General features: G+C 32.1%; 40 protein-coding genes (1 of these 40 running past the window's edge). 29 read left to right on the forward strand and 11 right to left on the reverse strand.

From position 1 onward, the window contains the following. Positions 1-139 precede the first annotated feature (139 nt). Together FOF46_RS20165 and FOF46_RS20170 are read right to left on the reverse strand one after the other, a co-directional pair. The gene (locus FOF46_RS20165; protein ID WP_027392055.1) at positions 140-391 is read right to left on the reverse strand and encodes a type B 50S ribosomal protein L31; all 252 of its coding nucleotides are present in this window, start codon (positions 389-391) and stop codon (positions 140-142) included. Positions 392-520: 129 nt separating this feature from the next. Then, the gene (locus FOF46_RS20170; RefSeq protein ID WP_143917681.1) at positions 521-982 is read right to left on the reverse strand and encodes a hypothetical protein; all 462 of its coding nucleotides are present in this window, start codon (positions 980-982) and stop codon (positions 521-523) included. A 328-nt stretch (positions 983-1,310) separates the two neighbouring features. Between FOF46_RS20170 and FOF46_RS20175 the strand changes: the two genes are divergently transcribed. The 8 genes from FOF46_RS20175 to FOF46_RS20210 all read left to right on the forward strand — a co-directional run bounded on the left by FOF46_RS20175 (position 1,311) and on the right by FOF46_RS20210 (position 10,055). Beyond that, complete coding sequence (locus FOF46_RS20175) at positions 1,311-1,838, forward strand: DUF4199 domain-containing protein (protein ID WP_167571898.1); 528 nt, start codon at positions 1,311-1,313, stop codon at positions 1,836-1,838. 186 nt (positions 1,839-2,024) lie between these two features. Next, positions 2,025-2,552, forward strand: coding sequence for a DUF4199 domain-containing protein (locus FOF46_RS20180; RefSeq protein ID WP_143917683.1), 528 nt, complete (start codon positions 2,025-2,027; stop codon positions 2,550-2,552). A gap of 3 nt (positions 2,553-2,555) precedes the next feature. After that, a complete protein-coding gene (locus FOF46_RS20185; protein ID WP_143917684.1) occupies positions 2,556-3,503 on the forward strand; it encodes a glycosyltransferase family 2 protein in 948 nt (315 codons plus the stop codon). Positions 3,504-3,638: 135 nt separating this feature from the next. Continuing rightward, positions 3,639-5,369 carry a phospho-sugar mutase gene (locus FOF46_RS20190; protein ID WP_143917685.1) on the forward strand — a complete coding sequence of 577 codons (1,731 nt, stop codon included), beginning with the start codon at positions 3,639-3,641 and terminating at the stop codon, positions 5,367-5,369. A 32-nt stretch (positions 5,370-5,401) separates the two neighbouring features. Further along, positions 5,402-7,228: an ABC transporter ATP-binding protein gene (locus FOF46_RS20195; protein WP_143917686.1), complete on the forward strand. Its 1,827-nt coding sequence runs from the start codon at positions 5,402-5,404 to the stop codon at positions 7,226-7,228. Positions 7,229-8,488: 1,260 nt separating this feature from the next. Next, a complete protein-coding gene (locus FOF46_RS20200; protein ID WP_109436909.1) occupies positions 8,489-9,037 on the forward strand; it encodes an RNA polymerase sigma factor in 549 nt (182 codons plus the stop codon). Between the two features lie 31 nt (positions 9,038-9,068). Next, positions 9,069-9,599: a hypothetical protein gene (locus FOF46_RS20205; protein WP_143917687.1), complete on the forward strand. Its 531-nt coding sequence runs from the start codon at positions 9,069-9,071 to the stop codon at positions 9,597-9,599. A 9-nt stretch (positions 9,600-9,608) separates the two neighbouring features. Further along, positions 9,609-10,055, forward strand: coding sequence for a hypothetical protein (locus FOF46_RS20210; protein ID WP_143917688.1), 447 nt, complete (start codon positions 9,609-9,611; stop codon positions 10,053-10,055). 51 nt (positions 10,056-10,106) lie between these two features. Here FOF46_RS20210 and FOF46_RS20215 read toward each other — a convergent pair whose 3' ends face one another. After that, positions 10,107-11,171, reverse strand: a complete 1,065-nt coding sequence (locus FOF46_RS20215) for a sialidase family protein (RefSeq protein WP_143917689.1) — start codon at positions 11,169-11,171, stop codon at positions 10,107-10,109. Between the two features lie 76 nt (positions 11,172-11,247). On the opposite strand from FOF46_RS20215, the gene FOF46_RS20220 reads away from it, so the two are divergent. The 11 genes from FOF46_RS20220 to FOF46_RS20270 all read left to right on the forward strand — a co-directional run bounded on the left by FOF46_RS20220 (position 11,248) and on the right by FOF46_RS20270 (position 31,781). After that, on the forward strand, positions 11,248-12,462 hold the full coding sequence (locus tag FOF46_RS20220; protein WP_143917690.1) for an RsmB/NOP family class I SAM-dependent RNA methyltransferase: 1,215 nt from the start codon (positions 11,248-11,250) through the stop codon (positions 12,460-12,462). 136 nt (positions 12,463-12,598) lie between these two features. Beyond that, positions 12,599-12,892, forward strand: a complete 294-nt coding sequence (locus FOF46_RS20225; RefSeq protein ID WP_143917691.1) for a hypothetical protein — start codon at positions 12,599-12,601, stop codon at positions 12,890-12,892. A 2-nt stretch (positions 12,893-12,894) separates the two neighbouring features. Then, positions 12,895-13,335 carry a hypothetical protein gene (locus FOF46_RS20230; protein WP_143917692.1) on the forward strand — a complete coding sequence of 147 codons (441 nt, stop codon included), beginning with the start codon at positions 12,895-12,897 and terminating at the stop codon, positions 13,333-13,335. Between the two features lie 251 nt (positions 13,336-13,586). Then, positions 13,587-17,273 carry a phosphoribosylformylglycinamidine synthase gene (gene purL / locus FOF46_RS20235; protein ID WP_143917693.1) on the forward strand — a complete coding sequence of 1,229 codons (3,687 nt, stop codon included), beginning with the start codon at positions 13,587-13,589 and terminating at the stop codon, positions 17,271-17,273. A gap of 455 nt (positions 17,274-17,728) precedes the next feature. Continuing rightward, positions 17,729-19,501 (forward strand): AMP-dependent synthetase/ligase, encoded by a 1,773-nt coding sequence (locus FOF46_RS20240; protein ID WP_143917694.1) that lies wholly within the window; start codon positions 17,729-17,731, stop codon positions 19,499-19,501. Between the two features lie 193 nt (positions 19,502-19,694). Then, positions 19,695-20,150, forward strand: coding sequence for a MarR family winged helix-turn-helix transcriptional regulator (locus tag FOF46_RS20245; RefSeq protein WP_109436918.1), 456 nt, complete (start codon positions 19,695-19,697; stop codon positions 20,148-20,150). Between the two features lie 17 nt (positions 20,151-20,167). Next, positions 20,168-22,573, forward strand: a complete 2,406-nt coding sequence (locus FOF46_RS20250) for a 3-hydroxyacyl-CoA dehydrogenase/enoyl-CoA hydratase family protein (RefSeq protein WP_143917695.1) — start codon at positions 20,168-20,170, stop codon at positions 22,571-22,573. A gap of 12 nt (positions 22,574-22,585) precedes the next feature. Beyond that, positions 22,586-23,776, forward strand: a complete 1,191-nt coding sequence (locus tag FOF46_RS20255) for an acetyl-CoA C-acyltransferase (RefSeq protein ID WP_143917696.1) — start codon at positions 22,586-22,588, stop codon at positions 23,774-23,776. 30 nt (positions 23,777-23,806) lie between these two features. Then, the gene (locus FOF46_RS20260) at positions 23,807-25,618 is read left to right on the forward strand and encodes an acyl-CoA dehydrogenase family protein (RefSeq protein ID WP_109436921.1); all 1,812 of its coding nucleotides are present in this window, start codon (positions 23,807-23,809) and stop codon (positions 25,616-25,618) included. A 302-nt stretch (positions 25,619-25,920) separates the two neighbouring features. Beyond that, the gene (locus tag FOF46_RS20265) at positions 25,921-27,453 is read left to right on the forward strand and encodes an RICIN domain-containing protein (RefSeq protein ID WP_143917697.1); all 1,533 of its coding nucleotides are present in this window, start codon (positions 25,921-25,923) and stop codon (positions 27,451-27,453) included. A 404-nt stretch (positions 27,454-27,857) separates the two neighbouring features. Next, a complete protein-coding gene (locus FOF46_RS20270; protein WP_143917698.1) occupies positions 27,858-31,781 on the forward strand; it encodes a T9SS type A sorting domain-containing protein in 3,924 nt (1,307 codons plus the stop codon). Between the two features lie 73 nt (positions 31,782-31,854). On the opposite strand, the gene FOF46_RS20275 is transcribed toward FOF46_RS20270, so the two are convergent. The 3 genes from FOF46_RS20275 to FOF46_RS20285 all read right to left on the reverse strand — a co-directional run bounded on the left by FOF46_RS20275 (position 31,855) and on the right by FOF46_RS20285 (position 33,990). Next, positions 31,855-32,652 (reverse strand): DUF8213 domain-containing protein, encoded by a 798-nt coding sequence (locus FOF46_RS20275; protein WP_143917699.1) that lies wholly within the window; start codon positions 32,650-32,652, stop codon positions 31,855-31,857. Between the two features lie 127 nt (positions 32,653-32,779). Next, a complete protein-coding gene (locus tag FOF46_RS20280; protein ID WP_109436925.1) occupies positions 32,780-33,472 on the reverse strand; it encodes an ArsR/SmtB family transcription factor in 693 nt (230 codons plus the stop codon). A 47-nt stretch (positions 33,473-33,519) separates the two neighbouring features. Beyond that, on the reverse strand, positions 33,520-33,990 hold the full coding sequence (locus tag FOF46_RS20285) for a DinB family protein (RefSeq protein ID WP_143917700.1): 471 nt from the start codon (positions 33,988-33,990) through the stop codon (positions 33,520-33,522). A gap of 620 nt (positions 33,991-34,610) precedes the next feature. Between FOF46_RS20285 and FOF46_RS20290 the strand changes: the two genes are divergently transcribed. The 3 genes from FOF46_RS20290 (at position 34,611) to FOF46_RS20300 (ending at position 39,192) form a co-directional block, all read left to right on the forward strand. Then, positions 34,611-36,905 (forward strand): starch-binding protein, encoded by a 2,295-nt coding sequence (locus tag FOF46_RS20290; RefSeq protein WP_143917701.1) that lies wholly within the window; start codon positions 34,611-34,613, stop codon positions 36,903-36,905. 138 nt (positions 36,906-37,043) lie between these two features. Next, complete coding sequence (locus FOF46_RS20295; RefSeq protein ID WP_109436928.1) at positions 37,044-37,838, forward strand: sugar-binding protein; 795 nt, start codon at positions 37,044-37,046, stop codon at positions 37,836-37,838. 199 nt (positions 37,839-38,037) lie between these two features. After that, the gene (locus FOF46_RS20300) at positions 38,038-39,192 is read left to right on the forward strand and encodes an MFS transporter (protein ID WP_109436929.1); all 1,155 of its coding nucleotides are present in this window, start codon (positions 38,038-38,040) and stop codon (positions 39,190-39,192) included. A gap of 23 nt (positions 39,193-39,215) precedes the next feature. Here FOF46_RS20300 and FOF46_RS20305 read toward each other — a convergent pair whose 3' ends face one another. After that, positions 39,216-39,752 carry an RNA polymerase sigma factor gene (locus tag FOF46_RS20305; protein ID WP_333968549.1) on the reverse strand — a complete coding sequence of 179 codons (537 nt, stop codon included), beginning with the start codon at positions 39,750-39,752 and terminating at the stop codon, positions 39,216-39,218. A gap of 136 nt (positions 39,753-39,888) precedes the next feature. Here FOF46_RS20305 and FOF46_RS20310 point away from each other — a divergent pair, with 136 nt between their 5' ends. From FOF46_RS20310 to FOF46_RS32360, 6 genes are all read left to right on the forward strand, one after another. Then, a complete protein-coding gene (locus FOF46_RS20310) occupies positions 39,889-41,061 on the forward strand; it encodes a FecR family protein (protein WP_109436931.1) in 1,173 nt (390 codons plus the stop codon). 120 nt (positions 41,062-41,181) lie between these two features. Further along, positions 41,182-44,883 carry a SusC/RagA family TonB-linked outer membrane protein gene (locus FOF46_RS20315; protein WP_244299683.1) on the forward strand — a complete coding sequence of 1,234 codons (3,702 nt, stop codon included), beginning with the start codon at positions 41,182-41,184 and terminating at the stop codon, positions 44,881-44,883. 12 nt (positions 44,884-44,895) lie between these two features. Then, complete coding sequence (locus tag FOF46_RS20320) at positions 44,896-46,377, forward strand: RagB/SusD family nutrient uptake outer membrane protein (RefSeq protein WP_143917702.1); 1,482 nt, start codon at positions 44,896-44,898, stop codon at positions 46,375-46,377. Positions 46,378-46,403: 26 nt separating this feature from the next. Continuing rightward, complete coding sequence (locus FOF46_RS20325) at positions 46,404-47,252, forward strand: zinc-binding metallopeptidase (RefSeq protein WP_143917703.1); 849 nt, start codon at positions 46,404-46,406, stop codon at positions 47,250-47,252. Positions 47,253-47,265: 13 nt separating this feature from the next. Continuing rightward, positions 47,266-48,606, forward strand: a complete 1,341-nt coding sequence (locus FOF46_RS20330; RefSeq protein ID WP_143917704.1) for a DUF4302 domain-containing protein — start codon at positions 47,266-47,268, stop codon at positions 48,604-48,606. A gap of 220 nt (positions 48,607-48,826) precedes the next feature. Continuing rightward, entirely contained in the window at positions 48,827-50,353 is a 1,527-nt protein-coding gene (locus FOF46_RS32360; protein ID WP_208746801.1) for a nuclear transport factor 2 family protein, read from the forward strand. Between the two features lie 99 nt (positions 50,354-50,452). Here FOF46_RS32360 and FOF46_RS20340 read toward each other — a convergent pair whose 3' ends face one another. Genes FOF46_RS20340 through FOF46_RS20355 form a run of 4 tightly spaced genes read right to left on the reverse strand, consistent with a single transcriptional unit; the run spans position 50,453 to position 57,068 of the window. After that, complete coding sequence (locus FOF46_RS20340) at positions 50,453-52,228, reverse strand: hypothetical protein (protein ID WP_143917705.1); 1,776 nt, start codon at positions 52,226-52,228, stop codon at positions 50,453-50,455. 50 nt (positions 52,229-52,278) lie between these two features. Continuing rightward, positions 52,279-53,541: a DUF4249 domain-containing protein gene (locus tag FOF46_RS20345; protein ID WP_143917706.1), complete on the reverse strand. Its 1,263-nt coding sequence runs from the start codon at positions 53,539-53,541 to the stop codon at positions 52,279-52,281. A gap of 4 nt (positions 53,542-53,545) precedes the next feature. Continuing rightward, a complete protein-coding gene (locus FOF46_RS20350; protein WP_143917707.1) occupies positions 53,546-56,314 on the reverse strand; it encodes a TonB-dependent receptor in 2,769 nt (922 codons plus the stop codon). A 4-nt stretch (positions 56,315-56,318) separates the two neighbouring features. Then, entirely contained in the window at positions 56,319-57,068 is a 750-nt protein-coding gene (locus FOF46_RS20355; protein WP_143917708.1) for a hypothetical protein, read from the reverse strand. A 325-nt stretch (positions 57,069-57,393) separates the two neighbouring features. Here FOF46_RS20355 and FOF46_RS20360 point away from each other — a divergent pair, with 325 nt between their 5' ends. Beyond that, a protein-coding gene (locus FOF46_RS20360) for an amidohydrolase family protein (protein WP_143917709.1) crosses the window boundary here: on the forward strand, positions 57,394-57,671 show its 5' portion. It continues 1,459 nt past the right edge of the window; only the first 278 of its 1,737 coding nucleotides appear in the window; it begins with the start codon at positions 57,394-57,396; the stop codon falls past the right edge of the window.

The following is a 57,671-nucleotide window of genomic DNA, read 5'->3' on the forward strand; positions in this document are numbered from 1 at the left end:
ATAAAAGACCACATTGGAGTCTTAATTTAAAAACACCTAATTTTATACATAACAAAAAATCCTGTGAAGCTAGCTTCACAGGACTAAATTAAATATCGTAAAATTGTCAACCTATTTTAGGACGACTCATAACGTTAAATTACTTTTTGAATTTAGCGTATTTGTTTTTGAATTTGTCAATACGTCCAGCAGTATCGATAAGTTTTGACTTACCGGTATAAAATGGATGAGAAGTTCTGGAAATTTCTAATTTTACTAATGGATACTCAACACCATCTACTTCTAAAGTTTCTTTGGTATTTGCTGTAGACTTGGTTAAAAAAACTTCGTCATTAGACATGTCTTTAAAAGCTACTAATCTATAATTATCTGGGTGAATATCTTTTCTCATCGTTATAATCTTTTCTAATTTCGAGGTGCAAATTTACAACTATTTTTTAAAATGCAAAATATTTTTCGAAATAAAGAAATTAAATTAGTGTCTCGAATATTTAAAAGTTATTGAGAAAATATCAAAACATTATGCTTTGTCACAACCACTAAACCAATTTATAATGGCTGAAAGAAGGCTAGCTGGTCCTCCTGAACAATTACCAGATTTTTTCTCTCCATTTGAGGATATATCTAATCTTAGGTATTCGAATTGATGAGCAATACTATAAAACTCTTCAGCAGTAATACCCAAAGCTTCAAGTTGATAGTATACACTTAAGAATGCCTGAGTCTGTTCTCCAAGAAACTCCTGGAGCATTACTTCTAATTCAGCTTGACTTAATGACTCTGTTGTCGATTTTTGGGATATGGAATTAATTAACCTATCATATTTTCCGGTTTTAATCGCACTATTATTAAACTCAATAAGAGTTTGTTCCACGAGATATTCTTTCTCTGTCAATGAAACTTCAGTATATTCTTCATGTTTGGAACAAGATTCTACAACAAATAAAGAAGTTACAAATATAAAAAGTAGTAGTTTTCTCATAAATCCCGGTTTAGTTAATACTCATTTAACAATTTTAAATTGGAATATTTAGTCTCAAAAAAGGTCATATCCTAACTTTATTTAGCTTCAAAAACCCATAAAACATTTAAAAACAAATATTTAACATTTTAAATTCATTTCTCATGAACCTCCATGTTTTACGCCTATTGAGACCTTATTATAATTACGGAAAAACCGTAATAACTGAATAAATATACGACAAAAACATGAAATTGACCGATAAAAAGCTATCTTTATTCAAACTGTAACATTTTATTATATTTGAACACTAATGGTTTTTAATCAACCAAAAAACATTTTTAATGGTATGGAAGAGGTAAATATCTCCAGTAAAAAATATATTTTAACTTATGGAATAATTCTAGGAATCGTATCAATTATATACAACTCAATTCTATATATAACTGATAATATGATGAACATAAACCTAATAGAAGGAGGGATAGATTTAGCAATACTCATATGTGTAATTACTTATGGAATATATTCGTACAAAACTGCAAACAAAGGTTTTTTAGAATTAAGTAAAGCCATAAAAATAGGTATTGGTATTGCAATAATTGGTGCCTTAACACTTATTATTTGGATTGTTTTACTAATGAATGTAATAGAACCCGAAATGATCAACCAAATAGCTGAAGTACAATATAAAGAAATGATAAGCAATAATCCTGATATATCTCAAGAAGAAATTGATGAAAACATAGTTTCAATCAAAACAATTAATTCTTCTTATGTAAAATCGGCAATGTCATTGGTTTCTAATTTACTCTTTGGTTTTCTTATTGCTTTAATGGGTGGAGCCATTATGCAGAAAAAAAGAGATATTTATTAAAAAATAACCGACTATTACTTATCAGAATTAACATTATTATGCAAATACCAACATAATTTTACTTTATCTTATTGAATAACTCAAGCTTTCAAATACATCAATACCATATATTATTATTCTATACCTGTAACAATTTACTATCTTTGTGTACTTATGGTTTATAGATAACCAAAACTATTTCACATTATGGAGAATGACAAAGCGTCTACTAAGAAAATTATTATAAACTATGGAGTAATCCTTGGGATCCTCTCAGTATTAATGGGAGTAGTAATATATATTACAGATGGATATACAGAACAAAACTGGATACATACTGTTATCGGTCTAGCTATTATGTTGGGTGTGATTGTATACGGGATCAAAGCATATAAAACTACCAATGGAGGATTTCTTCAACTTAGTGAAGCTCTAAAACTTGGACTTGGTATTGCGCTTATTGGAGGTATTATAAGTGTAATCTGGACCATTCTTTTAATGAATGTAATAGAACCAGACATTGTGAATCAAATCAATGAAGCTCAGCGCGAACAAATGATTGAACGTTTTCCTGATATGTCAGAAGAACAAATGAATCAAAGCTTAGAAATGGCCAAAAAATTCACTTCGCCATATATTATATCAGCATTTGCTCTAATATGGAGTTTGTTTGTTGGTTTTATCATTTCCCTTTTTGCAGGTCTAGCAATGAGAAAAAAACAAGACTTATATTAATTTATGAATATATCTGTGGTCATACCACTGCTTAATGAGCAGGAATCACTTAACGAATTATACCATTGGATTGCAAAAGTTATGCAATCCAATTCTTTTTCTTATGAAATTATTTTTATCGATGATGGCAGTACCGATGGGTCCTGGGATACCATTAGTCAATTATCAGAACAAGACACCAATGTAAAAGGTATTCGTTTTCTTAAAAATTTCGGAAAATCCCAAGCATTACATGCTGGATTTGGCGCTGCTCATGGAGATGTGGTCATTACCATGGATGCCGATTTACAAGACAACCCAGAAGAAATTCCTGAGATGTATGATATGATTGCCAAAGAAGGCTATGATCTTATTTCGGGATGGAAAAAGAAACGATATGATTCTGTTATCGCAAAAAATTTACCTTCAAAATTATTTAATGCCGCTGCAAGAAAAACATCAGGTGTCAAATTACACGATTTTAATTGCGGACTAAAAGCCTATAAAAATAGTGTCGTAAAAAACATTGATGTACATGGAGAAATGCATCGATATATCCCTGTACTTGCCAAAAATGCTGGTTTTACCAAAATTGGAGAAAAAGTAGTACTACACCAAGCCCGAAAATATGGTAAAACAAAATTTGGGATGAGTCGCTTCATTAATGGATTCCTGGATTTAGTTACCATATGGTTTATGTCCAGATTTGGTAAAAGACCTATGCACTTTTTTGGACTGATTGGGACCCTTTTATTTATTGTAGGATTTTGCTTTTCCCTATATCTGGGAATTGACAAGCTTTTTATAGAAACCAAAGGAAGACTGATCGCACAACGGCCAGAGTTTTATGTAGCACTTACCTCTATGATTTTAGGAACTCAGTTCTTTTTAGCAGGGTTTCTTGGTGAAATCATTTTAACAAGCAAACGAGATAAAGAAAGATACAGCATTGCAGAACGTTTACACTTATAATGTAACCCTAATCATTTAAGGATTTTATCTTCATAATAGTAGTATGAATACAAAACTTAAAATTCACAAATAATACACATCAATTACCCCCAACAATATTCAAATTATAGTACTTTTGTTATTAAAACCATAAGCATGCAAATCACAGAATCTAGTATAAAGACAAGAGCTGAGGAGTGGTTGACACCAACCTTTGACACCACCACTCAAGAAGAAATTCAAAATTTACTAAAGAATAATCCAGAAGAACTTAAAGAAAGTTTTTATAAGGATTTAGAATTTGGTACCGGAGGTATGCGCGGTATTATGGGCCCGGGTACGAATAGAATTAATAAATACACCTTAGGTAAAAGCACACAGGGGCTTAGTAATTACCTTTTAAAGCAATTTTCTTCTGTACAACCAAAGGCTGTCATTGCTTATGATTGTAGAAATAATAGTGATACACTTGCACAAACTGTAGCCGATGTATTTTCTGCAAACGGCATCAAAGTATATCTTTTTTCTAGTCTTCGTCCTACTCCCGAGTTATCATTTGCGGTAAAAGAACTTGGATGTCACTGTGGTATTGTATTAACCGCAAGTCATAATCCTCCAGAATATAATGGATATAAAGTATATTGGGAAGATGGTGGACAACTGGTTCCACCACAGGACAATGAAATTATAACAGAAATAAACGGCCTAAAATATGCTGATATTAAGTTTGAAGCTAATGCCGAACTGATACAAAAAATCGATACCGAAATTGACACTGTGTTTATAGAACAAAGTGTACAACATGGAAGTTTTGCCGCTACACAAGAAGCCAAAGATAACACCACAATTGTTTTTACTTCTTTACACGGAACATCAATAACAGCAGTGCCAGAAACACTTTCTAAAGCGGGCTACAAAAATGTTCATATTGTAAAAGAACAAGAAAAACCTGATGGTAATTTTCCAACAGTAAAATCTCCAAATCCAGAAGAACCTGAAGCTTTGACCATGGCTATGGAACTAGCTAAAAAGGTTAATGCCGATATTGTAATAGGTACAGACCCTGATTGTGATCGATTAGGAATAGCAGTTCGTAATCATGATAATGAATTACAGTTATTAAATGGAAACCAAACCATGATTGTAATGACATGGTTTTTACTAGAACATTATAAAAACAAAGTTGGAATTAAAGGCAATGAATTTATAGCATCGACTATAGTATCTACTCCAATGATGAAAAATATGGCTGAAGCCTATGGAGTTGAATATAAAGAAGTGCTCACTGGATTTAAATGGATTGCAAAATTGATTAAAGACTTCCCCGAACAGAAATTTATAGGTGGAGGTGAAGAAAGTTTTGGGTTTATGGTTGGTGATTTTGTAAGAGACAAAGATGCGGTAACCTCTACCCTACTTGCTTGCGAAATTGTAGCTTTTGCAAAAGCTAAAGGAAGTTCTTTTTACAATACACTATTAGAGCTATATGCTAAACATGGTTTTTATAAAGAAAATCTTGTTTCCCTGGTCAAAAAAGGAATGGACGGCGCTGCAGAAATAAAACAAATCATGATAGACCTAAGAAATAATCCTCCGAAGTTGATCAATGAAGAAAAAGTGGTCCTAATCGAAGATTATCAAACCAGTAAAGTAAAAAACATTCAGGATGCTACAGAACATACGATTGATATTCCAAAATCAAACGTTTTGATATTTTATACCGAAGCAGGAAGTAAAATTGCAGCAAGACCAAGCGGAACAGAACCTAAGATCAAGTTTTATATTAGCGTTCAGGAACATCTTGATACAGTTTCTAACTTTTCAATAGTACATCAACAACTAGAAGACAGAATTGGAGCTATAAAAAAAGATTTAAAACTAACTTAAATAACAGCAATGACTGTTAATCCATATTTTTAATGAACTATTTTAAACAAATTCTTCGCTTTGCGAAACCTTATAAACTATATGCAATACTAAATATTATCTCTAATATTTTTTATGCCCTTTTCGGGACATTATCCATGGTATCTTTATTTCCTATGTTAAAGGTTCTTTTTGATAAAACCGAAAGGATTCGGATTAAGCCAGAATGGGAAGGTATATTAAAAGCCAAAGAATATGGAGAAGATTATCTTAATTACTTTGTAACCCAAAAAGCGGATCAAGGTAATGACGACGTCCTAATTTTTATGGTCATCCTTGTAATAGGTATGTTTTTTCTTAAAAATATCTTCAGCTATTTAGCTATGTATTTTATTACCTTTCTTCGAAATGGTGTTTTAAAAGACATTCGTAATGAATTATATGACAAAACCGTTGAATTACCATTGTCATATTTCTCAGAAAAACGAAAAGGAGATACCATGGCCAGAATATCTACTGATGTTTTAGAAATTCAGCATTCTTTTTTATCCATTTTGGAGCTTATTGTAAGAGAACCTTTAATGATTCTTTTTACAATACTTACTATGCTTTTAATCAGTTTAAAACTCACCATATTTGTGTTTATTTTTATTCCCATCTCAGGATTTTTAATTTCTTTAGTTGGAAAAAAATTAAAAAAGCATTCAGATAAAGTACAGCAAGAACAAGGTTTTTTTCTTTCTATAGTAGAAGAGACTTTGGGTGGACTTAAAGTTATTAAAGGATTTACTGCAGAAAAAATCTTTGGAAAAAAGTTTCAGGAATCAACCTCACGTTTTTATAGTTTTTCAAATTCTTTGCTCAATAGACAAAACCTCGCATCACCTACCAGTGAATTCCTTGGTATCACTGTGATTGCTATTCTATTATGGTATGGAGGCCAGATGGTATTAGTCGAAAAAACATTAGATCCAGGACTTTTTATTGTTTACATGGGACTTGCTTATAATATTCTCACCCCTGCCAAAGCCATTTCTAAAGCTAGTTATGGAGTAAAAAGAGGAAATGCAGCAGCAGAACGTGTCTTAGAGATTCTTAACACAACTTCTCCTTTACAAGATAAAAAAGGTGCTATAGAGAAGAATGATTTTAATACAGACATTTCATTAGAAAATATTTCCTTTAAATATGAAGATGAATTTGTATTAAACAATTTTTCTTTAAAAGTTCCCAAAGGGAGTTCGGTTGCATTGGTTGGACAATCAGGAAGTGGTAAATCAACTATAGCAAACTTAGTGACTCGCTTTTATGATGTAAATGAAGGTAGTATTAAAATTGATGGCACTGACATAAGAGATTTAACAAAGAAATCTCTTAGAGATCTTATGGGGTTAGTTACTCAAGACTCTATCCTATTTAATGATACTATAAAAAATAACCTATTAGTTGGTGATCAAACAGCTTCTGATGAAGAAATCATTGAAGCTTTAAAAATTGCGAATGCATGGGAGTTTGTAAAAGATCTACCCTCTGGAATAGAAACCAATATAGGAGACAGTGGTAACAAATTAAGTGGTGGTCAAAAACAGCGTCTGTCAATAGCCAGAGCAGTATTAAAAAATCCTCCTATTATGATTCTTGATGAAGCGACTTCTGCTTTGGATACAGAAAGTGAGAGGTTGGTACAATCTGCATTAGAAAACATGATGAAAAACAGAACTAGTATTGTGATTGCACATAGACTATCTACAATACAAAATTCAAATTTAATCGTTGTAATGCAAAAAGGTAAAATTGTTGAAAAAGGAACTCATGATGAATTGATTTCTAAAAATGGTGTGTATCAAAAATTAGTCACCATGCAATCACTAGAAAGCTAAATCACTAAAAAACATAGTTTTAAAAATAAAAAAGAGTGCTCTCGCACTCTTTTTCTTCACACAAATCATCTTAATTTAGGGGCTTATTCTAAAATTAAAACTCACTCTTATTAACATCTTTCACTTTGGGGGAAATGAAAGAACTAATTCTTTAACTATGATGTAAATATATATCAAAAATTCGATAACAACAAGTAAATTTTGATTTTTATCTAAAAAAAACACACTTTATCTATAATAGAAGTCAAATTTATACCAAAAAGTAATCTTTTTCCTACTTTTTATAATGCTTGCATATTAAAATAATGTAGTTACTTATACATTAAAAAAAAGCGCAAATGAAAAAAGAGTGCTTTTGCACTCTTTCTCTTCACACAAATCATCTTAATTTAGGGGCTTATTCTAAAATTAAAACTCACTTTTATTAAAACTTTCACTTCGGGGGGAATGAAAGAACTAAATCATTATTACATTGTAAAGATACTACTTATTTTTAATTTACCAAATATTATATACATTTTATCTAAAAATAATGCTTTTAAACTTTAAAAAAACTATAAAATATATTTTATGTAAGAAATATACTACTCGTATTAACATTTTTAAAAAGTAATAAAATGAAAAAAGAGTGCTTTCGCACTCTTTCTCTTCACACAAATCATCTTAATTTAGGGGCTTACTCTAAAATTAAAACTCACTTTTATTAAAACTTTCACTTCGGGGGGGGGGAATGAAAGAACTAACTCATTATTACACTGTAAAGATACTACTTATTTTTAATTTACCAAATATTTTATGCATTTTGTCTAAAAAAAATGTTTTTTAACTTTTAAAATAAAAATAAAAAATAAAATATTGTAGTATTAATACTACATTTGTTAAAAATGTTTCGAAAAGTAATAAAATGAAAAAAGAGTGCTTTCGCACTCTTTCTCTTCACACAAATCATCTTAATTTAGGGGCTTATTCTAAAATTAAAACTCACTTTTATTAAAACTCACTTTTATTAAAACTTTCACTTCGGGGGGAATGAAAGAACTAAATTATTATCACACTGTAAAGATAGTCTTTATTTTCAATTCACCAAACAAAAAATGTATTTTATCTATGAAAAATGCAAAAAATAGTAATACTTAACATTAATTCCTACAAATTCCTACAAAAAATAAAGAGTTATTTTATTTTAATACTTGATTAAACCATTTTATTGTACATTAGTCTAATATGATATAGATCTCATAATAAAACTAATTTTATCTTTTGAATACTAAAAAAGAACAAGACCTACTCAATATATTACAATCAGGAAAGGATATTGATAAAGCCTTTAGGGAACTTGTTACTCTATATCAACAAAGACTCTATTGGCACATAAGAAATATGTTGAAAAATCATGATGATACAGATGATGTACTTCAGAATGTCTTTATTAAAGTTTATAAAAACATAAAAAAATTCAATGGTGATAGTAAATTGTATTCTTGGCTATATCGCATTGCAACAAATGAGTCTATCACATTTCTTAATCAAAAAGCCAAAAAATACGCAATTAGCAATGAGGAGTTAAATCAACAATTGATTCAGAACCTCGAGGCTGATGTATATTATGAAGGTGATCAAATACAACTAAAATTACAAAAAGCAATAGCTACTTTACCACAAAAGCAGCAACAGGTTTTTAATATGAAATATTTTCAGGAATTAAAATATAGAGAAATGTCTGAAATTTTAGAAACAAGTGAAGGTGCACTAAAAGCATCATATCACTTAGCCTCTAAAAAAATAGAAGAATTTTTAAAAAATGATTAAACCATTATGTACATCTTAAGTCTAATATATCGTGAAGAAAGATAATCTACATAAAAACAATGGAGGTTTTAAAGTACCCGAAGGTTATTTTGAAGAGTTTGAGCACAAACTTTTTGATAAAATATCTAGACCTACTGATAATGATAATATGCTAAGCAGCAAAATAGATTCTGGCTTTACAATTCCCGAAGATTATTTTACTACTTTAGAAGATAATGTAATGAACAATGTAAGTGAGACTCCATCCAAAACCAAAGTGCGTTCATTAATCACTAAACGCAGTATTTTATATTTTTCGGGTATAGCAGCAATGATTGCAATTATTATTTCATTATCTACATATGAGGAGTCTAAATTAAACTTTGACGATATAGAATTAGCAGATATACACCACTATTTTAATGAAGGAAATATCGAATTAAGTACTACTGAAATGATTGCTTTATTAGATGAAGATATTAATTATACAGAAGTATTTGAAGAAGAACTCGTAAACGATGACGAGATATTAGACTATTTATCCGAGGAGGATATTGACGATGAGATTATATTTGTAGAATAAAACATACACATGAAAAAGATATTGATACTTGTTTTTGTAATTTTTGTTTCTTTCAGTTCCCTTGCTCAAAATGGGTCAAGAGAGAGAATGAAAGCATATAAAGTTGCGTATCTAACAGAAAAATTAAACTTGACTAGTAAAGAAGCAGAAAAATTCTGGCCTATTTATAATACTTATGAAGAAACAGTTCATAAGCTTAAACGTCAAGAACGTAAACAATTAAAAGCACTAAGAGAAGCTAGTGATGGACCAGATGGATTAAGTGATCAGCAAGCAGGTGATTTTTTAAATAATCACATTGAAAATCAGGAAAAAAAATCAAGATTCAGAAAGAAGTTAATTACAGATTTAAAACAAACCATTTCTAATAAAAAAATTATCACCCTTATTAAAGCAGAAGCCGATTTTAACAAACGTATTCTACAAAGAATGCGAGAGCGAAGAAAAAAGGGATAATGTTAATTGCTTTGAATATATAAAAGAGAAAATTTAATGGTTTCTCTTTTTTTATTTAAAAATGATTTTAGCTATTCTACCCTTTCCAGCGGCAATTGCTATACTATCGTTTATAAATCTTAGAGTATAAAACCCTTCTTTACTTAGCTCTTTCCAATGTTTTCCATAATCATTTGAAATTGAAATTCCGGTGAATCCAACTGCAGCTATTTCTTTACCGCCTCCATTAGGTATATATCGCACACAACTCTTATAACCAGGTCCTTTGCCTTCTGATAGTAAGCTCCAGGTTTTTCCTCCATCATTAGTAATTGCCTTATTTGCTATATTATCTTTTGGTTTTGTATAGTCTCCACCATAAATGATTCCAACATTTTTATCATAAAAATCTACAGAATACACACCAGAGGTCTGTTTTCCTTCAATAATTGGAGTTGCAAAAACATCCCATGTCTTCCCTTTATCCGGAGAGTAAAACACTCTCGATTTCATACCGCCAGAAACGATCCAAGTTTCATCTCCTATTATAGCAATATTACCATTACTAGCTGCAAAAGCTGCTTCACCATCAAAAACCTTAGGAAGATTATCACAAGAAACTTTGCTCCATGTCTCTCCTTCATCTCGTGTTATTAATATTGATAAACAATTAGTAGTTGGATCTCCCATTGCAATCCCTTCTCTTGTATTCCAAAAGGCCATCGCATCATAAAATACTTTATCGTTGATTTCGCTATATACTATTTTTTCTTCTTTGTTATTAATACTTATTTTTCTGAGTCTTGCCGGGGATCCTATACTCAAACTAAAAAAGGAAGTATTATTAAAACTCACAGCACGTTGCTCTGCAACCCAATTAGGATATTCCTCATTAGAGCCAGTAATTTCAAAATTAATTAAGTTTTTTTCATTAGTTTTTAGGTTGATAAACCCATATCCTTTATTATAACCAAAACCTAATAATGTATCGCTATATATTGCTATTGCTCTTACACTTAAAGAATCCCTTAAAAGGTATTCTATTTCTATTTCAGAAAAATCATGAGCTATCACCTTATCTTCTGTATTACAGCAAATAATGGTCAAAACTAATAGTATGATAGTAATTAATCTCATTCTCAATAATTATACTCAAATATAACAGTATTTGATTACAAACATATACCTTTGCAAACCTTAAAAAAATACTACAATGCGTTTACATAGAAACCTTGTCTTTGCTGTTATAGATGGATTACATGAAATATTTAATGAAGGAGCATATGCTGATAAAATTGTACAAAAATTACTAAAGAGAGACAAAAGATGGGGATCTCGTGATCGTAGCTTTGTAGCAGAGACCGTTTATGAAATTGTTAGATGGAAACGTTTATATGCTGAAATTGCAGAAGTAAAAGAACCGTATTCTAGGGAAAACTTATGGCGGATTTTTGCTGTTTGGGCAACATTAAGAGGAATTTCTTTGCCAGACTGGAAACAAATAGCTCCTACTCCTACTCGGCGAATTAAAGGTCGGTTTGATGAATTAAGTAAAATCAGAAAATTTAAAGAATCTATCCCTGACTGGATGGATGAACTAGGTCAAAAAGAATTAGGGCATCTATGGGATAAAGAAATCAATGCTTTAAACCAACAAGCACCGGTTGTTTTAAGAGCGAATACTTTAAAGACAACAAAAGATAAGTTAAGAAGTGCTTTAGAAGATGAAAATATAGATACTGAATTTATCAATGGATATTCTGATGCTCTTAAACTTGTAGAAAGAACTAATGTATTTACTACTGATGCTTTTAAAAATGGAATGTTCGAAGTCCAAGATGCTTCTTCACAATTAGTAGCAGATTTTCTGGATGTTCAACCGGGGCAGCGTGTTGTCGATACTTGTGCTGGTGCCGGAGGTAAAACACTTCACTTGGCCGCATTAATGGAAAATAAGGGTCAGGTAATAGCCATGGATATTTATGGTAATAAGCTTAAGGAATTAAAAAGAAGGGCACGAAGAGCTGGCGCACACAATATAGAACCAAGAGTTATTGAAAGCACAAAAGATATTAAAAAGCTTCATAACAAGGCGGATCGAGTACTTATAGATGCTCCTTGTAGTGGTTTAGGGGTTCTTAGCAGAAACCCTGATGCTAAGTGGAAATTACAACCAGAGTTTTTGGATACAATAAAAAATACACAAGCTGAAATCTTAGAAAGCTACTCTAAAATGGTAAAACCTGGTGGAAAATTAGTGTATGCAACATGTTCAATCTTACCTTCAGAGAATCAAGATCAAGTAAAAAAATTCCTTTCAACAGAAATCGGGGAAAATTTCATGCTTATCAAAGACAAAAAAATACTTTCTCACAAATCTGGTTATGATGGGTTTTACATGGCTTTATTAGAAAAAAAAGCTGATTAACCTAAAAATAATTTTCTTTATACATAAAAGCAGTTGATTTCACTGAAAACAAGGTATTGTAAATTATCAAAATAGTTGATTTTTGAATCTGGTATAAAAAATTCCTAAAATATTAACCTTGCAATACTAACTTAAAATGAAAATGATCAATCCCTTAATGATGATATGGATAGCAATTCAATTATTGATTGTCCTATTTACTATCAACTCCCATGAAGATGAAAGTTTAATCATATTTTGGATAACTCTTCCTTTTTTGATATTAAACTGTATCGGAATCATTATTATACTTTTGGGAAAACCAAAAACAGGAAGTACTCTATTCTTAATAGGAAGTATTCTTTTTGTCCCAATAGGATTAATTGGAGTAATGGGTGCCAGAAAAGTATTAAACAAAATAAAAGAAGATAAATTTTTAGAAACACTTTAAATATGGAACCAATAAAAGAATTCACTTTAAGTAAAAAAATGGGGAATCAGTCTTTATATATGGGAGGAGTAGCACTTGCAATGGGTCTGGTTTTATTAGTTTTGGCTGGTAATGGTACATTAATTGGATTTGGAATCTTATTCATGATTATTGGAGCAACAAATAGAAATCTAAAAATAGTAAAGCTTTATCCCCAATATCTGGAAATAAAATTAGGGATAATAGCACCCAAAAAGCTCATGAAATATGACCAAATCACAAGCTTTTCTATTGTTAAAAAAACTCTTGAACTGCATTACAATACTCAAGAAAACAAATCAAAAAAAGTCAAAATACTGGTCAAAGCTCTAGAAAAAGATGATCTTTTAGAATTAGATAAAGTATTACAAGAAAAAACAGATTTAGAAGCTACTAATACGTTTATCTTGACAGATGTAGAATAGTAGTTTTATTTGTAATTAACCCCTTCATAAAACGTTACTATTATACTACTTAAAAGTTTCTAATCCCAATAGTTAACAGTATGTGTTGTAGCAATGTTATATCAGCTTCAGGCATCCCGATAACATTTTTAGTTATCTATATTGTTTAAAATTCGGTGAATAACTATACAATTCAACAATAATTTTATGCTAAACTTAAGTTATAAAATAGTAAATTTGCCGCTTGTTCAATACAATACAACAACCTTAAAATGATTCATTTCTTCGGAAACCAAAACGAGAAAGTATTTGCCGTTCAAACAGACAATGAAATCTCCCCTGAAAACATAAAGAAACTCATCTGGTTATTTGGCAACCAACCTCAATTATCTGTGGCGTCTATTGACGCTTTTTTTGTTGGTCCACGTGCCGCAATGATTACTCCCTGGAGTACTAATGCAGTCGAGATCACACAAAATATGGGTATACCTGGAATCATTCGAATAGAAGAATTTCAAAAGGTTATTCAAGATTATACCGATTATGATCCTATGCTCTCTCAAAAGTATAGTAGTCTAAATCAAGATATTTACACTATCGATATTGAACCTGAGCAAATCATCGCTATAGATGATATTGCTGCCTATAATAGTAGTGAAGGTCTTGCCCTTAGCACTGAAGAAATTGAATATCTTGAAGAAGTGAGTAAAAAAATCGGTCGGCAATTAACCGATTCAGAAGTATTTGGTTTTTCTCAGGTAAATTCTGAACATTGTCGTCACAAAATATTCAATGGTACATTTGTTATTGATGGAGAAGAACAACCTACTTCACTTTTTAAACTAATCAAAAAGACTTCAGAAACAAATCCAAATGATATCGTTTCTGCTTATAAAGATAATGTAGCCTTTATAAAAGGTCCTAAAGTCACTCAGTTCGCTCCTAAAACTGCTGACAAACCTGATTTTTATGAAGAAACTGAATTTAATAGTGTCATTTCTATTAAGGCTGAAACTCATAATTTCCCTACGACGGTAGAGCCCTTTAATGGTGCTGCAACCGGATCAGGAGGTGAAATTAGAGATCGACTTGCTGGAGGAAAAGGTTCTTTGCCTCTTGCCGGAACAGCAGTATATATGACTTCATACTCCCGATTAGAGGATAATCGACCTTGGGAGCAAACTATGCAAAAAAGAGATTGGTTATACCAAACTCCTATGGATATCTTAATTAAAGCTTCTAATGGGGCATCAGATTTTGGAAATAAATTTGGGCAACCTCTTATTACAGGATCCGTACTTACTTTTGAGCATGAAGAACACTTCGACAAGCTCACCGTGACAGCTCGTAAACTTGGTTTTGACAAAGTAATAATGCAGGCCGGAGGTATTGGATATGGTAAAGCAGAGCAAGCGATTAAAGAAAAACCAGAAACCGGAGATAAGATCGTTATTCTTGGAGGTGAGAATTATAGAATTGGTATGGGTGGTGCTGCTGTATCCTCTGCAGATACTGGAGAGTTTAGCAGTGGGATCGAATTAAATGCTATCCAACGTTCTAATCCAGAAATGCAAAAACGAGCTGCCAATGCCATAAGAGGTATGGTAGAAAGCGAAGAAAACACAATAGTTTCTATACACGATCATGGCGCTGGAGGCCATCTTAATTGCCTTTCTGAACTTGTAGAAGAAACCGGAGGAAAAATCGACCTAGATAAATTACCAGTGGGAGATCCAACTTTATCCTCAAAAGAACTTATTGGAAATGAATCTCAAGAAAGAATGGGATTGGTTATTGCCAAAAAAGATATAGATACTTTACAACGAATTGCAGAAAGAGAACGTTCTCCAATGTACCAGGTAGGAGATGTAACCGGTGATAATCGTTTTACTTTTCAGTCTAAAACAAAAGGCGATACACCAATGGATTTAGCATTAGAGGATATGTTTGGGAGTTCTCCCAAAACTATTATGAATGACGTTTCTATTGATCGTAATTATAATGACATTTCCTATACTGTAAATGATTTTGAAAACTATCTGGAGCAAGTACTACAATTAGAAGCTGTTGCATGTAAAGATTGGTTAACAAATAAGGTAGATCGTTGTGTGGGTGGTAAAGTTGCAAAACAACAATGTGCAGGACCTCTTCAATTACCATTAAATAATTGCGGAGTAATGGCTTTGGATTATAATGGTAAAGAAGGTATTGCAACTAGTATTGGTCACTCCCCTATTTCGGGTTTAATTGATCCAGAAGCAGGCAGCAAAAATTCAATAGCAGAAGCCTTAACTAATATTATATGGGCTCCACTTAAGGATGGTTTGCACTCTGTTTCCTTATCTGCAAACTGGATGTGGCCTTGTAAGAATGAAGGAGAAGATGCGAGATTATATAAAGCAGTAAAAGCAATTTCAGAATTCTCTATTGATTTAGGAATTAATGTTCCTACAGGTAAGGATTCATTATCCATGAAGCAAAAGTATCCAAATGAAGAAGTGATTGCTCCTGGTACCGTAGTTATATCTGCAGCAGCTAATTGTAATAACATCAATAAGGTTATTGAACCTGTTTTTCAAAAAAACGGAGGAAGTATTTATTATATAAACCTTTCTAATGATACACATAAACTAGGAGGTTCTTCATTTGCACAAATCATGAATAAAATAGGATCTGAAGCTCCTAATGTGAAAGATGCTAAAGATTTTAAAAATACCTTTAATACAATACAAAAATTAATTCGAGAAGATAAAATTGTAGCAGGTCATGATATAGCGTCTGGCGGATTCATTACTACATTATTAGAATTGTGTTTTGCTGATAATGATCTTGGTGCGACTATTGATTTATCTGCGATTGATGAATCTGACTCCGTAAAACTATTGTTTTCAGAAAACGCCGGAATTGTATTTCAAGCAAATTCTGATGTAGATATCGATACTATTCTATCAGAACGTGATATTCAGTTTTTTAACATCGGAAAAGTTATAGAGAGACCTTCTCTACAAATAAAAAATCAAAATGATTCTTTTGACCTCAATATTGAAGAACTTAGAAATACATGGTATAAAACCTCTTTTTTACTAGATCAAAAGCAAACTGATAAGAATCTGGCTCAGGATAGATTCAAGAATTTTGCAAACCAACCTTTAAACTATACATTTCCAAAACATTTTACAGGAAAAAAACCAGTTATTGACACTTCTAAAAAAAGACCTAAAGCAGCAATTATTAGAGAAAAAGGAAGTAATTCTGAACGAGAAATGGCTAATGCAATGTATTTGGCTGGTTTTGATGTCAAAGATGTGCATATGACCGATTTGATTTCTGGACGAGAAACCCTTGAAGATATTCAATTTATAGGTGCCGTTGGAGGTTTTTCAAATAGTGATGTTTTAGGATCTGCCAAAGGATGGGCTGGTGCTTTCTTATATAATGAAAAAGCAAATACTGCCTTAAAAAACTTTTTTGCAAGAGAAGATACCTTATCTGTTGGGATTTGTAATGGTTGCCAATTATTTATGGAACTAGAGGTAATCAACCCAGAACATGAGGTACATGGTAAATTAGTTCATAATGATTCTCATAAACACGAAAGTGGTTTTACTTCTGTAAAAATACAAGAGAATAATTCTATAATGCTATCTTCTTTGGCTGGAAGTACACTTGGAGTTTGGATTTCACATGGAGAAGGAAAATTTAATTTACCATTATCAGAAGACCAGTATAACATCGTTGCCAAATACGGATATGATAATTATCCCGCAAATCCAAATGGTTCTGATTACAATGTAGCAATGATGACAGATAAAACTGGGCGTCATTTAGTAATGATGCCGCACATCGAGCGTTCTACTTTTCAATGGAATTGGGCATACTACCCCAAAGAAAGACAGGATGAAATATCCCCATGGATTGAAGCCTTTGTAAATGCCAGAAAATGGTTGGATAAAAAATAAAATTTATATCTACTATATAGACATTATTGAAATATTATGTAATATCTGGAATAAAAAACGGTCTTTTAATTACATAAACATAGCTAACCTATGAATTTATTGTACTAAAAGTACACATAACCCAAACTTTTTTGTTTTGAAGTTATGTTAAAAAAGAGATCGTTTTAATCCAATAAACTCAAAGGTTAGTTAATTTAACAGTTAAATATATCAACAAAAACAATAAAATATTAAGGAGTTATCAAATTAAAGCTCCTTTTTTTATATATTAGAGTTGCGTATTATCAGATTTTTTATAATTTGCAAAACTATGCACGCATAATAATTTTTTGAAGTTTACAAATGTTAGTTATCTAAACGGATTTACCTATAAATTTAGTAACTTATCATTTTAAAAAATAAATATAAAAAGATGAGGACTTCAAAGGTTATTAAGAAATATTATAAAACAACGTATGACAACAATTACTAGACTATTTGATTTCCCACATTACCAATTAAAAAAATTTAATTTAGATAAGGCTTTAGTAACCAAATATGATGGAGAATGGATTTCTATTTCCACCAAAGAATATGTAGAAAAAGCTAACCAGATTAGTCGAGGCCTCTTACGATTAGGTGTTAAACCTAATGATAAAGTGGCAATCATTTCTTCTAACAACAGAACAGAGTGGAATATCACTGATATAGGTGTCCTTCAAATAGGCGCTCAGGATGTGCCTATTTATCCCACTATTTCTCAAGAAGATTATGAATATGTTTTAAATCATTCTGAGGCAACATACTGTTTTGTATCAGATGAAGAAGTATTCCAAAAAGTTAAAAATATTCATACTAATGTTCCATCATTAAAAGAGGTATATTCTTTTAATGACATAGCTGGTTGTAAAAGCTGGAATGAAGTTTTAGAGTTGGGTAAAGATGATAGCAATCAAGAAGAAGTAGAAAAAATAATGGCTTCTATATCAGAAAATGATCTTGCTACATTAATATATACATCAGGAACAACAGGAAGACCCAAAGGCGTAATGTTAAGTCATAAAAACATAGTAAGTAATGCATTAAATTCAGGAACTCGTTTTCCTATACCAGCTGGAGAAGCAAAAGCTTTAAGCTTTTTACCTGTTTGTCATATTTATGAAAGAATGCTGATGTATTTATATCAGTACCTTGGAGTAACCATCTATTTTGCAGAATCTCTCGAAACAATTAGTGATAACCTTAAAGAAGTTAAACCTGATGTAATGACAGCAGTTCCTAGACTGCTCGAAAAAGTATATGACAAGATTATTGCAAAAGGAGCTGATTTAACTGGTATTAAAAAGAAATTATTTTTCTGGGCTGTTGAGTTAGGTTTAAAATATGAGCCTTATGGAGCTAATGGTTGGCTTTATGAAAAGAAATTAGGAATTGCTAAAAAGTTAATATTTAGCAAATGGCAAGAAGCTCTTGGAGGTAATTTAAAAGTAATTGCCTCTGGTAGTGCTGCGTTACAACCAAGACTGGCAAGAGTATTTAACGCTGCTGGGCTTACAGTAATGGAAGGATATGGTCTTACAGAAACTTCCCCTGTAGTATCTGTAAATGATCTCAGAGAAGGTGGTTTTAAAATCGGAACGGTCGGAAGGATGATCCCTGATACCGAAGTTAAGATTGCAGAAGATGGTGAGATCTTAATTAAAGGTCCTCAAGTCATGCAAGGATATTATAAAGACGAGGAAAAAACAAATGAAGTATTAAAAGATGGATATTTCCACACTGGTGATATTGGAGAAGTTGACAGTGATGGCTTTTTAAAAATTACCGATCGTAAAAAAGAAATGTTCAAAACTTCTGGAGGAAAATATGTTGCCCCTCAATTAATCGAAAATGCAATGAAACAATCTCGTTTTATTGAACAGATTATGGTTATTGGTGAAGGAGAAAAAATGCCTGGCGCTTTTATACAACCTAATTTCGAATTTTTAAAAGACTGGGCAGAACGCAAAGGCTTACAAATAGGCACTACTGTTCAAGAAATGATCAGCAACCAAAAAGTAATTGATCGTTATCAAGAAGAAGTAGATGAGCATAATGAAAGATTTGGAAAATGGGAACGAGTAAAAAAATTCGAACTTACTCCTGAAGAATGGAGTATTGATGCAGGTCACCTTACTCCTACTATGAAATTAAGAAGAAAAATAATTAAAGAAAAATATCAAGATTTATATTCTAAAATTTATGGCTAATTCAATTGACTGATTACAAAAAAATTGTATAATAGTTTAACTGTTAATCAGTAGACTCCTCATTTTATGGGGAGTTTTTTTATTAATTCAATAGAAAAACGTAAATTACTTCATCTTTTCTTAAATTTTTACCATATTTATTATGCACGCATAATAAATTTTCTTACCTTTACATTCACAATAATTTTTTTAAATGAGAGAAAAGACAATTGATTATGCACTTAGAGCCACCTGGATGGCAGTTGCTAAGATGTATAATGAAGAGGCTGGTAAAAAAGGTAGTACAATGGCTACCGGATTTGCTTTGCTAAGCATAGATCCAGAAAGTGGTACTCCTTCTACCTCATTAGGCCCCAAAATGGGAATGGAAGCCACAAGTCTATCACGTACATTAAAAACCATGGAAGAAAAAGGGTTGATTTTTAGAAAGAAGAATCCCCAGGACGGCCGAGGTGTATTGATATACTTAACTCCATTTGGTGTAGAAATGAGAAATTTTTCTAAAGAAGTAGTTTTTGCCTTTGATAGTACTGTTAGAAAACATGTACCTCAGGAAAAACTAGATATCTTCTTAGAAGTATTTCAAATTATAAATGACCTCATATCATCTAAAAAAATTTACTCAAAACAAGAATCTATAACACCTTAACAACTCGAAGTTAAAAAATGAAAAGAATCATTAAAAAAGTTGCAGTTGTCGGCTCAGGAATTATGGGATCCGGTATTGCATGCCATTTCGCTAATATTGGTGTCGAAGTGCTATTATTAGACATTGTTCCTAGAGAACTAAACGAAAAGGAAAAAGCAAAAGGTCTTACCCTTGAAAACAAAGTGGTGCGTAATCGATTAGTAAATGATTCGCTTACTGCTGCTCTTAAATCCAAACCTTCTCCCATCTATCATCAAAAATTTGCAAGTCGTATCACTACAGGAAATCTTGAAGATGATATCGCAAAAGTTGCTGATGTAGACTGGATCATAGAAGTTGTTGTTGAAAGATTAGATATCAAAAAATCAGTTTTTGAAAATCTAGAAAAATACAGAACACCAGGAACACTAATTACATCTAATACTTCTGGTATTCCTATCAAATTTATGAACGAAGGAAGAAGTGAAGATTTCCAAAAACATTTTTGTGGAACACACTTCTTTAACCCTGCTCGTTACTTAAAATTATTCGAAATTATTCCTGGTCCAAACACTTCTTCAGAAGTTTTGGATTTTCTTAATGGATACGGAGAACAATATTTAGGAAAAACTTCTGTAGTTGCAAAGGATACACCTGCATTTATAGGAAATAGAATAGGAATCTTTAGTATCATGAGTTTGTTCCATATGGTAAAAGAAATGGGACTAACAATAGAAGAGGTTGATAAACTTTCTGGCCCCGTAATTGGCCGCCCAAAATCTGCTACATTTCGTACCGTAGATGTCGTTGGTTTAGATACTTTAGTTCATGTAGCTAATGGTATTGCCGATAACTGTTCTGATGATGAGCGTTTAGAACTTTTTAAACTTCCAGATTTCATCGATACTATGATGGAAAACAAATGGTTAGGAAGTAAAACAGGACAAGGATTCTATAAGAAACATGTAGCTGCTGATGGTAAAAAAGAGATCCTTTCTTTAGATTTAAATACTTTAGAATACAGAACAAAGAAAAGAGCTTCTTTTGCTACTTTAGAGATGACAAAAACTATAGATAAAGTAGTTGATCGTTTCAAAGTTTTAGTTGCTGGTAAAGATAAAGCTGGTGAATTTTACCGTAAAACCTTATCTGCCCTATTTGCATATGTCTCAAACAGAATTCCAGAAATAACTGATGAGCTATATAAGATTGATGATGCTATGAAAGCTGGTTTTGGTTGGGAACATGGTCCTTTCCAAATCTGGGATGCTATTGGAGTAGAAAAAGGAATCGAAATTATGAAAGCCGAAGGCTTAGAACCAGCCGCATGGGTTAATGATATGATTGCTTCGGGAAATACTTCTTTTTACACAGTAAAAGAAGGAGCAACTCATTCATATGATATTCCGAAAAAAGAACAAACAAAAGTTCCGGGACAAGATGCCTTTATTATTCTTGATAATATTCGTAAATCCAATGAGGTTTTCAAGAATAGCGGTGTTGTAGTAGAAGATATTGGAGATGGGATTCTTAATTTAGAATTTCAAAGTAAAATGAATACTATTGGTGGTGATGTCCTTGCCGGATTAAACAAAGCTATCGATATTGCTGAAAAAGATTTCCAGGGATTAGTAGTAGGTAATCAAGCTGCGAACTTCTCTGTTGGAGCAAATATCGGAATGATTTTTATGATGGCTGTAGAGCAGGAATATGATGAGTTAAATATGGCCATCAAATACTTCCAGGATTCTATGATGCGTATGCGTTACTCTGCTATTCCTACAATTGCTGCACCACATGGTATGGCTTTAGGTGGTGGTTGTGAAATTTCACTTCATGCCGATAAAGTAGTTGCTGCGGCAGAAACATATATGGGATTAGTAGAATTTGGTGTTGGTGTAATCCCTGGTGGAGGTGGATCCAAAGAAATGGCATTAAGAGCTGCTGATACCTTCAAAAAAGATGATATCGAACTTAATGTATTGCAAGAACATTTTTTAACTATAGGTATGGCCAAAGTATCAACATCGGCATATGAAGCATTTGATACCAACTTACTGCAAAAAGGAAAAGATATTGTTGTTGTAAATAAAGATCGTCAGATTGCAACTGCAAAAGCTCATGCAAAACTAATTGCAGAACAAGGATATACGCAACCTGTACGTCGTAAAGACATTAAAGTTTTAGGAAAGCAGGCACTTGGAATGTTCTTAGTAGGTACTGATTCTATGGAAGCCAGTAAATATATTTCTGAGCATGATCACAAAATAGCAAATAAACTAGGATATGTAATGGCCGGTGGAGATTTATCAGAACCAACATTGGTTACAGAACAATACTTATTGGATCTAGAACGTGAAGCTTTCTTATCACTTTGTACAGAACGTAAAACTCTTGAGCGTATCGAGCATATGCTTAAGAAAGGAAAACCTCTAAGAAACTAGAAAAAGAAAAAAATGAAAACAGCATATATAGTAAAAGCATATAGAACAGCCGTTGGGAAAGCGCCTCGCGGAGTGTTTAGATTTAAAAGAACCGATGAATTGGCAGCCGAGACCATCGAGCACATGATGAAGGAGCTTCCTAATCTCGACAAATCTCGTATTGACGATGTGATTGTTGGTAATGCGATGCCAGAAGGATCTCAAGGACTTAATATGGCTCGTTTAATCTCACTTATGGGATTAAACTCTGTTGATGTTCCAGGAGTAACAGTAAATAGATTTTGTTCTTCAGGAATAGAAACTATCGGTATCGCAACTGCAAAAATACAGGCCGGAATGGCAGATTGTATTATTGCAGGAGGTGCAGAAAGTATGAGTTCTGTGCCTATGACAGGATATAAAACAGAACTCAATTATGATTTAGCAAAATCCGGACATGAAGATTACTATTGGGGAATGGGAAATACTGCAGAAGCAGTTGCTCATCAATTCAAAGTATCTCGTGAAGATCAGGATGAATTTGCATACAATTCTCATATGAAGGCCTTAAAAGCCCAAGCAGAAGGCCGTTTTCAGGATCAAATCGTTCCTATAAATGTAGAACAGGTTTATGTTGATGAAAATGGAAAGAAAGCTACAAAATCATATACAGTAAATAAAGATGAAGGTCCTCGTGCCGGAACCAGTAAAGAAGTGCTTGGTAAACTTAGACCTGTATTCGAAGCAGGTGGAAGTGTTACCGCAGGAAACTCCTCTCAAATGAGTGATGGTGCAGCTTTTGTTTTGGTGATGAGCGAAGAAATGGTAAAAGAGTTAAACCTTGAACCTATTGCAAGACTTGTTAATTATGCTGCCGCAGGTGTCGAACCTAGAATTATGGGTATTGGACCAGTAAAAGCTATTCCAAAAGCATTAAAACAGGCTGGATTAAAACAAGATGATGTAGAACTAATCGAACTTAACGAAGCTTTTGCATCTCAATCTCTTGCAGTGATGAGAGAATTAGGTCTTAATCAAGATATAGTAAATGTTAATGGAGGCGCAATTGCATTAGGACATCCACTTGGATGTACTGGAGCAAAACTTTCTGTTCAGTTATTTGATGAGATGCGTAAGCGCGATATGAAAGGTAAATATGGTATGGTTACTATGTGTGTAGGTACCGGACAAGGTGCTGCTGGTATTTTTGAATTTTTAAACTAAAAACGAGCTAAGAAAAAACAATATAAAACAATGAGTGCAGAAACTGTAAATAAAGATATTCTTAGAGGAGGGCAATTCCTTGTCAAAGAAACTAAATGTGAAGATGTATTTACTCCAGAAGATTTTTCTGAGGAGCAAAGAATGATGCGTGATAGCGCAAAAGAATTTGTTGACCGTGAGCTATGGGCACACTGGGAACGATTCGAATCTAAAGATTATGCGTATACAGAAGCTTGTATGAAGAAAGCTGGAGAACTTGGCCTTCTTGGTGTTGCGGTTCCCGAAGCTTACGATGGACTAGGAATGGGATTTGTCTCTACAATGCTAGTATGTGATTATATTTCTGGAGCTACCGGTTCATTTAGTACCGCTTTTGGAGCTCACACTGGTATTGGTACTATGCCAATCTCATTGTATGGTAATGAGGAACAAAAGAAAAAATATGTTTCTAAACTAGCTACAGGTGAATGGATGGGAGCATATTGTTTAACAGAACCTGGTGCAGGATCAGATGCAAATTCTGGAAAAACCAAAGCTGTCTTGTCTGATGATGGAAAACATTATTTGATCTCTGGTCAGAAAATGTGGATCTCTAATGCAGGATTCTGTAATGTAATGATCGTTTTTGCTCGTATTGAAGATGATAAAAATATTACAGGGTTTATCGTAGAGAATGATCCATCTAATGGAATCTCTATGGCCGATGAAGAGAAAAAATTAGGAATTCATTCTTCTTCTACCCGTCAAGTATTTTTTAGCAATACAAAAGTACCGGTAGAAAATATGTTATCAGAAAGAGGTAATGGATTTAAGATTGCAATGAACGCGCTAAATGTTGGTCGTATCAAATTAGCAGCTGCTTGTCTTGATGCACAACGTAGAGTAATCGGAGAAGCAACCAAATATGCTAATGAGCGTATTCAGTTTAAAACTCCAATTATGAATTTTGGAGCAATTAAATCTAAAATTGCAGAGATGGCTACTAACACTTACGCAGATGAATCTGCAAGTTATAGAGCTGCAAAAAATATTGAAGATAGAATTGCTATCCGTCAAGCGGAAGGAAATTCTCATCAGGAAGCAGAACTTAAAGGTGTTGAGGAATATGCTATTGAATGTTCTATTCTTAAAGTTGCTGTATCTGAAGATGTACAAAGTTGTACTGATGAAGGTGTACAAATTTTTGGTGGAATGGGGTTCTCTGCAGATACTCCAATGGAATCTGCTTGGAGAGATGCTCGTATTTCTAGAATCTACGAAGGAACAAATGAGATCAATAGAATGCTAGCTGTAGGAATGTTAGTTAAGAAAGCAATGAAAGGACATGTTGATCTTCTTGGACCTGCAATGAAAGTTGCTGATGAACTTACTGGTATTCCGTCTTTTGATACTCCAGATTACTCTGTATTATTTTCAGAAGAAAAAGAAATTCTTGCAAAACTTAAGAAAGTATTCTTAATGGTTGCTGGTTCTGCAGTACAAAAATTCGGACCTCAATTAGAAGAACATCAACAATTATTAATGGCTGCTTCGGATATATTAATTGAGATTTATATGGCTGAATCTGCGATCCTACGTACAGAGAAAAATGCAAAACGTTTTGGAGAAGAAGCTCAGGAAACTCAGATAGCTATGTCTCAATTGTATTTATACAATGCTGTAGACATTGCAATCAAAAAAGGAAAAGAAGCTATTGTTTCATTTGCAGAAGGAGATGAGCAGCGAATGATGCTCATGGGACTTAAGCGTTTCACTAAGTATGCTAATCAACCAAATGTGGTTGCTTTAAGAACAAAAATCGCTGATAAAATTGCTCAAGAAAATGGATATTTTCTTGGGTAACCCTATAGAACTGCCCGCTCTAAGGCATTAAACTGGAGAGTTGTTTAATTTTGATTTAAAAACCGTCTTTTTATTGGGTAAAAAGACGGTTTCTTTTTATCCAATTATAATTTGATACAATTTCAAATTAAGAAAAAACTATCTTTTAGATATAGTCTTTTTTCTCTACACTCGATAATATTCTATTATCTACTAGACTATATATAGACAATTAGAAATACAACCACAAAGAGGGTCTTTATATAAAATTTTAATATATAAATTTATAATATCACAAAAATTTATTCTTAAAACCAATAATCATGAAAAACAATCTTATCGCAAGTATTAGCTTGCTATTGGCATGCTTTTTTGGATATGCGCAACCAACCGCTCCTTCAGGAAAAAAATGGCAAAAAGTAGACAACCTCTCTGATGAATTCAACGGTAATTTTGATAACAATAAATGGCAAAAAGTGCTGTGGGATTATACCAACACTCCGACTAAGATGATCGAAGAAAATTCTGGAGTATCTCAAGGAAATTTATGGATTAAAGCTACATTGGGTCCTGAACCTTTATGGTTTCAAAGTTCTAGAATCTATTCTAAAGCTCAAATCAAATTCCCAATGTACACTGAAAGCAGGATGATAACTGCTCACCTATCGGCTTATAATACTTTTTGGCTAAATAATGGAGATATCAATAATAGAGATGAAATTGATATTGTTGAAAACAATTCAAGGCCTAGTTGCGGATGTCAGCCAAATTTTCCGTGGCAAATGAATTCTCAATATTTTCAGGTAATTAATGGAAATACAGAAAGAAATAAAGGAAATTTTGACAATAGAAATTTATCTCCTAATAATCCTAAAAAAGGAGTACGATGGAACGAAGAGTATCACATAGTAGGTATGTGGTGGAAAGACGCTAATAATGTACAATTTTATCTTGATGGAGAACCTGCCGGAAGTGTAAAAACCAATAGACCGTTAACTAGAAATCTAAATCTTATTTGGGATTTGTGGACTGATGACGAAAATTTTCTTGGTGGCGTAGCGGTTAAAAGTCATTTAAATGACAATACCATTAACACCATGAAAGTCGATTGGGTACACACATATAAACTGGTAAATGATAATGATGGTGGCAATACCGATAATTCCTATGTCATTAAGTCGGTAAAATCTAATAAATGGATTTCACCTATCAATGGAACCTCTAATAACGGTGCAAAAGTTGTAAATCATCAAAACGGAACTGGAAACGCAAGAGAATGGACATTTGTAGATAAAGGTGATGGATACTCTGAAATCAAAAATATCAGGTCTGGTAGATGTTTAGCTGTTGCTGGAGGTAATCCTGCAAACGGGACTAAAATTATACAATGGGACTGTAAAGGGTACCAAGATCAGCAATGGAAAAGGGTTGATCGTGGAAATGGGCTATTTGCTTTTCAAAATAGAAAAACCGGTAAATGTATAGATTTACCAGCAGGAAATATTGCCCATAATGTACAGTTCCAACAATGGGATTGTGGTGCATCTAACCAAAATCAACGTTTTTGGATTTTAAGTCCTGGTAAATTATCTTCTCATGATATAGGGTTTGAATCAAACGAATCAGCCTCTTTAGGCTCATTTACTTTTCCTAACCCAACTAAAGGAACCTTAACCATTCCTAAACTACCCAAAGGCATTCATAGTTTGAAAGTAATCGACATGTATGGTAAAGTTTTACTAGAACACAAAGTTAAATCTGGTGGAGATGATGTTATACTAAATGTTGATAGTTTAAACCCTGGAATGTATACCTTATTAATTGATGACGAATCTATAAAATTTTTAAAAGAATAAAACTAAATAATACAAAACCGAAGAATAATTCAACTTAACTTAGAAACCGTCTTTTTGTAAAGTAAAAAGACGGTTTCTTTTTTTATCAAAATGTGGTTTATATAAAAACCACTAAAATGCTATACATTATATTCATTCATTAGCTTTTAAAAATCAAATTTATATTAAACGAATTCTAATACAAACAAAACGAATACTAAAAGAGTCATTATTCTTATAAATGTACTAATTACATTTATACAATTAAAAATAAAATCGTAGAACTTATTTATATACCATTATCTAATGGTTTTTTTTAAAACTTAGAATAACAAAAGCATGTTCTATTCGTTTGAAATAACAGTAGTCGACAAATCATTCTTTTCCCGATCACAAAACAAATCTTAACTTAACTCAACTATAACATGAAAACTCTTAAACCAATTTTCTGTGCTCTACTCTTTTTTTTAGCACTACTAAAAAGTTATTCCCAAGAACACCCTTTCCTTATTGTTAAGGAGAACCAATATCCAGAAATACGAAAAAAAGCCGAATCGGGTCTTCTTGGTTCTATTAGAAGTATTGCATTTCAAAGATGGAATGGACCAGAAGGCAATACAACTTTAAACTATAACATTAGTGCATATATATTAGAAGCGAACCCTTCTGCTAGAAAAAAATACAAAGATAAAATATATAGTATTTTAAAAAACAGAACGTTTGTAAAGCCCAATGGTCATGGAGCTTTAGTTAATGCTACTTTTACTCAGTTTTATTCCATTCTTGCATTGGACATTATTTACAATGACCTTACTACAAGTCAAAGAAATATTGCTGAAAAAAACATTAGAGATTATATAAACTATTTCAGAGCTGATGATAAAGGAGGAAGAAAATTAGCGCGATATGGTATAAACTTATTATTTGCGATATACGAAAATGATCAGCCTGAAATCAAAAAGTGGAAAAAATTGTATGATGACTATCTCTTCGACAAATCCATTTTAAATGATGGTTCCTGGGGGCAATCTACAGGGTATATATTTGCTAGACTTCACGGTACTCGTATGTCAAAAACACACATAATAGACGTGATGGAATTTACGGGAATTGGCAACTACTACAACAACCCATTAATGCAAAAGGCTTTTGAATGGTCTCCTACATTTGCACTTACTCCTTTTGGAACATTCACTAAGTTTGGAGATACAGGTCTTAATGAAAGAAGATTTGGTCACCAATCTAATGTTCATTATGCAGAAAAATACGGCCCTAAAGTCGCCAGCTTTTTCGAATGGCATAAAGGAAACGATGGTCCACTTACTTTCAACTCAACTAACTTTATGTTATTGTTTATGAGAAGTAATAATAGACCCAAACCTGTTATGCCAATCTCTTTACTCAAAGAGCAATCTGGAGTAGCACTTTGGGATAAAACAGACTCTAAAGAAGCATTACAAGGTATTCTTTATTGCCTTAAAAGAGATGACCCCACAATAGATAACATAACCCATGACTTAGAAGAATCAAATTCATTTAGTATCGTGGGATATGGACAACACTTAGTAATGAATTCTGGTGTAAGATATAACAATGCGAATGGATGCGGAGGAGGATATCCTGGACAAGCTCCTGATAGTGGAGGTTGGAACCGAGCTACGCTTCATAACACAGTGCTAATTGGCAATAAAAAACAACATGACCAAAGAGACGGAAATGGTTTAGTAGATGGACTTGTAGGAGGAAATATTGAATTTGGAACTACTGATGCCGGTCCAGCTATTAAGAATGGAACTCACAAAAGGACTATGCATTTAATACAACCAATCTCTGGTAAATCTAACGGATACTTTGTAATTCACGATGAAGTAAAGTCTAATGATTCTAAGGATCCTGTGAATATAAATTTTCAAGTAAACACCAAACGTAATGATACAAAAACTATTACCAAAAATGAAGAGTACTCAGCACCTGCTAATGCTTCTATTGTATTTAAAACCAAGGCAGATGGTGAAAGTGCTAATTTATTTTTTGCATCACAACCTTCGATATCTATAGTAAAATCCTATAAAGGAGAGTTCTCGAAAGGGAAATGTAATGAAATAAAAGTACCTGTAACAGATAATATTAGAGCGACTTATCAGGCTGCTTCTGATGGTTATGTACGAGCTACCACGGTGATTTTCCCAGAAGATAAAACACATAAGAAACCTCCAATTTCTAAAATTTCAAATGCAAATTATAGTGGAGCAATTATTTCACATAGTACTAGTTTCAAAGACTATTACATTGGTGCAAATCAAAATAAATCTAATACCTACGGTATGATTTCTTTTAAAGCCAATACCACTTTTTTCAGAAAAGAATCCGGTAAGACTACTAAATTTTCTTCTACTAACGGAACTAGTTTTAGAGATACTGAAGGTGTAGATTATGGGTATCAAGCTTCTCAACAGGTAAGTATCGTATTAGAAAATAATTCTGGTAGTATCAATTCAAATTCAAATTCAAATGTTACTTTCTTCAGACAAGGTATCACTGGAGTAAAATTAAATGGAACCAACACTACTGTTATTTCTTCTGCTTTAAATTCTGTCACAGTAACCATACCAGCCGGAAGGCATACAATAGAATTAATCATTAATGGAACTCCTCCTGTGGTAGTAACAAGACCCCCAGCTAATTTATCTAACGGAAACTATTTTATTGAAACTCCAACCGGAGGTGCTAGAATTAAGAATACTAATGGCGCAAATATTTCTGTTACCACAGGTTCTGGAAATGACGTTAAATGGACTTTTACTAAAATTGATGGTAGCATTAATGATTATACATTAAAAAATGTACAAACAGGAAGATATTTAGAAGTACCATATGGTGCTTGCAATGCAGGAGACAATACTCAAAACCCTAATGTTAATTTAGGTACCTATACGCAAGTTGTGGCAAATCACTTAAGGTGGAATATTACTAAAGTAGGAAATGACTATTTCTTACAGCCATTACATTGCGAAAAAGTAGTGGATAGAAATAATGGAAAAAAGATGCACCTATGGCCTTATCAGGAAGGTAATAAAAATCAAAACTGGAAAATAGTTAGTGTTAACAAGCCACCAACACTATCTTTCTTAAGACCTACTGCAACTAATTTTACTGCAGGAGATAATCTTACTGTTGAAGCTAAGGCAGATGATGCAGATGGATCAATAAAGAAAGTAGACTTATATTTTGATGACAAATTTGTAAAAAAGAGCCCACAAGCCAATACTCATATTTGGTGGAGTAAATATGATCCATTAATGACCAATTTACAAGAAGGAAACCATATTTTAAAACTGGTAGCTACCGATAACTTAGGAGCTACCTCTGAAGCCACTATGACAATATCTGTTGGTTCAACCACAAGTTGTACCTGGAACATACAAGCTGGTAAAGCCAATGATATTGGAGCCAATAAATCACATGTATATGTTATTGGAATTAATGGCCATTTATACAAATCCAATGGAAATGGTGGATGGACCAATACCGATAATACTAAAAAGCTAAAACGTATTGATGTTGCTCCTAGTGGTGATGTATGGGCGATTGGAGAAGATAATAAACTATGGCAATATAAATATCCAAATGGTCCCTGGTTAGATAAAAATGGTACTGGTATTGATATTGGTGTAGCCAATAACGTTTTTTACATTCTTGGTCTGGACAATAGAATAAGAAAGTACGAAGGTGGCGGAAAATATACTACACTTCCTAGCGGAACCGGACAAAGAATTGATGTAGATGGTAACGGTACTCCCTGGATAGTTGGAATGAATAATGGACTCTATCAATGGAATGGAAGTGGCTGGAATAGAAAAGGATCACTTACAATCTTAGATATTGGCATAGACCCTAATGGAGATCAGGTGATCGTAACTAGTATGGATAAGAAAATATATCTATACACTGGTAATGGAGCATTTAAACAATTACCAGGCGGAGCTAGCCAGGTTACTGTAGATTCTGATAAAATTCCTTGGATAATAACAGATGATAATCATATCTATAAGAGAAGCTGTAGTATTAATGAAAGTATTCTTCTTGAAGGTGACAAAAATATTGGTAGTAACCATAAAATCACTATTTATCCCAATCCGGCCAAAGGCGATAACTTTACGATCAATCTTGGAGAATTTATTACTTCCAACATAAGAATATATGATGCACAAGGAAGAGAGGTCTATCAAACACAGACAGATAACAAAAGCATTCAAATAGATAGAAAAACACTAATAAACACAGGTTTGTATTTTATTAAAATTAAACAAAACAAATCTACTTTTGTAAAAAAGATATTGCTTAAATAAGCTTTTGATTATAGTAATCATTATCCCCTTCTGCCTTATTACAAAGGGGATAATGATTTAAACTAAAAGGCGCCTATCCTCTGCAACCTCTTATCACTCCAAATAAATAATCATCTGCAGCTTCAAAATATTCATCACCACATTCTCTATCAAAAGGATTTGTACTTCCTCCATTTACACGTCCGCAACGATCATGATCCAAACAATCTTTAGTCCATGCACTTGCTATTGTAAAAGTTCCCGGACATCCAGAACCGCATCTACCAATACAACGATCTCCATTAACCAATATATTTTCATTTACATCACCACGATCATCATCATAATTTGCAGTAACAACAGTATTTTTTCTAATACAAGTAACTCCCTCATTTCTACTCTTTAAATCTGTCATAACATTTTTTGGAGATTTTACTTTTACTTTTGAGTATTTATAATTACTAGGAGATTTAGCCCAATATTCTAATAATCTTAATAATGTATACTCTGCCATTGTAAAATTATCAGCAGATTTATCCTTAAATAAAAAGAGAGAAATCTCTTCTCCCAGCATTAATAGAATTTCTTTTTGTTTATGAGTTAATACAACATCGTTTCCATCAAAATCTATAGTTTCATCACCATAAGCCACAGAAGCAGACAAGGTATTTTTATCGATAGTCACTTCTACATTAAAAGTAAGCTCTTCTTTAGACTCTACTTTATAGGAAATGATATGACCATCGATATCTTTTTTTCCTGTAAACACGTTTTCATCTTGAATTTCTAATCCAATAGATTCTGGGGTTTGATTGTCATCTGACTTATCGCAACTGGTAAAAAACAGAGATAATGAAACAAATAACAAGACAAGTTTTAATTCATTTTTCATGATATATATTATTTAAGTTAGTTTCACTAAAATAATTTATGCGTGAATGAAGATCAAAACCTAAAGGTTATCAAATTATTATCCATTTGAAGGATGGACAACTGTTCAGAAAAAATTAAAAAAACACTTATAATTCTATATTCAATCTTGCTTTCAACTCTATTTCACCTTTTGCAGTAACAACAACCTCTCTTGAATCTTTCTTTCTTCTAATCCAATCATTATGTAACATGGTTGTTAGCAGAGAAGATCCCAGAGCACCTGCGAGATGATGTCTTCGTTCACTCCAATCCAAACATGGGTGAGCAAAAGAGCGTTTTTGTAGTTGTAATGAATCGACATCAATACTCAAATCTTGAAACCATTTTTTTCCTATTCTGGTTACCCTATATATTTTTGCTTCAATCTCTAAGATTCCATTTTTCAGTAATGCATCTGTGACCTTAACACCTATTTCACCTGCCAAATGATCATAACAAGTTCTGGCATATGTAATGTCATTATGTTTTGGTTTTTTAGTTCTCTCGTATTTATCTTCCAAAGGCACTAAACCTGCCATAGACTCAATTACTTGGGCTACTTCTGCGTTAGCATACCTATAGTATCTATGTCGTCCCTGTTTTTCAACCTGAAGTAAATTAGCCTCTATGAGTTTTTTTAAATGATTACTAGCAGATTGTGCAGAAATATCTGCGCAAATAGATAATTCCATTGCCGTATAAGCTCTTCCATCTAATAGACACCAAAGCATAACAGAACGAGATTTATCTCCTAACAAAGAAGCAATCTGAGTAAATTTGTATTCAAACTTTTCTATCATTACAAATACACTATTACAATACTATTTATAAAAAACATTTGATAATTTCAATCCCAAATCTTAGGTCGCTCAATTCTCAAGGTTCTTAAATAATCTAACATTTGCCCCATATGCACCGCTTCATGAAATACGATTCGATTTAAATAATCTCCAAGTTTTTTACTTTGTCCAACCTCTGTTCTTTCTATTCTTATATTTTCAAGATCTAATTCGGTAAGGTTTCCTATCATATCAAGGAAACTGCTACGATATTGTTCGGCTATCTTAAGTTCATATTGTAAATCTATGTATTTTAATTCTCTCCAAGGGGATTCATAATCTCCTAAATTACCTCTATTCTTGATAATGGTATGAAATAAGTGTTCACATTCTAATACATGCCTTATCATTTCAATAATAGTAAAAGCTTCTTTATCTGGTTTCCAATTAAAATATTTTTCTGGAATCCCATTCCAAAGTTTAAGACTCCTTCTTCTTGTTTCAGAAAGATTTAGTAAAATAAGTGCTATCGAGTTCATAAAATTAATATTTGTAGCATACAAAAGTAGACACTTCATCTTTTTTTGTTTCCTTCTGAAATGAAGTATCAAATCTTTATTTCACCATAACTTTCATAGGTTATTTTACAATTCTCACCATATAATTCTCAAAATATCATCAATTTATCAACACGAAAACGTTGTAGTAGATTTATCAATCTAAGAAATTGAATATTTCACAATAACTTAGTGAAAGTTTAACACAAGAAACACTTTTATTAATAAAAAACTACTAATTATGAAATCACCCTCTCCTCCAACGAAAAATCAGAATTTTTTTTGCGTTTTATCTAACATATAAAACCAACAAATAATACACCATTCTGATTCTTATCTTCTTTATGATAATGTATTTTTTTATACCGGTATAGTTTTTATTATTCATAGATAACATCAAAAGTTTTCTTTTCGAAATAAAACCCAATATACGCATGATTAGTTATTACCCTAACTATATCATTTTCTTAACTATAGATAAATATATACATAATTATTTCTGAAGATGATTAGATATTTTACTTGAAATACGTGCTGTATTTCGGGATAACACAAATTTTTTTAAACGCTAATTATTCTTAATTGAATTAAAAAATTGCAAAATGAAAATTAAAAATGTAAATCTTTTTCTATTAACTCTAGTTTTTTGTTTACCATTTCTAGGTATCCAAGCGCAAGATGAAGACGTATTATTTCAAGCATTTGACTGGAATGTACAGAACCAACCAGCAGGGCAAACCTGGTATGATGTTGTATCACAAAATAGAAATACTATCAACGATGCAGGCATTGACCTCATATGGATGCCACCTCCAAGTAACTCTGCAGCTCCTCAAGGATATTTACCCCGAGAATTAAACAACCTCAATAGCGCATATGGAACAGAGACACAATTAAAAAATCTAATTAATCAATATCATTCTTTAGATATTAAAGTAATAAGTGATATTGTAATCAATCATAGAGTTGGTACCAATGATGCGGTAACATTTACAAATCCAGCATGGCCAACATTTTATATCACTGCTGATGACGAAGGAAGAAATTTTGTTAATGGCCCTGTAGAGTTTAGTATCAATGGTGATTTCGTACCTGGATTTAGTCTTAAATCTGATGGTTCTAATGGTGCTTTTGCTGCAGCAAGAGATCTTGATCATAAAAATCCTGCAGTAAGAGCAGAAATCATTAAATGGATGAGATTCCTAAAAAATGATATCGGTTTTGATGGTTGGAGGTATGATTTTGTTCATGGATATGATCCTATTTATAACAAAGAATATAATGACGCTACAAATCCATATTTTGCAGTTGGAGAATTATTAGAAAGTAGTAGAGTACAGACAAATAATTTTGTGAATAGAACACAGCAATCCTCATCTGCCTTTGATTTTAATACCAAAGTAAGTTTACAAAATGCTATTAGAGATAATAACCTTTCTTATTTAAGGGATGGACAAGGAAAACCATCAGGAATGATTGGCATAAATCCATCAAAATCTGTAACATTTCTAGACAACCATGATACAGGGTTTGCTCAGCAGTGCTGTGGCTCTAATTATGTTTTTCCCGGAGGAGAAACTAATCTTAGAAAAGGATATGCATATATTTTAACCCATCCAGGTAATCCAATGGTATTCTGGACTCATTTTATAGATGGTGGTTCGGGAGTAAGAAATGCCATCAAAAACTTAATCTCTGCAAGAAAAAGTGTTCGAGTACATTCGGGATCTACTATAAATATAGCAGAGGCACGTGGTAATCTATATGCTGCATATATTGATGGAAAATCAGGAACACTAGCAATGAAACTAGGAAATGGAAACTGGTCTCCAAACGGCAGTGGTTGGACTCTTAAAACATCAGGTACAGATTATGCAGTGTGGACTAAAGGTGGCGATACCGGAGGTGGAGATACAGTCGCACCTTATACTGTTAATTTCTTTAAACCTAATGGTTGGAATAATACAGTAAATGCATATTTCTTTGATGCAGGAAATAACACTACTTTACCTGGAACCAGTGGATGGCCTGGACAACAAATGACCAATATATCAGGAACAAGCTGGTATTCATTTACAGTAACTCCTCCTTCTGGCGTTTCTGCTGCAAATCTAAGAGTGATCTTTAATGATGGAAATAACCAAACCGATGACTTATCAAGAAGTACCAATGGATGGTATAGAGGTAATACATGGTCTAACAATTGTCCAAGCAATTGTTCTAGTAGTGGTTCTGGTGGAGGTTCATCATCCTCTGTAACACTTAACTTCCTAAAACCTGGTGATGGATGGGGAAATACTGCTAGAATTTATCTCTACAATAAGTCTAACAATCAAACTTTAACAGGTACACCAGGATGGCCCGGCCGATCAATGAGTAATATCAGTGGTACCTCATGGTCTAGTAATACATTTACTATTCCTAGCGGTGTTTCAACCAATGATATTGGAGTAGTATTTAATAATGGTAGTGGCCAACAAACAGTTGATTTAACAAGAGGAATAAATGGATGGTTTAGAGTTACCGGGAGTACAAACGGGAAAAGAAATGGAAACTGGTCTGCAAATTGTACAACCGACTGCCCCACAAGCAATGCAGCACAACTTCTAACAACAAACAAAATAGATTCTCTAGAAAATTTTAATAAAGCAACTATTTCTCCTAATCCTATTACAGATCAAACCAAATTATATGTAACAACCGAAAACCAAGGATTGCTACAAGTTACAGTTTCGAATATATTAGGACAAACAAAAACACTATATCATCAAGAAACCCAAGCAGGTAATCAAATTATTGATATTAAAAACGGTGTAACCGACCAACAAGGAATATATTTTTATACCATTTCTCTTGATAAAAATACAATTGGTCAAGTAAAAGCTATTAAACAATAATAAGCTAAAAAATTATATATTTTATTATAGCATTTATGCTATAAACAGACAAGCGGTTGTTACTTTTAATGAAGTAGCAACCGCTTTTTAAATTATGTTTATTACTTTTAGCTTTTATTACCACACTAAATTCTTACCATGAAAAAAATATTTTTTCTTTACCTTATCTTATCATTAGTAGCTTGTAGAAAAGAAACTACAGATAAAACCAATAATCAACTTGCTGTAACCGATCAAGAAGATACATTAAAAACGACAACTAAAAAAAATCATCAGATCAGAGAAGTAAAAAAAGCTACAATCGTTCCTAAATTAGATGGAAATATGGACGATCCCGTTTGGAAAGAAGTCATTTGGTATGGATTGGATCAAAAATGGTTAGGCGAAGACTATACTGTTGATGATTTTTTTGGACGCTATAAAATGGTCTGGACACCAGAAGCACTATATATTTTGGTCGAAATCAAAGACAATAAATTATACGATCAAAATAAAGATCCATTAACATTATGGTGGGATGATGATTGTGTAGAAATATTTATTGATGCTGACAATTCTGGAGGTAATCACCAATTTTCAAATAATGCTTTTGCATATCATGTTGCTCTCGATGGTAATGTAGTTGACTTAGGAAAAGATAAGAAACCGCTACTCTATAACAATCATGTAACTACCAAAAGAGTTACCAAAGGTGATGTTTCAGTTTGGGAATTTGAAATGATTGTCTATGATGATACTTATGAGGAAGGGAAAGTCAATGACCCTGTAATTTTAAAGAAAGATCAACAATTGGGATTTGCTATAGCCTATAATGATAATGATGGTAGTAAGGAACGAGAAAATTTTATTGGTTCGGTTTTTATCCCAGGTGAGGAAAAAAACTTAGGTTGGATTAATGCTGATGTATTTGGCACTATTCTGTTGGTGGAATAATTGTATAGGAATAGAAACCTCTTTTTAAGTCACATCAGCATGTACTTTAATGAAAGTACATTTGTAATGTAAAACATATATTTTTACCCCAATTAATTAGTATTATTGGCCAAAATCTATTGATTTCTCTACTTATGAAAAGTAGAAATCTTTTATAAAAGCCTTTATTTCAATTTTATGTATTAAAACCTATGTTTTTTTGAAACCAAAATTTTACATACTCCCGGTTATTATAATTTCTCAATTTTTTTGTACCTCCTTATGGTTTGCCGGGAATGCTGTTATTGATGACCTTGCTACACAATTTAATGCAGAGTTTAATATTTTAGGATATCTTCTGTCTTTTGTACAATTTGGTTTTATAATAGGCACTCTTACTTTTGCATTACTAACACTTGCAGATCGTTTTTCTCCATCTCGAATATTTATGATCTGTGCTTTTTTGGGAGGTTTGTCAAATCTATCATTATTGATACCTAATATTACAGTATTTAATTTATTGACTGCCAGATTTGGAACAGGTTTTTTTCTCGCAGGGATATATCCTATAGGTATGAAAATAGCCTCTGATTATTATAAGGATGGTTTGGGAAGAGCATTAGGATATATCGTTGGGGCATTAGTTCTAGGAACTGCATTTCCTCATTTAATCAATGAATTTTCTTGGAGCAGTGATTATAAGGCAGTTATTATAAGTACATCAATATTGGCTTTTACGGGAGGACTTTCAATGTGGTTTTTGGTTCCCGATGGACCCTATAGAAAATTAGTTTCTAAACTTCAACTGGGTATAGTGACTCAACTTTTTGGAATTCCCAGTTTTAGAAAAGCTGCTTTTGGGTATTTTGGTCATATGTGGGAACTATATGCTTTTTGGGGGTTTATACCTATCATTCTTAAAACCTATAGTGATCTTCAATCAATCCAACTTCAAGTATCCTTTTGGTCATTTATAATTATAGGAATTGGAGCTATTTCTTGTATTCTTGGAGGACTTGTTTCTTTAAAAACCGGAAGCAGAAAAGTTGCTTATAATTCGCTATTGATATCAGGAGTATTTTGTATTGCCTCTCCCCTGCTTTTTAAATTACCTCCAGAGTTATTCTTAACTGCATTAAGCATTTGGAGTATGTTGGTCATTTCTGATTCTCCTCAGTTTTCTACAATGGTAGCAGCAGCAGCACCACCAGAACTAAAAGGCACAGGACTTACTATTACCAATTGTATTGGATTTGCAATTACTATATTAAGCATTCAACTATTATCCTTCTTAACTGGAAAAATAGACAATACCATGCTTTATCTATTTTTAAGCATAGGTCCAATTTTTGGGTTATATGCATTAAGAAAATAAGTTTAAAATTTTATAGCAAAATATTATAAAGCGTCTAACGCCTCTTTAATTCTAGACATCGCCTTTGACATTTGAGCTTCTACTGTTTTAACAGAAATGCCTAGTTGCTCTGCTACTTCTTTATATTTAAAACCTTGTACTTTATTCAATACAAAGATTTCTTTGCATTTGGGTGGAAGTTTTTCTATTTCAATATTAACACAACGTATTCTATTATTAATAAAATCATTATCTTCTTCTATAAAAAAATCCAGAGCTTCTTTTTGTACTCGCTCTATATAATTCAGTTCTTTTTTATTTTTCTTATAGCTATCAATCAATTCATAGTAACAAGATTTATACAAATAACTTTTAATAGAAGTATTAATATTTAGTTTTTCTTTATTCTTCCATATCTTAAGCATTACGTTCTGTACAATATCTTCAGCTTGCTGTTTATCTCTTGATAAACTAAAAACATAGGCACACAGCTCGTTATAGTACATTTCATATAAACGCCTATATACAAATTCGTTCCCTTTCCTAAGTTCTTCTATTTGAGTTTTGTTCTCTATAGCAATCCTTTTTTAACCCATTTTTAACCCCAATTCCGAAACAATTAACAAAAACTTTACATAAATAATAAAAAAAATAGTTCCAAGAGTAAGGGTTTTTTATTTTTTTGAAGTCTTAACTATAAATAAGCCAATAATTCGCATGAAAAATAATAAGGATTTGGATACAAATCAAATTATAAAATACTTAAATAATGAAATGACTGAGAGTGAAATCATAGAGCTCGAAACGTTATTAAAAGATGAAAAAAATCTTAATTTATTTAAGAAATATATTGTCACCGATCATTATATACAATTGAGTAAAAATGACTTTGATAGTCAAAAAGCTTCTTCACTATTCCAAAAACATATACAAAATACAAAATCTCTTACTAAAACTAACAAAAATAGAAACAATAATTATTTAAAATATGCCGCTGTCTTTATTGGTTTAATATTAGGGGGTACTTTTTTATATAATAAAAACATTTCTAATGAAAATGAGATCATTACCGAAGTAACATTACAACAAGGTGATGGAAGTATTGAGACCTTACAGGATAACGAATTGTTTAAGGAAATTAAAAATGAAGACGGAACCATATTAGCGTTCCAAGAAAAAAACAAAATCGTTTATAATAACGAAGGTAATAATGCTACTTCTGAAGAAAAAGTAGTGATAAACACATTAAGAGTTCCTTACGGAAAAAAAATCCAATTAGTTTTATCAGACGGTACCACTGTTCATGTTAATGCAGGTTCTACTTTAAAATTCCCTTCAAAATTCCTGAGTGGTCAAATACGTGAAGTAGATCTATCAGGAGAAGCCTATTTTGAAGTAGCCAGAAATGAAAAAGATCCTTTTATTGTTTCTACCAATGGCATTAGAACTGAAGTTCTGGGAACAAAGTTTAATGTTTCTTCTTATGCAGATGATTCTTTTTCTGAAGTTGTTTTAGTTGAAGGTAGTGTAGGAGTATTCAAGGACAAAAACAGATTTGATAAGAATACAGATAAGATCTTATCCCCAAATCAAAAAGCTAGTTTATCAAAATCAAGTCAGAGTTTAAACATCTCCAATGTTAAAACAGAAAATTATATCGCTTGGGTAGATGGGATATTATTATTCAAAAGTGAGAGTTTTGAAACTGTAATGAAAAAACTTGAAAGATTTTACGATAAAAAAATAACAATCAACTACCAAAATATTAAAACGGAAAAATTCACTGGTCGCTTTGATGTTGAGAATGTTGAAGATGTATTAAAGACTTTTAAAAGCAATACATTCTTCAATTATCGCATCAAAGGAAATGAAATAATTATTAACCCCTAAAAACAAAATATGGCAAGAAATCAACCATAAAAAATAAAAATCGAGAAATGCTGCAACATCTCTCGATTTTAGAGTAAGCTTAATTTAACAATGGTTCAATCATTAAATCATATTAAAAATATGAAAAAAATTAAACAGAACCGCAAAATTGGTGCGGTAAAATTAATATTTAATTTAAAAATGAGACTAACAGTTCTACTAATTATACTGTCTCTCTTTAGAATAAATGCAAATACATATTCTCAAAACACTAAGATTAGCTTGGATGTAAAAAATTTCACAATTGAGAATGTATTTGATTTGATACAACAAAAAACAGAATTTAAAGTATTTTTTAAAGACGCAGAAGTAAATACCAAACGTAAGATATCTCTTAAAGTATCTAACAAAAGAGTAGAATACATTTTGGATAAAATCTTTAAAAACACTGATGTATCTTACAAAATAATTGATAAACAAATTGTATTAATAAAAAAACTAATTAATACGAATAATGTTCCTAAAAAACCACAAATTGCTTTTGTTAAACCGCAAAAAGGTTTTGAAATTAGTGGGCAAGTAGTTGATCCCGATGGACTACCCGTTCCTGGAACTACAATATCTATTGAAGGTACTACAAGAGGAGTGGTTGCTGATTTTGACGGAAATTTCACAATTCGTGTTTCTGTTGCAGATGTGTTAAAAATCGAAAGTTTAGGTTTCGAAAATCAAACAATCGCAATTACTGATAAAAATAAAACGACTTATAATATTGTACTATCCAAAGGAGTAGAAGGCCTTGAAGAAATTGTAATCACAGGATACCAAAATATTAGAAAAAAATTCTTTACTGGTGCTTCACAATCTTTAAAAGCAGAAGAAATCAAACTTGAAGGTGTTCCTGATATTTCTAGATCATTAGAAGGAAGAGCTGCCGGTGTATCAATACAAAATGTAACAGGTACTTTTGGTGCTACTCCAAGAATAACCATACGAGGGTCTTCTTCTATCTTAGGGGATACAAAACCAATCTGGATTATTGACGGTGCTATACAAGAGGAAATCGTAAATGTATCTTTAAACGATTTAGTATCTGGAGATTCTAGTACATTATTAAGTTCTGCAGTAGCTGGATTAAATGGATCAGACATTGCAAGTATAGAAATATTAAAAGATGCTTCTGCAACAGCACTTTATGGTGCACGAGCGCTAAATGGTGTTGTTGTAATAACTACAAAATCTGGTAAAAGAAATCAAAAAACAAAGGTTAGTTATTCTGCAGAATATGCAGTAAGAGCGAGACCAACTTACGGTCAGTATGATTTACTTAATTCTCAAGAGACTGTTTCTATTTATAGAGAATTAGAATCAAAAGGTTTTTTAAATCTAGCATCCAGCTTGCAAGGTAGATTTGGAGGTATTTATAATCAAATGTATAGAGCAATTAATACATTTAACCCTGAAACAAATTCTTTTGCCCTTACTAATACTCCAGAAGCAAGAGCTAGATTCTTACAACAATATGAATTAGCAAATACGGATTGGTTTAAAACACTTTTTAGAGAAAACTTAACACAAAATCATTCTATAAGTTTCTCTGGTGGTGGTGAAAGCTCATCTCATTATTCATCTATTGGTTACTTTACTGATCCCGGACTTACCATAGCAGATCGTGTACGAAGGCTTACTGGTAATATTAGGAACACATACTATCTGGGAGAAAAATATAAAGTAACTACTCTTATTCAAGGATCATATAGAGATCAAAATGCACCAGGTGCATTTGATAGATTATCTGATGTAGTAAATGGAGGATTTGACAGGGACTTTGACATTAACCCTTTTAGTTATGCACTTAATACTAGTCGTGCGCTTAGACCAAGAGATAACCAAGGTAATCTTGAGTTTTTTAGATATAACTGGGCTCCATTTAACATCTTAAATGAGATTGAGAATAACACCACAGAATTAACCGTTCTTGATTTAAAGATTCAAGGTGAGTTTGAAGCAAAAATTAATGAGAAATTAAAATATAATTTCCTTGGTACTGCAAGATATGCTACTGCTGCAAATGAACATAAAGCTACAGAAAACTCTAACGTTGCGGCTGCTTACAGAGCTAACGAAACAACTATTGTAGAAGATCAAAATACCTTCTTATTTCAAGATCCTGACAGGCCTAACTCCAGACCACAGGTAGTACTTCCTTTTGGTGGTATATACACCAGAAGAGATAATAAAATTATCACTTACAATTTCAGAAACACATTAGATTTCAATACTAATATTAGCGAAAAAAGTGATATTAGAGTATACTTAGGTCAAGAATTTAGGTTTACCAATAGAGAAGAAAGTATTAGTAGAGGGTTTGGTTATCAATTTGATAAAGGTGGAGTTCCTTTCACAGATCCAGATATAATTGATAAGATTATATTAGATGGTGGTGATTATTTTGGTTTAGAACAAACCAGAGAACGCGGAGCTACTTTCTTTGCTACTGCAACCTATGCATTTGATGAAAAATACATCCTAAATGTAACAGGAAACTACGAAGGTTCTAACAGAGCTGGTAAATCTTCTAGCGCAAGATGGTTACCTACCTATAATGTAGGTGCTAAATGGAACATTGATCAAGAACAATTCATTCAGGATATTGATTGGATATCAAAATTAGCTATCCGTCCTAGTTATGGACTTGTTGGTTTACTTGCTGATAATGTAAGTAATAATTTACCCGTTTTTAGAAATGTAGTTACAGATCGATTAAATCCTAATACACGAGAAAATGCAATTAATATTGCTGCATTACAAAACACAGAATTAACCTGGGAAAAGACTTTTGAACTTAATCTTGGATTAGATGCTGGTTTTTTTGACAATAGAATTTCTCTTGTAGCTGATGTGTATTTTAGAAAAGGTGAAGATTTAATTGATGAAATCAGAACTTCTGGTATTGGTGGACAATCAATTAAATTGGCTAACAATGCATCTATGAATACAAATGGAGTAGAATTTCAATTAAACACACAAAATATAGTTACTCCTAACTTTAAATGGGGTACAACTATTAATGTTGCTTATTTTGATCAGGAAATTACTGAGTTACAACAAAGACCTAATGTTTTTGATTTGGTATCATCTACAGGAGGTAACGCAGTTGGTTTTCCTAGAGGGTCATTATTTTCTTTTCAATTTGATAAGTTAGACGAAAGAGGATTACCAACTTATGTTTTTAGTGATGATAGAGATCCTATTTCTGGAGTTGACTTCCAGGAGGTAGAAGACATACAAGATTATCTTAAGTTTGAGGGATCTGTAGAGCCTAATTTAACTGGTGGATTTGCTAACAACTTTACCTATAAGAATTGGGATCTTAGTTTCTTCGTAACTTTTTCTGCCGGAAATAAAATTCGATTAGACCCTTATTACACTTCTACATATAGTGATTTGTCCGTTTTCCCTACAGAGTTTAGAAACAGATGGTTATTCCCTGGAGACGAAAACACAACTAACATTCCTGTGATCCCTTCACGAAGGTTAATTAACGAAGTAGGAACCAATGAAATTGCCCGAGCATATAACGCATATAACTTCTCTACAGAGAGAATTGCTGATGGTGATTTTATTAGAATGAAGAATATTTCTTTATCCTATACTTTCCCAAAAAAGACAATTGATGCAATAGGGTTAAACAACCTTAAGATGACATTTCAGTCAACAAACCCTTTCTTAATATATTCTGACGATAACCTTAACGGACAAGATCCAGAATTTTTCAGAGCAGGTGGTGTTGCTTACCCAATTGCTAAACAATATACTGTATCACTAAATCTTGGATTTTAAAAAGAAATGATTATGAAAAAAACACTTAAATTAGTTGGTATAAGTTTATTAAGTATTTTAATATTCTCTTGTGAAGATTCATTAGACGAAATACCAGATAATAGAACACAGATAGATACTGCAGAGAAAATTGGTGAATTACTTACACTAGCCTATCCTGCCGCAACTTATGCAACTTTTTTGGAGCCAAGAACTGATAATGCAGAAGATAAAGGACCTACCGCCGATGAAATTAGAGTAAATACAGAAATGTTTTTCTGGAGAGATGTAAATGATGTAGATATTGACTTTCCAACTAATTATTGGAATGAAGCTTATGAAGCTATTGCACAAGCCAATCAAGCATTAGCTTCAATAGAAGAATTGGGTGGTGGTAGTGAACTTAACTCTCTAAAAGGTGAAGCTTTAATGGCAAGAGCATATGCTCACTTTATGTTGGTGAATATTTGGTCAAAAACTTATGACCCAACTACTGCGGCTAGTGACCTTGGGATTCCTTATGTTACAGAGCCAGAAGATATAGTGATCAAAGATTACACTAGAGGTACTGTACAAGAAGTCTATGAAAAAATAGAAGCTGATATTATAGCAGGATTACCTCTTGTAACAAATGATTACGACATCCCAAAATTTCATTTTAATAAAGATGCCGCTAATGCCTTTGCTTCAAGATTTTATCTATTCAAAGGAGATTGGGAAAAAGTAATACAATATAGTAATAACGTTCTTGGAGATGCTCCAGCAACCCTTTTAAGAGATTGGAATGGTGCTTATGATGCCTTTACTTTTAGTGAAATTGGTAATGAATACTCTTCAACTACTGATGTTTCAAATTTATTAATTGTATCATCTAACTCTGTATATTTCAGATCTTATGCTAGTGCTCGATACCAATTATCAGCCAGCTTGGCTACTAGTCTTTTCTTTAACAGAACTGAGATTAATAATAAAAGATGGGCGTACCCTGTATTTGGTAATGATTTAGTTTTTAATATCCCTAAATACGTAGAATATTTTAGAACTACCAATGCAGCCGCAGGTATTGGAATTCCTTTTATTAATTCTGTGCTTTTAAGTACAGATGAAGTATTATTAAACAGAGCAGAGGCATACGCTATGTTAGGTCAAACAGATATGGCAGTAATGGACATCAATTCTTTCTTGTCCAAAAAAGTGGATGGATATGATGCTGCAACCGATGTACTAACTATTGATCAAATCAATACTATTTATACTGTTGTCGAAGGTATATACACTCCATTTTATACCATTGAAGCAGACAAATTAGGGTTGATTCATGCATTAGCAGAATTTAGAAGAAGAGAGTTTCATAATGAAGGATTACGTTGGTTTGATATCAGAAGACATAATCTTGAGATTATCCACGAGGATGTTAATGAAAACGAAAGTACACTAAGTAAAACTGATAACAGAAAACAATTACAGATACCTGCAGATGCACTTAGCTTTGGTTTACAGCCAAATCCTAGATAATACTAAATAATTTAAGAACAATAAGTATGAAAGACATAATTAAATATATAACTATAGTTGCCAGCTTATTAGTTATGATAAGCTGCGACAAAGGAGAAAGTGTTGGACCATCTCAAATCAATACTGAAACTCCTGCTTTATCAGAGCTTGACATATGGATAAGAAACAATTTTATCGGGCCTTATAATATAGATATTCAATATAAATGGAACGAAAATGAAGTAGATTTAAATAGATTTTTATATCCTCCAACAGAAGAAAATGTTCAGCCTCTGTTAGAGGTAGTTCAAGCAGTATGGATAGAGCCATATACTCAATTAGGAGGAGAGAATTTTATTAGAAATATCGCTCCAAGACAGTTTACATTAGTTGGTGGTTTTAATTTCAACCAAACTGGAACCATTACTTTAGGTATCGCAGAAGCTGGAACTAAAATCACACTTTTTAATGTTGATCAATTGGATTTATCTGATCTTACATTAACAAGAAGGTATTTCCAAACGATACAGCATGAATATGCTCATATCTTAAATCAAACTAGACCATATAATCCAGATTACGGCAATGTAAACCCTGAAGATTATACTGCTCAATGGTTTAATAGATCTGATGCTGAAGCTAGAGAGTTGGGATATATTACAGCTTATGCCTCATCTGAGGAGCAAGAAGATTTTGCTGAAATGGTGGCAACTATGTTAACTACTTCTAAAACAGAGTTTGATGCCATTGTTGATCTTATTGCAAGTGATGATGCTAAAGCTTTTATTCGAACCAAAGAACAATTTGTTGCTCAATATTTCACCGATGAATTTGGCATCGACATTTATGAATTACAGGAGCTGGTAAATCAAAATACTTTGGATATTATAAACTAATAAAATAACAGAAATGATTATAAAAGCATTAAAAAAAATATGGTTTTTATCGTTACTACTGGTTTTTTTCTCATGTAGTAATGATGATAGCGAAGAGTTATTTAATGAGACTCCAAGTACTAGAATAGACCAAAGAATTAGTGAGTTGCAAAATTTACTATTAGCTTCTCCTGATGGGTATAGAGCTATTTACTTTACAAAAGATGATGAATATGGTGGATTTACTTTTTATATGAAGTTTAATAGTGATGGTACCGTAGAAATGACATCAGATGTAGATAGTGAAACGGCTATTACCTCTAGCAGATATGACGTAAAAATGGGAACCACAACAGAATTAGTGTTTTCTACTCGTAATCATATTCATAAAGTATCCGATAGTAATATTCCAGGACTTATAGGATCTGGGTATGAAGGGAATTCTAATTTTATGTATATCAAAAACGAAGGCGGAAATATTACCTTTATAGAACCTAGAAACGAAGCTGTTATAATTTTTGAACCAGTTAATGCAGGAGACTGGGCTAATGTAAACACCTCTCTAGCGAGAAGATCAAGCCTTTTACCTAGTGTTACCTCTTCGGTTTTTCAAGGGCTTACTATAGAAGATGCTTCTGGAAATAAAAAGGTATACAACATAGATTATGATAGTTTACGTCTTTTTATAAATGCTACAAATCAAGCAGAAGACGGTACTGTTACCGAAATCTCATATGGCATTGCTTATACCACTGATGGACTTGTTGCAAGTCCACCTATAGAAATTGATGGAACTTCTTATGAAACATTTATTTTTAATGAAACTTCAATGTCCTATATTTCAACCGTTGGAGGAAATACAGCTACGATTGGATTCTTAGATGAACCTCCATTTATTACTAATGACGTACTTGATATCGGAGTAGATTTTTCTACCTTTTTGTATCGTCCAAGTTTAGGGGCTAACCCTCTAACGTCACTTGGTTTTGATGCCATAATTGATCAAATAAATACAGGAGTTGCTCCGTTTGGATTGTCCATGTTTGAATTTAGAGTTATTATTGACCTAGAAGGAGCTGACGGAGATACTTTTTTACAAATTCGACTTGTTGATAATACAGGTGCTGGTTTAAATATATTTTATGATATGAGGCCTAGCGTAATGGATAAAAAACTATTCTTTGAATATATAGCTCCTGTTGGAGGTAACTCTATATTTCTAGAATCTCAAATGCAACCATTAATTGACTTCCTTATCAATACTCAAGGATTGTATTATACAACAACAGGTAATTTTCAGACTTTTATCAATACAGCAGGAACATTCGTAAATGCTGATGATACATCTCAACGAGTATACGGGTTATGGCTTTAAATTAAAATTACCCTAGTTGTGGAAAGAATCTCATTTTACAATTAACTATTGACCCCCCAGCAATAGCCTTTCTAACTCAACTTCGAAAACCCAGAATGTAATGTTCTGGGTTTTTTGATTTCTACAATTCCCAATAAAACGTAAGTTCAACACCAACATCACATTAACATATACTTAAGAATAACTTCAATATTTCAATGTATTTTAGAAAACAAAAACAATGAGAAATACAATTGTTCTTCTTACTATATTCATTACATCATCTTTATTTTCTCAAACCGATACAGAAATATATCTATTTGATATTATCAAAAAAGGAGAAACAATTACTCTTGATAATAAAAGAAATATCTCTAATAATGAAGGGTATGATAATCAACCCTCTTTTTTTGATGATACCGTCTTGTTTTCCTCCACAAGAAAAAAGCAAACCGACATAGCAGCTTATCACATAAAAACAGAAAAAATAAATTGGATCACCTCAACCCAAGAAGGAAGTGAGTATTCTCCAACAAAGATTCCTAACAAAGATGAAATTTCTTCTATTCGTTTGGATAGAGATGGTAAACAATTACTTTATCGTTACAATTACAAAACAGGGGAATCCAAAGCTTTATTAGAAGGTCCCAAAGTAGGATATCATACGTGGTATACTCCAGACATCATTGTATCATCTGTACTCGAAGATAATGCAATGTCACTTATAGTATCTAATCTAAACGATGGAAGCAATCATACTCTTCAGAAAAAAGTAGGGAGATCACTTCATAAAATTCCAAATTCTAAACTGATAAGCTATATCAGTAAAGAAAATAAAATCTGGAAAATAAAATCAATTCATCCTATGACAGGAATTACTCAGGAAATTATCAATACAATTCCTGGTGCAGAGGATATGTGTTGGTTACCTGATGGGACTATTTTGATGGGGAAAGGAAATACTATTTTTCAGTTTAATCCAAAAACTGATACCAGGTGGAGTGCATTTCATTCTTTTACCGATAAAGAAATTGGCAATATCACAAGAATTGCAACAAATATTACCGGAAATTTACTAACCGTAGTATCTGATATTTCCCCAGAGCACATTGTTCAAAAACAGGTAAATGCATATAATGCTCGTGATATTGACGCTTTTCTTTCTACCTATTCTGACAATATCTCTATTTATAATTATCCTAATACTATTCGATTTACTGGAAAAGAAGAGATGCGTACCTATTATGAGGAAAAGTTTAAAAAAGAGCCCAATTTACATTGTAAAATAAAACATCGTATTGTATTAGGAAACAAAGTTATCGATGAAGAATATGTCACTTACAAAGACAGAAATGTAAGTGTAGCTGCTATATATGAAGTAGAAAATGGAAAAATCATTAAAGTTACCTTTATTAGACCTCTCTCAGAAACAAATGAGAAAAAGAACCCTGAAAAAATAATCCAAAAGCAACTTGACGCGTACAATGCTAGAGATATCAGTGCTTTTATAGCAACGTATAGTAAAACTATAAAAGTATATAATTTCCCTAATAAGCTTTTATATGAGGGACAGGAAAAGATGAAAAAAAATTATACCGGTTTCTTTGAACAAACACCAGACCTGAATTGTAAAATTAAAAATCGAATTATAATGGGTAATACCATCATTGATGAAGAGTTTTTAACCATTAAGAGTAAAAACTACAGTGCTGTAGCTATTTATGAGATAGAAAATACAAAAATTGCTAAAGTTACTTTTATTCAGTAGGTCATTTTTTTAATACATTCAACAATTTAGATTTAAAGTTGGTATCACCATCTCCTAGTTTATTATTAATATTCATTACATCTGTTAGGGGCTATTTCTCTACTCAACTGAAATATTTTTTTTAATAGAAACTGGTATTCCGTTGGTAGTAAAACCTTCTAGTGAAACTTCGAAATCTCCAACCACATCAGATGTAAAAAACGTAATATTTGTTTTCTTCTTATTTATTGTAAAATTGGGTCTCCATAGTAACTGATATCTATAATCAGGTATACGACTATAGATTTTATCTTTATCGTATTGCTGTCCAAAATATTGTTTATCATCCTGCAAATCGGCTAATACTACAGGTGAATCCGAACTATAATTTAATGCATTAAAAAAATCCTCTTCTATAGTTTTTATAATAATTACTCCATCAAAAACTCTAGTTCCTAAATAATATCGATCTTTAATGTAACCTATACTCTTTATTTTACTGGCACTGTATGCTATAACATCTTCATGGTGTTGTACAATTACATCATCAACAATCAATAATAACGGAAAATTATCCTTTTTCTGCTCTGGATAATTAGTTCTTACACCAAATACAGATTTATTATTATTGTCTTTTTTGATCCATACTCCATCTACTATTTCTAATATTGTTTCTCTAACTGTTTTAAACCTCGTATAATCATCTAGAACATAGGTTTCGATCTCCTTATTTCCATAAAATGGAAGTACAAAATCTGGTTGTTTTATTGTATCTGGTTTTACACTATAAAAGTTAGTTTCAATTTGGTTATGAACACTTCTTTTTTCTATATAATCCTTAAGTGATTTAGAAATCTTAAACTTGTAAAATTCTAAATTTTTATAATCTATCTCAGGTATTTCGTCAATTACTATGTTATAATTTTCTCTTCCTTCTTCAAAAACTTCAATCCATATTTCATTCTTAATATTTCTATTGTTTAAATTAAAAACAAAATTGCCTTCTTTATCTGTTGAAACTATTTTTATATCACTTGATTTCCCTGGCATTGATAACGCTATATTTTGGTTCGAAACAGTAAAAGAAGGTTCCTTTGGAATAATCTTACCATAAATTAACTCTCCACGCATTTCTGGTAAAAAAACCGATGAACCTGGAGATAAATTCAATTTCTTAGAAATATCAGTATATTTATCTAAAAACTCCTTTGAAGTAAATACATTAGCATTTTTAAAAACCTCTTTTCTTCTTACTGAGATTGAAAATGTTCCTCCCTCTAATGATTCATTTTCTATAGCTAATTCTACACGAGTTCTCTTTTTATACGTTTCATAATCAGAAGATAATTTTATAGTGCTTTTTATGTTTGCATCAACCTCCTTATGGCTGGTCTTTTTTAATTCTTTGGCTACCGGGTTTATCAAGGAATCATTTTTGGATAGAATAACGTCCTGATCAACCTGATAAGGGTTTAAGATACTTATATCTCCTTCAAAAAAAGATCCTTCTGTATTGAGCATCCACTGTGTATAACCTATCAATTTATAGTTTCCAGAAGGAATAGATACAGGCACAAAAAAATCTCCTTGTCCCAAACCTTTATCTAGTTTGATTTTATGCTTAAAAACTGACTTTCCTTTTTCATTCACCAAGACCACATATGCGATCTTACTAATAGAGCTTAATAAATTATCATCTGTCGTAAAATTATAAACATTATAATAAAGGTATTCCCCTACAAATAATAAAGAGGTATTATAATGTATAAACATTTTTTCCTGAGGAATCATATGATACCCGGTGACTTCTTCGGGTGTTTCTAATATCGACTGTCGTTGCGCCTGCATACTCAAAACGAAAAGAAATATAATATATACTATTGATCTTATTTTCACAGAGATAATTTTATAATAGTCATTTAAAATTTATGTTTATGTCCTTTAATTTAATCTTCCCAAAAATCAGGAACCTCACTTCTACCAAATGCTGTACAATCTCCACATTCTCTTGGTGTAACAAAAGTAAAACCATCAATTGTTGACTTACACCCCTCTGGCTCGGGAGGACCGTTACTTTCCATAGAGACAAACATATTAGAACGGTCACTTGCAACACGAATCCATCGTCTTTCAAATGCTTCCCTGGTTTCTTCATTTTCTACATCAATAACAGGTAGTATAGCTTGACATCCAAAATCAAATTTGGTTAAGTCACCTATAAAATCATTGCTATCAAAAAAAATGCGCCGTTCTGAGACTGAAGAGACATCAAAAAACCCTAGAACGATTTCGTCTTTGTTATTTTCTGAAATGATATTTCCTTCAATAAACCCAGGTTGTACCTGGGAAAACAGACTCTCAGATTCAGAAAAATCTTTGAGTATTTGATAAAACCCATTTGCTTCTTTTGATTGTACGAACTGCTTTACCAATATACTATAACGATCTACTACTCGTATATCATCAGATGGTAAAAAGTTTAATAAAAATCCAGTAAGTCTATCTTCATTAAAAGCAGTAGTATTTGTTATTATAATAGAATTCGAAAAATTATCAGCATAACATACCCTTCTTCCTTCTGGTCTTTCAATAAAGTCGTATATACAATCTTCTTCTCCGGTAATGATCACTATATCTTGTGGTGACCAAAATGGTGCAGTGATTCTATACGTTTCCTCAAATTTATAACGATAATATTTTGAAGTACTTGTAGGATCAAAAGTATCAACCAGTATCCCTATACCTTCTACTCCTCTAGTATTAGCCATTCTCTTAGGGTACACTCTATCTATTGATATTTCATTAGGTAACATAACCTTTTCTGACACATATGACCTTCCATCAGATGTATTGATAATTAATTGGTATTTTTTATCTGGCATCGCAGCAAATTCCTGTACAGAAAGATACGTTCCTGAAGAAACCTCTTCAAAAAGATATTCTATCCCTGTATTTTCTTCAACTACTTTTATTGTAGCTCCAGACTCAAGAAGCGGTCCATTATCCTCAAACCTAAATGTTCGGGACAATAAAACCTGTTGGCGTTTTACTTCATTAGTTACTGTAGTATTAACGACTAAAATACTTTCAAAATCTTCTGTTTCAAAATCAAACTCTTCTACACATTGAGAAAATAACAGGCAAATGAATATCAAAAATAAAATTTTACCTTTTTCTTTATATCTGATCAATTTATTGGCAAATTTCATCGGTTCAAAATTTAAAATTGTATGTGATTGATGGGACAGGAATCGAGAAAATCGAACTCTGCAATCCTTTAACCTTTCCGTCTTCGGTAACAAAAAATACCGAAAAAGGATTATTTCTACCCAACACATTATAAATAGATATCGTCCAGAAACTATGAGAAAGCTTATTAAGTTTATGATTCCCCTCTATATTAAACCCTAAATCTAATCGGTAATAATCTGGGATTCTAAATTTATTTCGCTCACTAAACACAGAAAAATCAGCCCCATCAAATCTAAAACTCCCAATAGGAAAAGTAACAGGTCGACCTGTTTGATACACAAAATTAGTAGCTAAGCTAAACCGTTTGGTGAATTTATAATTTAAGACCATGCTAAAATCGTGAGGTTTATCAAAGTTAGAAGGAAAAAAATCTCCTCTATTTACTTGTTCTTCTCTAAATTCACTCTCTAACTGAATAAAAGAGCGGGAGTACGTATATCCTAGCCAGCCATAAAGTTTTCCTTTTTGTTTTTTCAATAAAAACTCGACTCCGTAGGCTCTACCCTTACCCTGTAAAACTTCAGTTTCTATATTTTCATTAAGTAAGATTTCTGCACCGGTCTTAAAGTCAAGAATGTTTTTTGAAAATTTATAAAACCCTTCCAAGCTCAATTCGTATGCTCTTTCTCTCATATTTTTATACACTCCAAGTGAATATTGTTGTGAGCTTTGTGGTTTTATATTAAGATCAGAAAGTTTCCAGGTATCTATTGGAGAAACTGTGGTGTTATTGGATAAGGTATTTATAAACTGATAGGTCTTATTGTAAGACGCTTTAATTGATAAATCTTCATTTAATAAGTATCGCCCAGAGATTCTTAACTCAGGACCACCATAAGTTTTAATGACCTCATTTTCATCATAAGAGATAGTTTCTCTAATGGTTTCTAAACTTCTAGGTACTCCTTCTTGAAATACATTTTGAGTAGCTTTTCCTAATGCATTAAATACCGAGTAGCGAATACCGGTATCTAAGGTGAAGTTTTTTGTTATATCTATTTCTGATGCTAGAAAAATAGCAGATTCTAGACCTCGTTCTTCATCTAGTCGTAATGGAGTAATAATAGACTCTGTTCCTGTTGGTTGAATAGAACCTGGATTTACTGTATATAATTTGCTTGAAACCCCATAATCAAATTTTATGTTATCATTATATAGATATTTTAACTGTAGCTTTATATCTTTCTCATCAATACTATATCCAATGTCAAAATCAGTATTCGTATCTCCGTCAAATTCTATGTCAAAATCATACCTGCTATTTGATAACGATAACTTTGCAGCATGTTTATCATTAAATCTATAATTCCATTTCAAAGACAATGCTCTATTATTATATACATATAATGAATCTGAGGTTATACTAAAATCATCTCTGCTTATATATGCTGTCGCTTCTATTTTTGAATTTTCTGAAAAGCGATGATTATATTTTGCGATAATATCATAGAAAGAGGCTTCGCTATTCTTAAGCGATTCTTCATCAAGGGCATCCAAAATCCAATTTGCATATGCTACTCTTCCACCAACCATTAATCCCGATTTACCTTTTATTATTGGAGTTTCTAAAAGAACATTTCCTGTTACTGGACCAATAGAGGCTTCTCCTTTAAACTCTTCAACACTAGCATCCTTTGTAGTTAAATCAAAAACTGACGATAATCGACCTCCATAGGCTGCAGGAATGTTATTCTTATAAATGTTTACATCTCCTAGAGCAAATGGATTAAGTGCAGAGAAAATCCCAAAGAAATGTTGTGGATTATAGATAACTGCATCGTCTAACAGAATCAAGTTTTGATCAGATTTACCTCCTCTTACATTGTACCCCAAAGCACCTTCGCCAGCTGTAGTTATACCCGGCAAGGATGTGGCAACCTTAAGTACATCACGTTCTCCTAAGGCCAAGGGAATATTTTTTGATTCTTTTACATCAATCTTAGTTTTTGTTACTACCTCATCTACATTATTATATGTCTTTGTCTGTAGTACTACTTCATCCAATTGTTCGATTCCTTCGTTAAGTATAATATCATATTGTCCATCATTATACATTATAATACGTTTCCTAACGTTTTCCATTGCCAGAACTTTGACTTCTAAAATATTTAGTCCAGTATTTAGTTCTGTCTCATAAAAACCTTTTGAGTTTGTTGCTACCGCAACTCCATTAAGGTTAATAAAAATATTAGATAAAGGATTTCCTGTCTGTCTATTTTTAACATATCCAGATAGTACAAATTTTTGTTTTGTATTGTCTGCATTAGCTTTTCCTATTCTAATGGTTTCGATTTTATTCTTTTTAGACTTTTTAGCATTCGCAAATACAGAAGATGATGATTTCGTTTTACCTATTGTATTTTCTGTATAGGTTACGATAGAATCTCTCCCAAAAAAACCATCAGGAACTTTATCATATATAATGCTATTGGGAGTTAGAATGATCTTATCATTTTCAATAATAAAAAAATTAATAATTGTGTTTTCAAAAAGACCATTTAAGACATTAATAATCGATTCATTCTTATAATCCCCAGACACATCATTATATTCTTTCAACCAAGAATCAATAAAATAAAAATGATAATCTGTTTGTTCTTCTATCAGATGTATAACAGATAGTACATCTGTATTTTTAAAAGAAAGTGTTAATAAAGAATCTTTTTGTTGCGCCGATATACTTTGAGTTTGTATATACATTAAAAAAATTAGCCCCAAATATTTTTTCATAGTGCTACAACTCTTTATTTAATTGCGAAGGTTGAACAACTTTTTCGAATAGTCTTTTCATAAATCTATCAGGTTCTGATTTTTTTAATATCTTATTAGTGGTATAAAATTGTTTAATTTCTTTTTTTAGTTCGGGGTAAATTTTTACAATATCATATTTAGACTTAACTACATAATACTTCTCATTACAAGATAAAATATATCTATTTGCACTAGTAAACTCATATACCATCCTATCTCCAGTATCTCCTAGTCTTCTATTTCTAACTTTCTTATTACTTTTTAATAAAAACAAATCTTCAGTTTCTAATAGAACCTCATAAAATATAGTATTTAGAATATTTTCTGCCTTCTCTACTTCTCTATCATCAATTCTTATAAATCTCGAACCATCGATAACGAACTCATCAATTTTATCTGGTATTAGTTTTATAACAGAAGCTGTAGAAGAAGATTTTAACTGTACCAAAAGCCTATCTATTTCCAAATTGTATTTCATCTTTATATCATAGTAGGTTTGACCGCTATAAGTAACTGATCCCATAAGCACTTCATCAGAACGAAAAAATGCATGTCTATTATCATATATCCTGTTGACATCAAAATCAAGATACCATTTCCCATTATACAAACCTGTATGCTCTTGACCCAAAACCTGATCAAACCAATTATAATATTTACTTTCTTCTTTAAGTTGCCCAAAAAAAAGAAATGGTACTAGTAAAAAAACAATACTGCTTTTCTTTTTATGCATTTTATATATCCTTATGATTTATTTCACTTATCAAATATTCTGTAAACATATTTTTAAAACTTAATCAGTGAATGTGCTGTAAAATTTATCATAAAGAATATAAATTATAACTAAACATAAATCGTTTTAACATAATAAATATCATTTTCACATTTAACCTTATCAGAATGAAGTTTATTTTTAATTTTGATTCAAATCCCTATCTATAACAAATCCTATTATAAATTTGTTAAGACATCATCATTAATTCTTGGTTTTTATTTAATTTGGAATCTCGCTTGGATAACATTTATTTAATAATCACAAACAGCCACAGGAACCAATTATGAAAAAAAACATAATTACAGTCATTCTATTTACAATTTTAAATATAGTTTCTATTGGAGCACAATCAGTACTTATAGAAAACATTAATATAATTGATGTAGAAACTGGAAAAATCAAAAAACAACAACATATTCATATAGAAAATGAAAAAATAATATCTATTTCTTCTAAAAAAAATATTCCTACAGATGGCACTACAATCATTAATGGTACTGATAAATTTATTATGCCCGGTATGATTGATACTCATATCCATTTTTTTCAAACTGGCGGTTT

The sequence above is a fragment of the Aquimarina algiphila genome (assembly GCF_007489275.1).
Lineage (GTDB): Bacteria > Bacteroidota > Bacteroidia > Flavobacteriales > Flavobacteriaceae > Aquimarina > Aquimarina algiphila.

What these genes read in the sequence shown, in the direction of transcription:
- FOF46_RS20165 (WP_027392055.1), bottom strand. Translation starts at nt 391, where the DNA reads ATGAGAAAAGATATTCACCCAGATAATTATAGATTAGTAGCTTTTAAA.
- FOF46_RS20170 (WP_143917681.1), bottom strand. Translation starts at nt 982, where the DNA reads ATGAGAAAACTACTACTTTTTATATTTGTAACTTCTTTATTTGTTGTA.
- FOF46_RS20175 (WP_167571898.1), top strand. Translation starts at nt 1,311, where the DNA reads ATGGAAGAGGTAAATATCTCCAGTAAAAAATATATTTTAACTTATGGA.
- FOF46_RS20180 (WP_143917683.1), top strand. Translation starts at nt 2,025, where the DNA reads ATGGAGAATGACAAAGCGTCTACTAAGAAAATTATTATAAACTATGGA.
- FOF46_RS20185 (WP_143917684.1), top strand. Translation starts at nt 2,556, where the DNA reads ATGAATATATCTGTGGTCATACCACTGCTTAATGAGCAGGAATCACTT.
- FOF46_RS20190 (WP_143917685.1), top strand. Translation starts at nt 3,639, where the DNA reads ATGCAAATCACAGAATCTAGTATAAAGACAAGAGCTGAGGAGTGGTTG.
- FOF46_RS20195 (WP_143917686.1), top strand. Translation starts at nt 5,402, where the DNA reads ATGAACTATTTTAAACAAATTCTTCGCTTTGCGAAACCTTATAAACTA.
- FOF46_RS20210 (WP_143917688.1), top strand. Translation starts at nt 9,609, where the DNA reads ATGAAAAAGATATTGATACTTGTTTTTGTAATTTTTGTTTCTTTCAGT.
- FOF46_RS20215 (WP_143917689.1), bottom strand. Translation starts at nt 11,171, where the DNA reads ATGAGATTAATTACTATCATACTATTAGTTTTGACCATTATTTGCTGT.
- FOF46_RS20220 (WP_143917690.1), top strand. Translation starts at nt 11,248, where the DNA reads ATGCGTTTACATAGAAACCTTGTCTTTGCTGTTATAGATGGATTACAT.
- FOF46_RS20225 (WP_143917691.1), top strand. Translation starts at nt 12,599, where the DNA reads ATGAAAATGATCAATCCCTTAATGATGATATGGATAGCAATTCAATTA.
- FOF46_RS20230 (WP_143917692.1), top strand. Translation starts at nt 12,895, where the DNA reads ATGGAACCAATAAAAGAATTCACTTTAAGTAAAAAAATGGGGAATCAG.
- purL (WP_143917693.1), top strand. Translation starts at nt 13,587, where the DNA reads ATGATTCATTTCTTCGGAAACCAAAACGAGAAAGTATTTGCCGTTCAA.
- FOF46_RS20240 (WP_143917694.1), top strand. Translation starts at nt 17,729, where the DNA reads ATGACAACAATTACTAGACTATTTGATTTCCCACATTACCAATTAAAA.
- FOF46_RS20245 (WP_109436918.1), top strand. Translation starts at nt 19,695, where the DNA reads ATGAGAGAAAAGACAATTGATTATGCACTTAGAGCCACCTGGATGGCA.
- FOF46_RS20250 (WP_143917695.1), top strand. Translation starts at nt 20,168, where the DNA reads ATGAAAAGAATCATTAAAAAAGTTGCAGTTGTCGGCTCAGGAATTATG.
- FOF46_RS20255 (WP_143917696.1), top strand. Translation starts at nt 22,586, where the DNA reads ATGAAAACAGCATATATAGTAAAAGCATATAGAACAGCCGTTGGGAAA.
- FOF46_RS20260 (WP_109436921.1), top strand. Translation starts at nt 23,807, where the DNA reads ATGAGTGCAGAAACTGTAAATAAAGATATTCTTAGAGGAGGGCAATTC.
- FOF46_RS20265 (WP_143917697.1), top strand. Translation starts at nt 25,921, where the DNA reads ATGAAAAACAATCTTATCGCAAGTATTAGCTTGCTATTGGCATGCTTT.
- FOF46_RS20270 (WP_143917698.1), top strand. Translation starts at nt 27,858, where the DNA reads ATGAAAACTCTTAAACCAATTTTCTGTGCTCTACTCTTTTTTTTAGCA.
- FOF46_RS20275 (WP_143917699.1), bottom strand. Translation starts at nt 32,652, where the DNA reads ATGAAAAATGAATTAAAACTTGTCTTGTTATTTGTTTCATTATCTCTG.
- FOF46_RS20280 (WP_109436925.1), bottom strand. Translation starts at nt 33,472, where the DNA reads ATGATAGAAAAGTTTGAATACAAATTTACTCAGATTGCTTCTTTGTTA.
- FOF46_RS20285 (WP_143917700.1), bottom strand. Translation starts at nt 33,990, where the DNA reads ATGAACTCGATAGCACTTATTTTACTAAATCTTTCTGAAACAAGAAGA.
- FOF46_RS20290 (WP_143917701.1), top strand. Translation starts at nt 34,611, where the DNA reads ATGAAAATTAAAAATGTAAATCTTTTTCTATTAACTCTAGTTTTTTGT.
- FOF46_RS20295 (WP_109436928.1), top strand. Translation starts at nt 37,044, where the DNA reads ATGAAAAAAATATTTTTTCTTTACCTTATCTTATCATTAGTAGCTTGT.
- FOF46_RS20310 (WP_109436931.1), top strand. Translation starts at nt 39,889, where the DNA reads ATGAAAAATAATAAGGATTTGGATACAAATCAAATTATAAAATACTTA.
- FOF46_RS20315 (WP_244299683.1), top strand. Translation starts at nt 41,182, where the DNA reads ATGAAAAAAATTAAACAGAACCGCAAAATTGGTGCGGTAAAATTAATA.
- FOF46_RS20320 (WP_143917702.1), top strand. Translation starts at nt 44,896, where the DNA reads ATGAAAAAAACACTTAAATTAGTTGGTATAAGTTTATTAAGTATTTTA.
- FOF46_RS20325 (WP_143917703.1), top strand. Translation starts at nt 46,404, where the DNA reads ATGAAAGACATAATTAAATATATAACTATAGTTGCCAGCTTATTAGTT.
- FOF46_RS20330 (WP_143917704.1), top strand. Translation starts at nt 47,266, where the DNA reads ATGATTATAAAAGCATTAAAAAAAATATGGTTTTTATCGTTACTACTG.
- FOF46_RS32360 (WP_208746801.1), top strand. Translation starts at nt 48,827, where the DNA reads ATGAGAAATACAATTGTTCTTCTTACTATATTCATTACATCATCTTTA.
- FOF46_RS20345 (WP_143917706.1), bottom strand. Translation starts at nt 53,541, where the DNA reads ATGAAATTTGCCAATAAATTGATCAGATATAAAGAAAAAGGTAAAATT.
- FOF46_RS20350 (WP_143917707.1), bottom strand. Translation starts at nt 56,314, where the DNA reads ATGAAAAAATATTTGGGGCTAATTTTTTTAATGTATATACAAACTCAA.
- FOF46_RS20355 (WP_143917708.1), bottom strand. Translation starts at nt 57,068, where the DNA reads ATGCATAAAAAGAAAAGCAGTATTGTTTTTTTACTAGTACCATTTCTT.